The following is a 57671-nucleotide window of genomic DNA, read 5'->3' as shown; positions in this document are numbered from 1 at the left end:
TGCCGCCCCGTCGTTCTTTACCTCCTTCGCTGATAGCAATCACCTGCACGCCAACCGCTTTCATGGCCGAGGCCAACGTTACTTTGTTCTGAAGCTCGGCGTTCTGAAGCGAGTAGTCAGCCAAAGTCCGGGCTAATGCAGCCCGTTCTGTCTTTAAGCCTTCGTTCTCACTGAGTACACTTAGCTTTTCTTCTTCGAGCGACCGCGTTTGGTTACGTAACAGACCATTTTCGTCCCGAAGCTTACGTAAATCAACCTCATTGCGGACCAGAAAACTCTGATAATCTCTGATCTTCAGATTGTACTGCTGGACCGAAAAAGAGAGGTCAGACCTTAACTTCCGCTTATCATTTTCCAGCTGTCGCTTTATCTGTTGCAGTTCGTTGACACTACCACCCAGTCGACGCACCTCAACTATCTTCTGATCGAGCACCTTTGAGATCGAATCAAGTTTGGACCGCGTAGAAGCAAACTGTTCAACCTTCGCCGTGAGCATCTTTTGAATCTCCAGCGCTTCGTTTCGAGAATCCATGAACAGATAAGCCAACAGGGCTGTGATCCCCAATAAAGCTCCTATGGTCATGGCTAATAGTCCCTGCTTAGCTGAAGTCGCTCCTACCTCCATTCCATTGCCCTTCTCAAAAGTGACTGTACAAAACAACTGCTCATAACTTAAGGAGAACTTAATCTCACTTTAAATTTACCTTAAAATTGAAGGAGGCTGGTTAGTGTCAGCGTAAAGGTGGTGCCTTTGGTTGTCGAGCGTACCGAGATGTTTCCTTGGTGTATCTGGGTTATTTGGGCAACAACGGCCAGCCCCACCCCATGTCCCCTGCTCGACTGAGCCGTTGCATTACTGCGGAAGAAAGGCTCAAAAATATGGGGTATATCGGCCGCTGGAATGGGCTTACCTTCGTTGAAAACGGTAACTGTTATGGTGCCGCCCTTAGCGCAAAAGCCAATTTGAGCGGTTTTAGCTGGCGAAAATTTACAGGCATTGTCGACCAGATTCATTAATAAGACTCTTAAGGAAGGGCGATTTCCCTGAGTAAGCAGGGCTTCTTCGTCGTCCGGGAAATCGGTAAAGTTGAGCTCAACCTGAGCACCTGGGTGCCACTCCTGATATTGCGTTTTAACTTCCCAAAGAAGCTCGTCTATGCGGACCGGCTCCAGAGGCATATTGCTGGTCTGGATGGAAACATTCGCCAGCTCTAACAAAGTAGTTGTCAGTTGCGTCAACGTTCGGGTGTCTTCCTGCAAGGACTGTAGCGTTCGTTCGTAGGCTTCCGGATTCCGTTTTTGAATGAGAGCTACGTCAATCTGCGAATTAATCTTGGTTAAGGGGTTTTTCAACTCATGCGACACATTGGCAATAAACATTTTCTGCGTGTTGATAGCCTCTTCAATGCGGTCAAGTAGCCGATTAAAGGTAGCTACCAACATGCCAATTTCATCGAAGCGGTTTGGATGCTCGACGCGTTTCTCCAGATTGGCGGAGTAAATAGTGTTAACCTGCTGAATTATACCCGACATAGGTGCTAAAGCCCGATCCGCAAACAGCCAGCCAGCAACGCCAAGCAGTAGGATAGCGGCCAAAACCATAACCAGCAGAATCTTCTTCAAGTCTTCCAGGGCCTCGTTGCCCGGTTGATCTATACCGCTAACGATGATCCAGTTACTGTCTCCTCTTTTGGCTAGATTGATGGCAACGAGCTGGTGTTCTTTTTGACGGAGATATTGCGTTTCGACACCACCTTTCAATCTGGAAATGATCTGCTCGTGTAACTGATTATTAGCCGGGTTGGTCGTGAACAGAAAGTTCTTTGTTCGTTGGTTATAAACCGAGATAACTTCGTTCAGAAGGGGAGTTTTGACCGCAGCATCAATCAGCCGCAGAACGGTGGTGTCCGCCTGTTGTACATCGAAAAGCAGCGTCGTGGTGGTGATGGCCTGGTCTTGCAGTCGCTTATAGAATCGTTTTTCCAGATAAAGCTGGCTGAAGAAGTAAACACCCAACGAAAAGAACAAGAGAATGAGCGATACCAGAAAAGCAAATTGGCCGGTGAGTCGGGTACGGATGTTAATCATGACGACAGGATCTTTACAACGTAGCCCATGCCGATCTGCGTATGTAGCACCTTGGGATCAAAATGCTTGTCTATCTTTTTCCTTAAAAAGTTAATGTAAACTTCAATAACATTGGTCCCTGTATCGAACGTTATGTCCCACAATTTTTCGGCTAACTCAACCTTGGAGATTACCCGGCCCTGATTGCGCAGGAAGTATTCAAGCAACTGAAATTCTTTGGCGGTCAGCAAAATTTCTTGGCCCGCCCGCATCACCTGTTTGGTATCGGGGTTAAGTTCAAGGTCGGCTATTTTAAGTAAGGTTGTCCCTTGAACAATTGTGCCCTGGCGACGCGTGAGTGCCCTGACCCGCGCCATTAGTTCGCGAAATTCGAACGGCTTAACCAGATAATCATCGGCCCCCGCATCTAAACCGATGATCTTATCGTCAAGCGTGCTCAGGGCCGTTAACATTAAAATCGGTGTTGTTACCTGGGCGGCTCGCAACTTCCGACATAGGTCAAGCCCATTAATGCCGGGCAGAATAATATCGGATATAATCAGTGCATACGTTGAGCGGGTCGCTAGTTCATAGCCAAAGGTTCCGTCGTAGGCCACATCAACTTCCCATTGGTGTTCCTCAAGGCCCTGTTTGATACTCTGAACCGTTTTAACCTCGTCTTCAATTATAAGAATCTTCATGCTATCAGCTTCCTCTTTTCGAATGTAGAGAAATACCCCTAACTTAAACGGAGTCTTATAACATATAGGTAAAGAATCAACATACTTTATATGTATAGAATGCCGAGTTAGTTGGTCAAACAATCAAATGTAGGGCATTTAGCACAAGCAGAACAAGATCGTTATTCATACCCGCAAAATAAGGCACAATAAACTCATAATTAAGAGTTTACCTACTATATCTCCTCAAAAGAGTGGGTTGGCTAAACGAGCGTAATAAGGCTAAAATTTATTTGTATTACGCTGTAAAATGTTTCACTACGCCAAAATTCAATAATTGGCTGATTACATTCATCAGACGGATAGCAATCTCACAATAGCGGCAGCTCTGGGACAACCTGAATGAAACGTGCGATTATTGGTAACGAATACTGTTAAAACTATTGCGGAACGCCTGTTGCCAATGAAGGTTGGAGGTTAGATAAACCGCTAAAAAAGGTCCTATGCCATCACTGATATCAGCAGCGAAGAAGTTTAACCCGTTTAAAGCTTTTATACTCTGTCTCGTTTTTCTGACATTATACACGAATTACAGTCATTCCGCTAGCTACCCGGCGGGGGAGCAATCGACCATGCCGGAAAGAGGCTGATCGATTATCAAATTCCGTGAAAAAACAATCAGCTACATCCGTTCCAAAAAGCGATTTCAGGGTGATTGTGTAACCAACCGACAACCATACCACTCAGGTTAAAGGCTCAAATAGGAATCGTTTAATCTGGCTCGGGCAAACGGATCAACCTCCTTTAGTAACCGATCACTTCGTCAAGGAGCCAGCGGTTTTCCATCCACTAAATAATCCGTTAATTTCTTCCATTGGGTTTCCTGAAACACCGCCCAACCACCGGCAGCGATTAACGTGTTGACCACCGTGCGCTGGCCGGCACTCGTTTCGTCGTTATTGACTCGTTCGTTGCGGCCAATTTCAGAGGCCACCAGCCGGGTTCCTTGTCGTTCTACCCGGAAAGTACTGGTGGCCTCGGCCGTGAAAAAGTGCTCGACATAATGACCTGACGTATTATCTAAAGGCTTTTCGCTGGGCTCAACTGTGAACTCGGCGGCCTCCTCTCCCTGATTTATCTGAACGACTCGTACCCAGTTTTGGGGCAAAGGACCCGGTAAGTCAATGCGTAGGTAATCGCCTACAGCTAACGGGGGGCTGGTCTTGGGATTTCCGGCCTGGTCGTGGACCAAAAAGGTTGCCGTCAGTCCTGTTAGATTCGACCAGACGTTGACGGCAAAAAGCTTTTCAGTAGCCCGTTCAAAGGCTTGGCGAGCAGTTTGCTCATCAGGATAGGTATACTCGCTCTGAAAGCGTTTATCCTTGGTTTGGTGGCCTTTTAAGGCCTCTACCTCTTCCTTGACTGATTCTACTAGTTTTTTAATAGTCATCGCCTGTGTGGGTTATTAGCTCGCGATTCTTTCTGGGGCGACGGGTAGCCAAGAGGTTTCATCCAGTCAGGATCTAACTCCTAAATAGTCTACCTACCGAACGGGGTGAATAAACGTAGTAACCCGGTTTGCTACGTAGAACCGTGAATCAATGAGCGAATGGCCATCTACCCATCGGCATCAGCGGGTTATTTGCTTAGATAATCGCCTGAAAAAACTCTGCCAACCATTTCTCTTTGGCCAAAAGTAACCGAGCATGTCGGGCTAAACTGAGTAAGGCTAGCAATCGAAGCCTAGATACGCCTTCTTATAAATTAGTCAATAGCGATTTGTTTCCATGACTTAGCCCAAGCAGGCGTCTTTGGGGTCACTTGCCGCTTCGGCGATCTGGGTGTAAGTTGCCAACTCAAGAGCATAGCATAAACATTTACTTATCTGTTCATTGAATATGTACCGAGAGCACATTGCCTGGGCTGACCTTCTCCGCATAATCGCCTGTTTTCTGGTCATCGTCTCGCACGCTTGCGACCCCTTTGTGGGCCAGTTCGACAATAACCGCTCCGAATTTCTGACCGGTGCCTTAATCGGCAGTCTGGTGCGTCCCTGCGTACCGCTATTTGTGATGATTTCAGGGGTACTACTCTTGCCCGTAACTACCGATATGGCCACCTTTTACGCCAGACGACTCAACCGGTTGCTGGTACCGTTTGTCTTCTGGTCGCTGATGCTGCCCATTCTATTTTTTCTATACGTGAATTCTGGCCTGCGAATCACCAATCCTGGTGTCCTTCCCGCCGAGCATACCTGGGCAATGACCCAACAGAAGCTTTACTTGTTTCTGTTCAACTTCAATTTTGACACCACGGCTCTGTGGTATGTATACATGCTCATTGGTCTTTACCTGTTCATGCCCATTCTCAGTGCCTGGCTAAAACAGGCGAGCCAAAAGGACATAATCTGGTTTTTGCGGATCTGGTTGGTGAGTATGTGTGTGCCTTATCTGGAACTGCTGGCTCCTCTTTTAGGCTACCGGGGCAATTTCGGCAGCATGGGGATACTGGGAGTAAGTTACTGGAATGCCTACGGCACGTTCTACTACTTCTCGGGGTTTCTGGGCTACTTAGTTTTGGCGTACTATCTGGTTAACCACTCTCCGAACTGGTCCTGGACCCGCACTTTGTCTACAGCAATACCGCTATTTTTGATTGGCTATGCCATTACAGCGGGTAGCTATATCCTTGTTCAGCGCTACTTCCCTGGCCAGTATGCAAGCCTGGAGATTGTCTGGTATTTCTACGGCATCAACGTTTTCCTGATGACCTTCTCGGTGTTCATCGTCGCGCAGAAAGTTCGACTTCAGGCGTCAGGCTGGTTAACGAACGTAGCGGCCCTGTCTTACGGGGTATTTCTTAGTCACTTCATCGTTGTACAAGCGGGTTACGAGCTTATTTACCCGATTCCGCTCTTACCCACCTTTGCCAAGATCCTGCTGAATGCCAGCTTTACCTTTGCCGTCTCGCTACTGATTAGCTGGCTATTGAGCCTCAACAAGCTGACCAGGAAAGTGGTCATGTAACGAGTCTAAATGACCTGGCAAAGACGTGCGCTACGTCTGGTGTCTGACAGTTCGTGACGAACTAATGCTTTTTACGAAAACCCTCCTTTTAAACATGCCGTTAACGGAATAGAAATCAGCTCTAGTTTTTCATGACCTCCAACAATGTGTTTCAGCGATACGACGAAAGCGATGATGCCAATTTTTACCTTCAACCGCGACTGGTTGTGCACATCGACGATGCGGCCATTGCGGCTACGACGAAGCTCTTGCGCGAATACTTACCCGCTAACGGCGACATTCTTGACTTGATGAGCAGTTGGCGAAGTCATTTGCCCGCTGATGTTGCCTATAATCGTGTTGCCGGTTTGGGTATGAACGAGATAGAGCTGCGGGAGAATCCGCAACTTACAGATTACGTGGTTCAGAATTTAAATCAACATCCTCAACTCCCTTATCCTGACGCCAGTTTCGACGGGGGTATGGTTACCGTCTCGGTGCAATATCTCACAAACCCAATAGCTGTTTACCGGGAAATTGGACGGGTGTTACGTCCCAACGCCCCGTTTCTGACGGTTTTTTCGAATCGAATGTTCCCAACTAAAGCCGTGGCCATCTGGCAGTCGCTCGATGACAAAGGGCACCAACAATTGGTTAGATCGTATTACGAACAAACTGAGCTTTTTAGTGGTATTGAGGTACTAGACCGTAGTCCGCGTGGCTGGAGCGATCCACTTTATGCTGTAGTTGGCACAAAGAGTGAAAGAGCGAAAGAATGAAAGAGCGATTGCTTACCACTTTTTCGCTCTTTACTCCTGGCCCTTTTGCCACTGTTTTAATATTACCCCGGCCACCAAACCGCCGAACAGGTACCAGCCAACGGTCATGGCAACGGTAGCAGAGGTACGCGTCGTAGGTTTTTCGCCCAGACCCATTGGACCGGGTAACGTTACGGCTCCTACACCGGCCAAAGCCCCTAGTGCAGCACCGGTCAATACAGGCACTTTCCGGCCAAAGCCGATTAAGCTATAATACAGAGCGTTTGACGCTACGTCACCGACCATAGCCAGCGAATACAAATCATCCTCGCCTGGCGGTTGTTCTCCTACTTTTCGAAAACCTTTGGCAATGCCGCGCATCCCCAGAATGTCGGCGCGGGGGGCAGTCGGTACGAACTGGCGGACCGTTTCGTGTAAGATAGTCAGGGCGATGGCCCCTCCAAGGCCGCTGCCCAGCGATCGTGTGACTTGCGAAGTAGTGAGATTATCCATGAGTGTTGAGCATTGAGTATGCTGCAACAACTCCGCACCTGACAACTTAGTTATATCCGGGTTAGTATGTTGAACGTAGTCTATGACTATGTTCCAGCGTTATCTGGTCTCTGACCGGTGTATTTTATCTTATATACACCGGTCAGAGACCGGATAACGCCTGGGCGAAGTCTCCAGACTTCGCCCAAAACTATGAATGACTACCTGATTGGGTTTACAGCCAGTTCTTACGGCGGAAGATCCAAACGGTTAACGCCGACGCCAGCACCATCAGCGCAATAGCAAAGATGTACCCGTACTTCCAATGTAATTCGGGCATCGCGTCGAAGTTCATGCCCCAGATGCTGGCCAGCAGTGTTGGGGGCAGAAACACCAGCGAAACAACCGTAAAGATTTTAACAACCCGGTTTTGCTCCAGGTCGATCAGACCGAGGTAGGTATTCTGCAAAAACTCCAGTCGCTCAAAGATGAAATTTGTGTGATCAATCAGCGAGTTAATGTCTTTGATGAGCGTTCGCAGTCGGAGTTGCTCGGCTTCACTGAACCAGCCATCCGAACGAATCATCGACGAAATCACCCGCTGTTTATCCACTACGTTTTCCCGGATCGACATGGTCAGCTCCTGATAATCGTTAATATTCAGCAGCATCTCGCGGTCAAGATTCGCGTCGAGATCAAGCATGCGGTTGATGGCCTTAATCTCACCCGATACCATTTCCACCAGGTCGGCATCGTAATCAATGCGCGACTCGAAAATAGAGATCAGGATCTGGGCCCCATCGCTGAACACCGCCCGACGTGACTTAATGCGCTTAACCGTGTCGGCAAAGGATTTAAGGTCGGCGTTTCGGTACGTAAACAACGTATCGTCTTTGAGCAGAAAACTCACCGGCACGGTTATGTAGCGATGCTCGGGGTCAGGAATCAGAAAGTTCGAGTTGGCAATCAGGAAATCATCTTCCTCAATATAACGCGAACTACTTTCAATTTCCAGCTGCTCCTGCTGACTTAAAAAGTCTACGTCGAATTTCTCCTCGACACTTTTTATCTCGGCCGGTGTCGGATTTTGCAGGTCTACCCAAAGTGTTCGTTCGGTATCGGAGAAAGAGTCAATGTCGCGGATTTTGCGAACGGAGGTTTCGTCAAGCTGAAAGATACGGATCATAGAGTGGAGCAGGTGGTAAACTGGCCGTAAAATTGCAGAAAACGACCGGACTGGCCTACACCTGTCAGCTACTTTATACGTCTTTTAAAACAGCTATCGCCCACCAGCGACTTTACGTAATTGATAGAAAAGCTTTTCCAGCAACCGGGTATCTTCAGTAATGATTTCAGCGGAAGCCGACATACCGGTTTTATAAGCTAGTTGCTTTCCGTAAGTAGTTTTTAAGCCTGTTGGCAGAACAACCTTAGCCAAAAAGACGCTGTCCCGAAGGGATATATCCGCAATGGCTGTGATACGTCCGCGCACGGCTCCGAATTCTTGATAAGGGAACCCGGCGAATTTCACCAATACGTTTTGACCGATTTGCACTTTGCCCGCATTTTGCTGCGGTACGTGTAATTCACCAAAATAGTCTGTGCTGGGCGGTGCGACGTAGAAAAGTTCCTGACTGATTGCCAGGGCCTGGTTTTCCTGTAAGGCGCCCACAAAGAACACACGCCCACCAACCGGAGCCGTCAACACATATTTTACTTTCCAGGCATCAGTGGCACTTTGCAGGGTATTAAGCGCCTGCAAAAATTTGTCGCGCTCTTCGCTCACCTGCTTGTCCAGTTCCAGAATTTCTTTCTGTTTGGCGCGTTGGGCGGTCAGGTTACTGATCAAGGCCGAAGCCGTTTGCTGATAGGGTAATTTGCGAGCGATGTTTTTACCCTCCTCACGCTTCAGTTCAAGCGGTGCAATGACTTTGTCACGAGCCAACTGTTGCTGAATGTCATAATCTTCCTGCGCTAGTTTCATGTCCTGCGCCTGAATCTTGTGTTGCTCCCGCAGATTATCGGCCAGGGTCTGTAGGTCAACAATCTCCTGCTGTAGCATCGCCTTTTTACGGCTGTAGAACCCGTTGGTCAAATACGCCCGGAGTTGAATGTGCGCCTGCTCGAACGTCTGATAAGCGCCCTGCAACTCGCCCAACTGACTATAGCCCGCCAGTTTCAGCGAAGCGTCGCCCGGCCGATCTAATCCTTCTAAGTCTCCCCGGCTGGCAATGGTCCATGCTTTGGCCAACTCCCGTGACAGCCGCAACACATCGCCGTGGCGGGCAGTACTTTCGAGGTAAGCCAGCACGGTTCCCGCTCGTACGGTCTGTCCTTCCCGCACCAACAAACGAACCAGTTTCCCGTCCGTACGCGTCAGCACCGCCTTGGGAGCATTGGCTGACGTGAGTTTAAACGATGCTCGTACTAAGTCAGGATAATGAACCACCCAGGCCCCGACGAAAATGAGCGCTAAAACCCCAAACACGACCGTAACGCCCCAGCGCAGTAGCCACTTGGGCGGACGGGTCAGTAGCTCCTGTACCTCCTCGGAGCGAAGTTCAACGAAGGTATTGGTGGTAGCGTTCATGACATTGATTTTTACAAGCCTTATAGCTTTCAAAAAGCTATAAGGCTTCAGACTATACGCCCAATTCCAACTGATTCTTTACCAACCGCCAGTAATCACCCCGTTGCGCAACTAACTCGGCATGAGTACCGACTTCAGTCAGGACGCCTTTATCAAGAACGACAATCTGGTCGGCATGGCAAACGGTACTGAGCCGGTGAGCGACGATAACAACGGTTCTGCCCGTGAAAAACTCACCTAAATTTTTCATGATAACCGCTTCGTTGGTCGCATCCAAAGCATTGGTAGCTTCATCGAAGAAAATGAACTGAGGATCTTTATAAACGGCTCTGGCAATCAGAATTCGCTGGCGTTGACCCTGACTGATACCGTTACCCTCCGCTCCTATTTTAGTGTGCAGACCCGACGGCAGCGAGTCCACAAACTCCCGAAGGTTAGCTACTCGTACGGCATCGTCCAGCTTACGTGCATCAATGCGCTCCACGCCCACGGCGATATTACGGGCGATGGTATCGGAGAAAATAAACCCATCCTGCATAACAACCCCGCACTGTTCCCGCCACATGGCGTGTCCGATATTCCGCAGAGCCGCGTCGCCCAGCCTGATTTCACCCTTCGATTCATAAAAACGTAGTAGTAATTTAAGCAGGGTCGTTTTTCCGCTGCCGCTCATGCCCACTACGGCGGTGGTTTTGCCTTCGGGAATGGTTAGATTGATATTTTGCAGAACTGGTTCGTTGCCTGCGCCAGAGTAGGTAAACGAAACGCTCTTCAGCAGAATACCTTTATCCTCGGGCAACTGGTCAAGTTTGGGCACGTCGGCGGGTTCTTCATCGGTCAATGTGTGAATCTCGTTGAGCCGTTCAAGGCTGATTTTCGCATCTTGTAACCCCTGAACGAAACCAATAAGTTGCTCGATCGGGCTGTTTAACTGCCCCACAATCTGCTGCATAGCCAGCATAGCCCCCAGCGACAGTTGCCCGTTGATGACGGCCTGCGCGGCCAGAAAGGTAATAAAGATGTTTTTACCCTCGTTGATGCTGAACGCTCCGGCCTGCTGATATTGGTTGAGAGCCAAGCCTTTCATTTGCAACCGAAACAATCGGGTCTGCAACCGCTCCCAAGCCCAGCGCATGGGCCGCTCAGCCCCGGCCAGCTTAATCTCCTGCATCCCCTGAATTAGTTGTATTAAACTGCTCTGGTTTTTGGCCGACACGTCGAAGCGTTTAAAATCCAGTTTGCGCCGTTGCCGCAGAAACAAGGTTACCCAGCCTACATACAGCACACTCGATACCATGAACACGCCAAAAATGGTAAGGTTGAACATGGCCAGTACCACGCCAAACACCACAAGGTTCACCATTGAAAACAACACTGACAGCGTTTGACCAGTCAGGAACGACTCGATACGATGATGATCGCCAATACGCTGCATAAGATCGCCGAACTGCTTGGTATCGAAAAACGACACCGGTAACCGCATGAGCTTGATGAGAAAGTCGGACAGGATGCTCAGGTTGACACGGGTGCTGATGTGTAGCAGAATCCAGCTACGGATGAACTCGACCGACAGCCGCCCGGCCATCAGCATAAGTTGCGCCCCTAATACCAGATACACAAACGACAGATTGTTCGTGTTAATACCCACGTCGACTACCGATTGGGTTAGGAACGGAAACAGCAGTTGCAGCCCGCTACCTACAGTTAGCCCCAATAGCAGTTGCACCAGCAGGCTTTTATACTGCCACAGGTACCCCAGCACCCGCTCAAAGCCGTAGTTTGTGCTATGCTCGTCGTTCTGTTCGTAGAACGCGGGCGTCGGCTCAAGCAATAGAGCGACGCCTTCCTGCTGCCCGTTGGTTTGCGCCGACAGCCAGTGCTGGCAAAACTCTTCAGCCTTGTAAGTCACTAACCCTTTTGCCGGATCGGCGACGTACACCGTACCGGTCTTTGTTATCTGAGAAGGTACTTTTATTCCTGTAGGCGGGAACGGCGGTTGAATGACAACGCTGCTCGGCTCCACATCTAAAAATGGCGGTTGCCAAAACCCCTCTTGGGGTGTCAGTGGAGCGGGGCTTTTACGACCACCATTAACGCGGCTCATCCAGCTTTGCCCCGCTCCCTTAATGGCGTACACCACCACAAAATGATTCTGGCTCCAGTGCACTATACAGGGTAGTGGAGCTTCAGCCGCTAATTTGTCAAATGGAATCTTAACCCCCATCGTCCGAAAGCCAATCGCTTCGGCGGCTTCCGAGATACCCAGTAACGAGACGCCCTCTTTTCCAATCTGCGCCTTTTCACGCAACGACTGCGCCGTAAACGAACGGCCGTAGTGCTTCGCCACCATCCGCAGGCAAGTCGGACCGCAGTCCATTTGGTCAAGTTGGCGGTAGTGAGGGAAGGGTTTCATTTTTGTACATCTCTACTAATACCCAATTCTTTTAGTTTATCAATAACCATTAGAAGTCTGTCTTCACCGATTTCACGGATAACAATCTTACCTTCGGGATTTATAAGTAAAAAGGTTGGATAATTTTTTACACTCAAAGATTTCGAAATGCTATTAGTACTCAAGTTTGTAGACAACTCAGCTATTTGTGGCCAATCAATTTTATGACTATTCAATAGTTCACGAGCTTTTCGTTGCCCTTCTAAATTGTATTCATAATCTACTCCTATCAACTGAACCTTAGTAGTATCAAGTTGGGTAAATAATCTCTTAAGTAATGGTATACTGTGAATACAAGGGCCACACCAAGACCCCCAGAAATCCAATAATACATAACTACCGGATTTTGCTATTTTATTAATATGTAAATTATAACCTGTTAGCGTTTTACCTGTTAATAGAGGAATACTATTAGCAACGAATCCTCCCTCCATATTTTTTGAATAACCTTCATAAAGTAATTTCAAAATACTACCATCTTTATTACAAGATAAAATTTTGAATATATGACCATTTACCACAGATGTTTCCCCATTAGTAAGCGGAGCTTCTTGTGTATAATCATATTCTTGTCCAGCTTGCTTTATTTTTATATAAAAGCGAGTGTAGTTATCAATATGAGTTTTTGAAGAATTAATCAAACTAACTTGAAAATCAACTCCACCGGCGTTAAAAATGCCCTCTCGGTGAACAAAGGGAACTGTGTAAACAGTTAGTTGCCGTTGAATTTCAGTGGGATATGAATATGCTATGTCGTACGGCTTAAGCCGTATATATGTATACTTATCAGTAACCTTATTACTAACAAAAGACTCATATTTAACTCGAATTAACGGAGCTAATTCAAGGGTATCTCCTTTGTATCTTTTCTCCGTCGTAAGCGTATCAAACTCATATGACAGGTCATCTGAAAAATCATTATTATTATTGGCGTCTACTATAACAATCTTCTTACTACCTGTTAAACCAGAAAAAATTGGCACAGAACTCCTAATAGATTTTTTTGATAGTGTGTTTGTATCTATATCATATGCGTTAATTTCTGATAAAAATTTTTTTGAATCACGTTTTCCTGATTTGTAACTACTATACCAGAATTGAAATTTATCAATAACTGTATATCCTATTTTGAATTTCTCACAACGAGGGTATCCTTCAAAATCATTTATTTCTTCAGTTGTTGAATAGGGAAATGTATACCGCACTATGAGGTTTTTTGAATTTATTGAAGGACTCACCTTTATCACTAAGGTGTCGTTTTGTGTGGCCAATGCTGTCTTAAACGATAAGCAAGCTATCAGTATCAATATAAAATTTTTCATGCAAGTAAGCCTATAAAGCCTTGACAGATAAGGCCTTATAGGCAGTAAAGGATGAATTAAGGTTCTTGACTACAAAAATGCATATCTGGCCCATTAGCACCACCTGTGCATAAACATGAACCTGTTGCTCCGTCAGAGCTTCTACACGAAGTTCCACTGCAAGATACTGAACGTCCACCACCACAATCAGCTTTTACATCGGCAACACCACCCAGGATCGCTTTCTGCTGATCGCTCGAAAGCTGAAATAAATGAAACTTTTTCATAATGATTAAGCAATTACGCATGTATGATAATCAGAACCACACTTACACGACCCATCAGGCCCAGGATTACCAGCCCCCGCTCCATCATTTGCAGTGCAACTACCTTCTCCTGAACACGAAATTGTTGTTCCATCGTTGCATTTTGCAGTAGCATCTCCCAAGAGACCTCCTAACACTTGTTTAGCTTCTACTCTACTCAAAGCAAAAGCAGTAGATCTTTCAAACAAATTCATATGATAACATTTAAGGTGAAATTATTCTACATAAACGATTTTACTTAACCTGTAAGCACATCTCAGCACCAAAACCTCTGGTAGTTACTAAGCCAAACCGAATCTCATAAAAAGCGGCAAGGAAAGGCATCATAACAAATGACGCTTCTCATAAGATAACTGCTCTAATTGATTTGGCAATTGGTAGATAGCTGATTAACTGACTGATTTGTTGTAACGAATAGTGATCAGGTTTTTGGTATCCATCAATGAACAGGGTAGGCGTTGCAACTATGTTAGCCAATTTACACCAGTTACAGTGTAGTTGTGTATTTTGAGTATGATGTAAACTATCGTTAGCGACTGGATAATGCTTACTCCACTTTATATAATCTCTCTGGCCTGACGCGTACCAGTCTTTCATCGCCTGCCTTTTATCAGACAGTGCTAACATATGGTTTGCTACTGTAGTCATTTTACCCGATGGCCCATCACAGGCCATGAATACAATCTCAACTTTAATGTTTGTATTGCGTTCAATCAATTTCTCCAATTCTCTGTGCATCTTAGCACATGGTGGACAGTATGGGTTAGTCACCATCGTAATCGTGTGTTCAGCTTTAGAGTCCCCTATTACAATTGGATGTAGGTCACTCGACAGGGATGGCATCTTCGTTTGTTGAAATAGTAAAGTTTGGAACAGGTTAGGGTTGCGTTTAAAACTGAGTAACTCGTTGTGTTCTCGTTGGCTTCTATAGACATTAATTAGTAACGGTTTAATAAGAATCCAAACCAGCGTCGGCAGCAGAAATGCAAACAGCACAGTTGCGTAAGGTTGCCAAACGTCTGTCAATAGCGTAAATTGGCGTATAGCAACAGCACTCTCAGCCAGCAAAACGCCCTGCACCATTAGGCATAGCGTACACCACTGGCGGACAATACGGGCCTGGTAGTAAACTGAGAAGATAGTATAAGGTAAAGCCAGCAAAGCCAGTCCATACAGTAATGGTCGGACGGTGGACGGACCGCCATTCGGCTGACTGCCCATCAGCAAAATGGTCAACAAGCCACCGGCAAAGTAAAGTAGCCCAACGTCGGCCCAACTCAGCCAGCCCCAGAGTTTGGCCCCGGGCGAGTTCAATACGCTGTCGCAGTTGGTTTTAGTGTTGAGTTGACAAAAGCGGTCGGCCAAAGCACTTTTGCTGCCTAATTGCTTAGCAACCAATAAGCTACTAAACAGCAGACCCGCACTTTTGGTTAACAGAAACACCCAATCGGGAGCGGTGAGGTTTTTCGCTACGCTTATAATTATTAGGAAGGTGATAAGTAAAGAACCAGTCAGTAAGAGCGGACTGCGTAGGTTTCTACGGATTTCATCAGGGCGGTTAAGGGCATAGTTGGGTTCACCAGAATGTTCATTAGTTTCTGCAAGCAACACTACTCCCGTCCAAGCTTTTTCAAAGTCGGCCAGTGGTTCGGTTATATGGCCCCTTTCGCTGTCGATATATCTGATGCGCTGGCCAGTTATGTCTGCGACCAACACATACCAGCCACCTTCTTTTTTCTGGTGAGCAACAAAGGGTAGCGGCAGTTCGCGCAGTTGTTCAATCGTGTTCAGCCGCAACGCCATATTCTCAATTTTCCACCCAGTTAGTACCTCGCTCAAACTAAACAGACTCGGAAAATCCGGGTGCATGGCTAACTCCTCCCGAACGGTGGCCCGCGTTACCTTCGCCTTCAAACCGCGAACCAGGGCATACAGGGTTGCCGTTGCATTATCCTCAGATGCGTTAACAATCAGGTTCATAACAGGTCTCGTTGTTGAGTCAAACATACAACCACACCTACCTACTATGTTATGCATTTTTATGCAGGATTTATGCAATTGTAGACCCTGCACTAATTTTAACGATAGATTAAAAAACTTTAATTTAGCATTAACGCATTCATAATTAAAGAGATACATAAACTACACATCAATTTTTGAAATGTACTTATCCTTTACAATAAAATAGTGATTTTATCGGATTACTATATTCACTACACACAACCAATTCAACGTCATGTCTCTATCTCAGAACATTAAACGCTTTCGTCGGGCTAAAGGCTTCTCGCAGGAGTATATGGCGGAATCTCTCTACATGAACCAGTCCACCTACTCGCGTCTTGAAAACTGCGAATCGGCTTGCCATGAACGGCTCGACCATATTGCGCGGGTGCTAAATACCACAGTCGATGTGCTGAGAAGTTATCACATCAGCGACGCCCAAAATGCCCAGTTAGTTGGCACAGATACATCTTCGGATTTAATGTCGCTGCCGAAAGATGATATCATTCAATGGCAGGCCGAAGAAATTAAATTTTTGCGCCAGCAAGTCACGTATCTACAGGCCGTTTGGCACCAGTATTGCGGGGGGGGGTCAGTAATTAAAGCCAGTAGAAAAGCCCTCAGGTGTTGACAAACCATCACGAAAACATACTTCATTCGCACAAATTCCCCGCACAAACTGTTACCCCCATAGCCACCCTTCAACCGGCGGCTGTTGGCTATGCAAACTGAACACGTCATCAACTCCGTCATTACAACCCGGCCCAGTGCCATTGATTTTTGGGAGACGGCTCAAACACTTGGCTTCCCAGCTGCCCTTTGGCGACTGCCGAACCAGCGCGATAAACATCTGATCGTATCCTTTGATGAGGTCCTCCCCCGCGTATCGGCCGATTTAGAGGAATTACCCGCCGGATTTGCTATTAGTCCGTTCGACAATCTGGCGACTACGGCCGCCACAAACCAGTCGGCCCGTATGGTCTTCGACCAGGTTGAGACAGATAGTCCCGCTCGGACGCTGTTTTTAAGAGCCGACGTTCAGGCTCATTTTTCGGCAAATGGCCTGTCCGATATGACTGTTTCGTCGAGTGCTGACGGTGATTCGTTTCGGAAGCGACTAGCCGGTTTACGTAACCGTCGCTCCAATACCCCTCCTACCTCATTAGTGGTTACCGCGCTACCCGATCCCGATGCGCAGACTCAGTACGTTCGTAACGTAGCGAAGGCGGTTGACGCTATGCGCCAGGGTGAGTTTCGGAAAGTGGTGTTGTCGCGAACCAAGCGAGTGCAGTTTTCCGAGGCCCCCAACGCCGTGGCGTTGTTCGACCGGCTCTGCGAACGTTATCCAACCGCGTTTATTTCGGCGGTGTCGATTCCGGAAAAAGGACAAATCTGGATGAGTGCTACCCCCGAACGGCTAGTGAGCCAGGACGCGCATGGCATTTTCCGAACTGTCTCGCTGGCAGGCACTCAATCAGCCTTCGAGCCGGATGGTACGCCCAAACGTCCGTCAGAAGCCATGTGGTCACAGAAAGAAATTGAAGAGCAGGCCCTGGTCAGTCGATACATTATTGAGTGCTTCAAGAAAATCCGATTGAGGGAATACCTTGAAGAAGGGCCTAAAACCATTATTGCGGGTAACCTGATGCACCTCGGTACGCAGTTTACCGTAGACACGCATGCCGTTCGCTATCCTCAGCTGGGCACCGTTATGTTGCGCTTATTGCACCCAACATCGGCGGTGTGTGGCGTTCCTCGTGATACGGCTTTTGCCTTTATTAATCAGCACGAAACGCACGATCGGGAGTTATACAGCGGCTTTCTGGGGCCCGTTAACATAGATGCTAATAACGAGGGACCAGCCAGTCATCTGTTCGTGCATATCCGTTGCATGAAGCTAGAAGGCAAACAAGCAACACTCTATGCGGGTGCTGGCCTAACCGAAGACTCTGTGCCCGAGCGTGAGTGGCAGGAAACGGAAATGAAGTGCCAGACACTTCTATCAGTGATCAGCTAACAGCGAGCAGCCAACAGTAACTAAGAATATTTTTCTTACACTGTTGGCTGCTCGCTGTTAACTGATCACTGTTACTCGTCCCGTCCTTCGGCCGGATCGCTCGTGGCGCGTGAACCCTCTTCTGTCGTACGTCCACCATCGGCACTGGCGGCTGATGACTGCGTTTCGCTTTCAGGTGCCGTGTTATCGGGGCTGTTGTTGCCGCCCGATGCACCTTTGTTTTCTTCTGAGTCCTGTAATGATTCTGAGGGTGTCATGCGTTGTTGAGTAAGGCGATTAAATCGCAATGATGAGTTGTCAACTCAATTTATTTATCAGTCCATGCTGTCGTCGTCGAGATCATCGTCGACGTCATCATCTAATTCTTCACTAAGGTCGTCTTCATCGAAGTCATCTTCGATGTGGGCAAGATCGTCTTCACCATAGCCACTGGTTGCTCCTGATCCAAGTTCATCAAATTCAGCACCGCCGTCGAAATCATCATCGTCGTCTTCGAAGTCAGCGGTTTCGGGGTCTGGGTTTAGCATCAGTAGGTCTTCGTCCTGATCAAACGCTGGTTGATTAATCATGATTGAAAAAAGTGTGTAGGTTGTTTCTGGCTTTTGTACCCCTCATAACGCGGCTCTTCCCAGGTTGGTTAACCGTTCCATCAACTAATTGAGTGAATGGTCTATAATCCGGGGCCGAGTGAGCCACCCTACGTGAGTATGTCTTCGTTGGCAAATATGACTCAAAAAAGCGATCTACGGTTTATTCTTTTTTTAATGATTATTGTCTGGTCAGCAAATTGGTGCTTATTCCTAACTTCTGCAGGAACTCCCTGGTTACATGATAAAGCGGCTACGTTTGTAGCGGTACCGCCCCCCACTAGGCCAGAATGGGCGGTACTACAGGACTGAAATCAGCTAATACCCGATGCGAAACTACCACCTTCGGCGGTTATCCAACCAGCCAGTGATACAAACGAGTGATGTTAAGCCAACTATTGACGGTTTCGACGTACTCGGCGCTTTTAATCCGGCGGCCTGCCGCGTTGGCAACGAAATCATTTTGTTATTACGCGTGGCCGAAGCCCCTAAGGCCCGAAAAGGCTTTATCTCAGTACCCCTGATTGAAGACCAGGACGGAGTGCCGTCGTTGGTCATTAAACACTTCCCGGAACCCAACGAGCCGTATGACCCGCGCATCGTAACCATCGGCGGTAAACAGTACCTCACCTCACTCAGTCACCTGCGTCTGGCCCGCAGCTCCGACGGCATTCACTTCACTATTGACGAAAAACCGTTTTTATTTCCTGCCCGACTCGACGAAGCATACGGCATTGAGGATGCCCGCATTACGTTTCTGGACGGGCAGTACTGGATTATGTACACGGCCGTGTCGGAGCATGGGCCAGCCGTGGGATTAGCGTTGACCATTGACTTCAAAACCGTTGAGCGGATGGGCATTATTCTGCCGCCCCCTAACAAAGATGTCGCGTTGTTTCCCCAAAAAATCAACGGCAAATACATGCTGCTGCACCGACCGATGGTATCGGAAATTGGTAAACCGTCGGTGTGGCTGGCCGAATCAATCGACGGTGTCCACTGGGGCAGTCATCGCTTTTTGTTTGGTGGCCGGGGCCTTACCAATCCGGCTTTTGCCTGGGAAGGTGCCAAAATCGGTGCCGGTCCTGAGCCTATCTTAACCGACGAAGGCTGGTTGGTGTGTTATCACGGAGCCGACGCCACCCACTCCTACTCGCTGGCACTGGCCTTGCTGGACAAAGACAATCCTCACATCGTGCTGGATCGGTCGGAGGCACCGCTTCTCCAGCCCGAATTAGCCTGGGAGCGGGAAGGCTTCTTTCCGAACGTAGTGTTTTCCAACGGCTGGATTCAGCAGCCCGATCGTGGCGACGAACCGGGCAGCATTTGGGTGTATTACGGTGCCGCCGATTCGGGCGTTGGTGTAGCAGAACTCGTTGCCGAATAAGCCGGCCCAATTGACTTCATTCAGAAGCGGTTGTATCTTGTTGCACCATGAACCCGCTCCTGACTGTTGCCCGCTTCGAGTATCGATATAATCTTCGACAGCCCGCTTTTTTTCTGTTCTGTGGATTAACCTTCGCGCAGGGCGTTTGGTATTCGGTGCAGGCAGAGCAGGCGTATGCCGGCGCCGAACAATCGGCTGCTGTGTATTTCACGCTGGCCTCATTGGGAGTAGCGTTGGCCATTGCTACGGTATTACTCGCCGGACAATCCATCAGCAAAGATCTCGAACACAAAACCGCTGCCTACCTCTATACGCTGCCAATTACCAGCCGGACGTACTTTGCCGGGCGATTTGTAGGCACACTGCTAACCGGACTCGTGCTAGCGGGCTTCTATCCACTCGGTATTGCATCAGCTATCTATTTCGTTTATGGCGAACCTGTTCCATGGCTGGCCTTGGTCGACGGATTTCTTTGGTTGGTAGTTGAGCATGTATTCGTTGTTGTTAGCATAACGTTTTCCCTGACTGTTTTTCTGCGGAGCATTCGGGGGGCTTACGTAGCCCTGTTCGTAGTGACGCTGTATTTTCTGTTAACCGGAGTTCAGTCAGAGGCTCTCGCTCACTCCGATGTATGGCTGCTGCTTGATCCCTTTGGCGTTGGCATGATACGCGAATCGGTATACGCTATCAACTGGACAGAAGACCCAGCGGCACTGCTGAATTTTTCGGACATGCTCTTTATTAACCGACTGCTTTGGCTTGGCATTGCCCTTGGCTTACTGGCTCAGGCTGAAACTCTGTTTTCGTTTGAGACTTTTGGACAGGAGCGCACGGCTAAACGAAATAACGTAGCCGTATCAAAACATGAATTGCCCGCAGTAACGAATCTAGCGCTAGCTGATGCCAGGCCACAGTTTGGGAGTTGGTTATACGGCAAAACAACGCTTCAATTAGCTCAGCTGGAGTTGTCAAACTTAGTCAGGCAGCCGGTTTTTCAGATCACAGCCTTGTTGCTGATCATACTAACGATACTCTGCGCCACGGTATTCAACCGGAATCCTGACTTTGTGGAGTTGCCGATTACGTCCCAGATGACCGCCCTTCGATTGCCGATGGGTGCATTCATTTGTTTGTTTCTGCTCGTAATGACCAGTGAACTGATCTACCATGAGCGCACCGTTGGTTTTTGGCCTATTTACCACGCCCTTCCCCAACCTGACTTTGTTTTTTTAGTAGCTAAGTTATTGGCACTAACCGGAGCAGCGGCTGTGTTGACACTCGTGCTGTTCTTAACGGGCGTAGGTATACAACTGGAGAACGGCTTTGCCGACATTGACTGGCAACGTTACGCAACCGATCTCATACAGGATGGTTTCCTTCGCTACGTTCAGGTCATTGCCCTTGGGGCGTTAATAGCCGTGTTAATCAACAATCGGTTGTTGAGCCACATTGGTAGTGTTCTCGCCTTTCTGTTACTTACCATTGCTTACCAGTTAAGCGCAACGGAGCTTTCTAACTACTGGTACAGCTTCTTACCGGGCTCTACTACGTACTCTGACCTGGTTGGCTATGGCGCTAACAGCCTTATTCGCGGCCCCCTACAACTTGTCTGGTGGGCTGTAGCGGGTGTGTTTGTCACGTTATTTTTGCTGATTTGGAATCGAGGTACTTTAATTACTTTACCGGCGCGTACTCAGCAATGGAGTCAGCAGTTCACCTGGCCGTATGGTCTGGTTCTACTACTCTTTGGCGGGCTATTCGCCGGTGGTGTTATTGTTGTCCGGCAGCAAGCGGAGTTCACTAATAAAGTGGCTACAGCTAATCAAATTCAGTACAAAACCCAATCGACTACGTTGGCATCTTCTTCGGGCCAATTGGTTCGTATCGACATAGTCTACCATCATCCTTATCAGGTTCGCCATATGCTGAACGTTGCCCAGTCATCCCTACGAATGGGCGAACACTTATTCGGAGCCTACCCTTACCGTTCGCTTACCATCACCGAAGCCCCCCTCAGTTCGCACGCTGTCTGGTCGAGACCGGGGCATATACAGATTTCCGAAAAACAGGGTTGGACGGCCAGTAATCGCCAACCCGATAAGCTCGACTTTGTTGATTACCTGATTGCAAGAGAGGTAATGAAACAATGGCTGGTTCATCGGATGGCGCCCATTCGACAAGCGGGAGACGGCTTTTTGCGCCAAAGTTTACCCGAGTATCTTTCCCTGCAGTTTGTGGCAAAACGCTACGGCTCCCAGCGACTGACACAGCGACTCTCCCAGCGAGCGACAACCTACCTGAGTAGGCGCCATCAAAATCGCCGGCCCGAACCGCCGTTGATCCAGTCGAGTAACAATGATCTGCTCGAACGGAACCGGGCGGCACTAGTACTAACCAGCATCGGGCAGGTATGGAGTGATTCTTCCTTCAGCCAAACTATTGGCCAGTTCTATCAGCAGGCCATTCAAAAACCGACATCAGCCACTGCCGATGCCTTTGCCACTCACCTTACTCATCGGCTGCCCGACTCGCTGCAGTACCTGACCACCTATCTCACCGACCAATTCTGGTTCGACTTTAAGATAGGTCGGATTGCAAAGGTACCGAATGGCCTGCAAGTTGAAATAGTATCCAAAAAATGGCGTGATCGAAGAACAGGTCAACAACAGCCAGTACCTATCAATGATCTCATTCCCCTGGTTGTTCTCGATCAGCACGGGCAACAAATCTACCGGGCGCTGGTCAGGCCCGAACCCGATGAACGTAAGGTCTATTTACCCGCACTACCTACCGCCGGGGCTGTGCAAATTGACCCGCTGGGATGCTGGCAAGAAGTCAATAAGCAAGACAATCGTAAAATCTTCTGACAATTTAGCGACTTATCGATCCTGTTTTGCCTAACTTCGATATTCCAAAATTAAACATTTGCTATGAAGCGAGTATACAGTCTATTATTCTGCCTATTCTTCTCAGCACCGCTCTTTGCTCAAATCACTAAACGCCCATTGACTGCTGCCGACTATGATCGGTGGCAGAGTGTACGATCTGAAAAACTATCGGATGATGGGCGATGGATTGCTTACCAAGTTGACCCTCAGGACGGTGACGGACGGCTGGAAGTGGTAGACATCACAAAAAAAGCGGGCGGTACGCTCGAACGCCCTCGCCAGTTTCCACGTGGCTACATGGCTCAGTTTACCCCCGATAGTAAGTTTCTGGTGATGCGCCTGAAAGCGCCTGTGGCTGACACCCGCAAGGCAAAGCTTAAGAAGAAAAAACCCGACGAACTCCCTAAAGACAGTCTTTTAGTGCTGAACTTGAGCACGGGCACAACGACTAAACTGCCGAACGTGAAATCGTTTAGCTTCGGCAAAGAGTCTGGATCGTGGCTGGCGGTCTTACAGGAACGTAAAGACGAAAAAGAAAAACCGGCCACTAAGCCGGTAGCTCAAAAGGACACGCTTAATCCTCTACCTCCCGCGTCGACTACCGCTACGACAGCCAAAAAAGGAACAGCTAAAAAGCCTAAGGGCGACGAATTGACCCTGTTGAACATGGCCGACGGTACGCGCAAAACCATGCGTTACGTCACCAACGTGGCTGTGTCTGACAATGGCCGGGCGATATTCTACAGCAAAGAATCAGTGAACGACTCGCTCAAAACGGGAGAAACCAGTGTTCCGGGTGTGTTTTTGTTTAACACGACCAATGGACAAACAATGCTGATTGACACCAGCTCGCAACGAAAGATCTATAAAGGCCTGGCCGTCGATAAAGCGGGGCAACAGTTAGTCTGGATGGCCTCTGCCGATAGCGCCGGCGCCGACGTTAAGGTTTTTTCATTGTATTACAAGAGTCTCGCCCCCGCAGCGCCCGTTAAAGGTAAACGAGGTAAAGCAACACCGGCGCCAGCGCCTTATCTGGTCATAGCCGATACTTTAACCAAAGCCTTACCCAAAGGCTGGTCGGTAAACGAGTTCCGCGAGCCGAAATTCGCCGATGATGGTAAGCGGCTGTATTTCTCTACGTCTCCAATTCCGCCTAAACCGACCAAAGACACCCTGACGCCGGACGATGAAAAGGTACGTATGGACGTTTGGAGCTGGACCGACAGTCGACTGCAACCGATGCAGCAGCGACGATTGAAAGAAGAAAAAGAGCGCGGTTTCCTGGCGGTTTATGACCTTGCTTCAGCCCGCGTAATCCCCTTAGCCAACCGCGAAGTACCAACCGTTGCTTTCGATCCTAAGGTTAGCACACGCTATCTGTTAGGGTTGAGCGATCTTCCTTATCAGGTGCAAGCTTCCTGGGACCCCGGCCATACCGATCTGTATTTGATCGACACGCAGACGGGCGAGAAAAAACGAATTGCCAATGATGTTATGGCATCGACCCCTCGGATGTCGCCCGGCGGGCAGTATGCCTATTGGTTTGACGAGCGCGATTCACTCTGGCGGGCCTGGTCCGTTGCCGACGGTAAACGGCTGGACCTCACGCGCGGCCTACCCAGCAAGTTCTTCGACGAAGAGCACGACACACCTAACCTGCCCGGCGCCTACGGAGCAGCCGGCTGGACTACCGGCGACCGGCATATCTGGATTTATGATCGCTACGACATCTGGCAGATCGACCCCACCGGCCGCGAAAAGCCAATGAACCTTACGGCCGGATGGGGCCGCAAAAATAAAGTCCGTCTCCGGCGCGCAGACATTGATGAAGAAGAGAAAGCCATCAACCCCAATAAGGAGTTATACCTGACGGGCATCTGGGAAGACGATAAGCATACCGGCCTGTTGAAAGCCACCGGTTTTCAACGTAACGAAACGGCCATTGCCATACTGCAATCCAGCAAGCACCGCTATTTCGGTCTAAGCAAAGCCAAAAACGCCCCCACCATGACCTTCTATCGGGGCAATTACCAGGAGCCAATTAATATTTTCCAGACTGACACGACCATGACTGCTCCGGTACAGCTCACCCGCACGAATCCGCAGCAGGACAGCATTCGGTGGGGTAGCGTCGAACTAGTGAAGTGGTTAGGCACCAATGGGGTTAAACTGGAAGGACTACTCTACAAGCCAGAAGGTTTCGAGCCTACCAAGAAGTACCCGATGCTGGTGTATTTCTACGAACGCAATGCCGAAACCCTCAACGATTACAAATTTCCGGCGCCGAGCCGATCCACCATCAACATTCCGTACTGCGTTTCAAACGGCTATCTGGTGTTCGTTCCCGATATTGTTTACACGACCGGGCAACCGGGCCCTAACGCCTACGACTGCATTGTGCCCGGCGTGCTGAACCTGATTGAGCGTGGTTTCGTTGACCGCGACCGCATTGGCATTCAAGGGCAAAGTTGGGGTGGCTACCAAACCGCTTACATTGTTACGCGGACCAATCTGTTCCGGGCGGCTGAAGCGGGGGCTCCCGTTGCCAATATGACCTCTGCTTATGGTGGTATTCGCTGGGAAACGGGCGTAAGCCGGGCGTTTCAGTACGAAAAAACGCAGAGCCGCATCGGCGGTTCACTTTGGGATAAGCCAATGAACTACATTGAAAATTCGCCTTTGTTTTTCGCCAATCGTGTTCAGACCCCCTTGCTGATTATGTCCAATGATGCAGATGGCGCTGTACCGTGGTATCAGGGCATTGAACTGTTCTCAGCGTTGCGCCGGTTAAATAAACCCGTCTGGATGCTGGTTTACAACGGAGAAGGTCATAACCTGACCCAACGCCACAATGCTAAAGACTTAAGCATTCGAATGTATCAGTACTTTGATTACTACCTCAAAGATGCGCCCATGCCGGTCTGGATGAAAGAAGGTCGCACCGCTGTGGAAAAAGATCGCGGAGAAATGAAGTATCAGGTAGGTGATCACTAGCTGACCAGGGCAGTCAAACGCAGTCAGGCGCGGCTAAGCATTGTAAATCAATGCGGCCAATAACAATACCTGACTGCGCCTGACTAGCCACGACTACTAATTCAGTACCGCTCACTCGGTAACGTAACGGTTTCCCACCAGTAACTCCGCATAGTTTCAAAATACAACAACCATTGATTGTAGTCGCTCGGTTTGGTAATGTAAGAAGTTCCTCCAAACGTGTACAGCTCGCTGATATCTTCTCGATTGGTCGAGTAGCTAAAGGCAACAACTGGCATTCTGATAAACCGCGAGTTGGGCGTCTTAACAGTTCGCAGCAATTGCCAGGCCGGTTCGGCTTCGGGCAAGTACAAGTCGAGCAGCATCAGTTTAGGCAATGGCTGCTCATTGGCAACGCAATTTTCCAGATAAGTACTGGCTTCCTCGGCACTAGCCACCCAAACCACGCTTACTTCGGGCAAAGATTCTTGCAGCGCAGCTTTAATAAGTGTCCAATGATCTTGATTGTCCTCTACCACAAGAATTGTGGCTTGACGAAAGTTATTGTTAACAGCACGCTTATCTGTTTCTGCCATAGTTAGTTGAGTAGACGGTCAAAGTAACACAATTTGATTACCCGATCCTTTTCTTCTGGTGAACAAATCTAGCTTTATTTTGTCACTATTATAGATTTCGTGAAAACGACTCATTAATCGAATTTTATAGGTCCCTCCGTCGCTCATCCTTGTTATGGTTAACTCATCTTCATCTGCCCCACCAAACCGATCATCTATCAGTCTAGCCAGTTATTTATTTGCCCGGCGTGAAGCGATTTTAAACATGTGGCGGGCGTCCTGCGAGGCAGATCCGGCACTTAGACATACCGCTAGTCTGTCGCGCGAAGAGTTTAACAATGAAATCCCGGTCATGCTGAACATCTTTGAGCAGCGCCTACAGCGACTACCCGAAGAGGAAAAGCTACATGAAACGGCTTCAGCTCACGGCTTGCACCGATGGCATAAAGGCTACTCCTTGCGTGAGCTGCTAACCGAATTGAATCATTTCACGCAGTGCTTAAGTACCGAACTGTCGTGCTACGTACAGTTTTATCCTACAGCTGACTCATCCGAGTTAGCCCAGGCTTACGCCCAGATTGTTCAGTTTAGCAGCGAATTGGTAGATGGTAGCGTAACACGCTACGACGATTTACAACGCAAACAGGCAGCCGGCCGTGCTGATGCCTTGCAGGAAACCCTTGATCGGATCAATGCATTGACGCAACAACGCGGTAAGTTGCTACAAATGACTTCTCACGATTTGCGGGGCGGCTTTGGAGTCATTAACGGAGCAGCCAGTTTGCTGGATCGGCCCACCAGCACCGACCAGGAGCGGAAAAGCCATCTTCAGATGCTTCAACGTACCTTGTTGTCGGTCAGCAGCATGTTGGCCCAACTTACTGATTTGTCCCGTTTAGAGGCCGGGCAGGAATCGCTCAGCGTCGAGTCAGTAAACGTTAGTAACCTGCTACGTTCGATTGTTGAAAGCGCCCAACCCTTGGCCCAAGAGCGGGGGCTAGTGCTACGAGCTGATGGTTCCGTTGAACTAATTGTCGATACGGACCGGGTCAAATTACAGCGTATCGTTCAGAATCTGCTGCTCAATGCGTTACAAAACACACCGTCTGGTATGGTGTCGGTATCCTGGTCGGGCGAAGATAACTACCGTTGGACACTGGGTGTTCAGGATACAGGAACAGGCTTACCCGATAACCTAACGGCTTCGTTTACTGCTCCCTTAAAGCCAACGGTCGATTCGAGTAGTGTTTTCAGCAAAGAGAAGTCAGATGATGCCCCGACTGGACATATACCTGCTCCCGCCAAAATTTCTAAGAAAAAACCTGTTTCCGGCGAGGGTATTGGCCTCTATATAGTAAAACGGCTAGGCGAGCTATTAAACGCGAACATCGACATTGAAACCCGCCCAGGACAAGGAACGCTTTTTCGAATTCGGCTCCCCGCGCATTACAAATTAGATAACGAGTAGTCCAGTTTCGGGGACACAGACCAAAGCCGCCGATGGTTATACGTATAACCATCGGCGGCTTTGGTCTGTGCTTATTGATTACTGAGTTCCGCCTTCACAACTTCTCCTTTAAAGTGTAATATAGTTGTACTTTCCTCGGCGTTAGACTCGATGGTGACAGTTTTGTTAAATGCTCCCAGGGCGGCTGCATTGAAGGTCGCCTTGATGGTACCTGACTGCCCTGGCAAGATAGCCGCTTTGGGATAATCGACGCCAGTGCAGCCACACGAGCCTTTTGCAGAATTAATGACCAGAGGCACCTCCCCTTTGTTGGTAAACGTAAACTCGGCGGTTACGGGTTTCCCCTGCGTGACCCGCCCAAAATTATGCGTGGTTTTGCTCCAGTTAAACAGAGCCGTTGGCAACGTCATGGCCATAGAAGCCGTCAGCATAACAAGCGACGCAAACATCAGAATTCGTTTCATACGAGTTGTTTGTAAAGTACGTATTGCTCACCCGAGCAACGATACAAACCTACCTTCTCTTTATCTCGCAGCGTGTTAAGGGCTTGCCAACGTTTGTTAATGAGTTGTTAACGATTTGCGTGAACGAAGGCAGCAATTACCTTTGATAAGACAAAATGGTGGTCGCTACGGCTCAAGAACTCCTGAAAAAATATGCCCCGTCTCCGCTTGCTGGTTATCCTCTCGGTATTGTCTATCATTGGCATTTTAGCTGTACAGGCCGTATGGGTTCGTAAAGCCTACGCCCTACGCGAGCGGCAGTTTCGACAATCGGCCTTCATTGCCCTACAGGATGTGGCCGACGACGTGGCGAGGTTGAATAAATTTACTCTTAATCGATACGCCGTTACCCAGCTGTCGGCCGACTACTTCATTGTCAATACCGACGCGCCGATTGATCCGCTTACCCTGGAAACCCTCATTCAGAACTCATTGCAACGGCATAATCTCATCACCGACTACGAATACGGTATTTACAACTGCGAAACCGACCGCATGGTCTACGGCGCCTACGTCAGTACAAGCATCTCGGGGACAAGTGGTTCAGCCGTTAAGAAGACCAGAAACCTGCCCAAATTCCCCCGATATACGTACTACTTTGGTATCCGTTTTCCGAATCAGTCAGGCTTCGTAGCCGGACAGTTGAGCGGATGGCTATGGTCTACGGGAGCCGTGTTATTAGTTGTCCTCTTCTTTGGGTATACACTCATAGTTGTGCTGAAACAACGGCGACTGACGGAGGTTCAGCGCGATTTTATTAACAACATTACGCACGAGCTTCAGACCCCAGTTTCGACCATTCGGGTGGCGGCCGATGTGCTACAGTCGGATACCATTGCTCATCAGCCAGCCCGGCTCAAACAATACGCCCGCATTCTCGGCGAAGAAAGCCGTCGACTCCAGAAACAAGTGAACAGTGTGCTTCAACTGGCCAGTTCTGAACGGGTGGGCTTTGTGCTGAACCGCACTTTGGTAGACCTGCACGAGCTTATGACTACAACGGCTCAAGTAGCTACCCCGCATATTGAACTCGATCTAAAGGCTCACGACGCTCATATTCTTGCCGATGCTTATCATCTTGAAACAGCATTAACAAATTTGCTCGATAATGCCATAAAATACTGCCATGGGGAGCCTAGTATAACCCTGCATACGCATACCGAAAACGATTGGCTGGTGTGGTCCGTTACAGACAACGGCATTGGCATTGCACCCGAGTATCAGAAAGCGGTTTTCCGGCAGTTTTTTCGGGTACCAACTGGACATACGCCTTCGGCAAAAGGATTTGGTTTAGGGTTGTACTACGTTCAGCAGGTCGTGCGGGCGCACGGCTGGCGACTCACACTGACCAGCAAACCAGGCCTTGGCAGCACGTTCTGCATTCTCGTTCCTTTGCCATTGTCCGCCAAGCCAGCAACGTATCGAAAATGGTCGGTATCCCCGTTTTAACAGATAAATCAGGTCACCCAATGACTACGCTACCTGCCCGTATTCTGTTTGTTGAAGATGATGTTAACCTGGGCTTCGTTATTCGGGATACACTCGAGAACGTCTCGTTTTCGGTTACGCATTGCACAACCGGCTCCGATGCCTGGGCTACGTTTCAGGCTGGGCAGTTCGATCTGTGTTTACTCGATGTGATGCTCAGTAGTCAGTACGCTACCGTAGGCCAGGTATCTCAAAATGATGGCTTTGCGCTGGCTCGGCAGATCAGAGCAGCCAACGAACACATTCCCATTCTGTTTCTGAGCGCCCTGGCCGACAAAGACAATCGATTACAAGGCCTGCGGCTGGGTGCTGACGATTACCTCACCAAGCCGTTTAGCATTGAAGAACTGATTTTGAAGATCAACGTTTTTCTGCGCCGAACTACGTTGGCTAAAGAAAGTGTGGCAGCAACGACGTTGCTCAACTATCAAAACCTTACCCTGCACGTTAATGGCCAATCGCAGGTGCTTACTCACCGGGAGGCTGACGTGCTGGCTTACTTACTCGATCGGGCCAACACGCTCGTCCGCCGTGACGAGCTGCTCCGTGCCGTCTGGGGCGACGATGATTATTTCATGGGACGCAGCCTTGATGTGTTTATCTCACGCTTGCGAAAACGGCTCGCCGACACGCCAAACATCCGTATAGAAAATGTCCACGGCGTTGGATTTGTTTTGCGCCAGTAATGCGTAGTTTGCAGGCTTATCCATTGGCTTTCTTCTCTACCCATGAACTACCGTCTCTGTACTGTCCTTGTAGCTTTGATGATGCTCGGCTACGGCTGTAAAACATCTAAATCTGTCACATCGAATACTACCCCAGGCACGGCCACCATTGCCGAAGAAGGGCTATTAACTTGCTTTACAGCCGGTACCATGCTCGATGGCAAACCGGTCTGGTGCGAAGCCTCAGCGGTTCTGTTCGACGGCACAAATGTGTTTCTCGCCAACGACAAAGATATGCCGTCGGGCCAAAGCCCGGTATTCTCGAAACCACTGGCCTCACTGGCCGATTCAACCAGGGCGCCAACGTACCTCACGCAAGCGCCGTATACAACCGCTCACAAGTATGAAGATTTCGCGCAGACACCCGATGGAAAGTTCGTGTTTCTTACCACGGCATTCGACCGCGTGAAACCGGGAAGCCCCAATTGGGATGGCTACAACACGATTCTTTATTGGCGCAAAGGCGATGAACAAAATCCACGGGTTCTGGCTCCCAACGACACGAGCCGGACGTCGATGGCATATCGGCAGCGGATTGCCAGGTTGTTGGCAAACGATGAATTTCCGGGTGAGATGCCTTACTTTAAAGTTGAAGGCTTAGCGGCCACCGACCGACAGCTATTGTTCGGTATTCGGGAGGAAGGCAAAGCCTTTGATAATTTCAAGTACCGCTCGAAGATTATCGCGGTATCCTACCTGATTGAGGAAGTTGGCAATGCTGAGCGGATTCGGCTCGCCGATGACTGGAAGCTCATCGCCGACTTCGACCCGGCAAAAGCCGAATCCGCTCTTCCTCAACCGCTGGCGTTATCCAGCCTGGAATATGATACGTATCGCAACCGATTCTGGCTACTAACGTCCCTGGAGCTCAATGGTCAGTTGGATGCGTATCTCTGGACAGCCACTCCCGACGAACTGATGACCAACAAACCGTTTACGTTAATGCGCAATGCCCAAGGCCAACCGTTGCATGTTGGGCACAAGGCAGAAGACGTAACACCTTTGGACCGCAACCGGCTTTTACTGATTCACGACGACGATCGGGCTCTGACAACCGTCGGCAAACGCATCCGACAACCCAACCAGGCGGCTTACACTATTCTAAAAATAAAGTAGTAAGGTTTTTTTCGACAGGATGAACAGAATTTCTCTGGGATATAAATCCTGTTCATCCTGTCAGAAAATTATCATTGCTGTGCCGGGCCGAAGAAACCGTACGTGCCTGTGATGTATCCCAGGATTCCCGTTGCATGGTTCGCGCCTTTCAGTGTTTTCAGTTCGACATTGGTAGCGCCCCGTTTCTGCATAGCTTCGTAAGCATTCTGCGTATTTAAGTAAAACACCGTATCGTCGGCATCACCATGATATAGCTGCGTACGTGTGCGCGGTTTCCAGTCATGAATGTCGTTGTCCTGAACGGCCGCAAGAAAGGCTTTATCCGTACCGTCATTGATCGCTTGCTTAAAGCTGTCGGTAAAGACTGTGTTAAGACTAGCATTAATACGGGCATCTTTACCCTGAGCGGCAATCTGACTGGCGTAAGGCTCCTTGAAGTAGTACGTCATAGGGCGATTCAGGCCATAAATCCGGTCGTAAGTAAGCAATACCCAAACGTAAAGCCGATTAATGCTGGGCTCCGCACTCGTCGTTTCATTGATAATCTCCCGCATGAACGCTGGCTTATCGTAAGCACCGGCCCCACAACTCGACGCAACCAGGTTAAACTCGCTACCTGTTTCTTCTTCGATCTTTTTTTGCAACGCCATCGTGGCATATCCACCCTCTGAGTAACCTGCCAGGTACAACCGGTTGTCCCAGCTGATCTTCTGATCACTCATAAATTCGCGGGCCGCCCGAAGCATGTCAAGCGATGCCGTGGCCAGGCCTTCGCGTTGCTCATAGGTGTGCGGCAGGTCCTTCGAAGCGCCATACCCAATGTAATCGGGAGCCGCAATGATGTACCCCTGCGACGCAAACACCGACCCAAATGTATACGCTTCGCTACTGCTACCATAGTTGGAAGGCGCATCAGAATCGCTCGTAATGGTACCATGTTGCATACTCAGCATGGGCATCGGTCTTGGCGTACTAGGAGCTGGTACTAACAAGGCCCCCGACGCTTTCACCGTTTTACCATCTGTGTTGGTCGTCATATACTCCAACCGATATACCTTGATTGGGTTGACAATCAATACCTGAAACAACGCGCTGACCCCACTATAGCGACTTTTCAACTGGCTAACGGAATACTCATTCACCAACGAGCCATTAACCAGCGTCCGGGCAGGTGTAGGAGCCTCAACAGACGTGTTATCGCCTGTCTTGCACCCAGTTGGGGTCAGTACTAACAGACCACCAATAAAAAATAAGGCAAAAAGTGATTTAATCGTAATCATGTGGCCGAAAAGAATGTCATAAAGCTGTTATATTCTTAACGTTCGCCTACTTCTTTTCGTTTGCTTTTAGCGAGTCGTCATCAATAAAATCAAAAGAATTAACCTATTGAAAACCAGCGCCCTGTTGTAGCCATATCCTTAATGTATTGTTTGTAGTAGAGCATCTGGTCAGGTAAGTAATTCGTTAAAATGTTGCCGTTGACATTCTGGTCTGTGTGGAGTACACTCCACAACTATAGGCATCTCACTTCCCGTTTACTCTACTAATTTAGTTGTCTTATGGCAGTAGTTATTAATTTTTATCTGACATAGAGGTCGTCATAAGCTATTGTCTACTAGCCGCTTACAGAACAACTCCCCGAATCGTCATTAACAGCAGATTAAACTGGTACAGCGTTTGGGTGTCTACAGGTAGTACCAAACATTCACAACACATGAATAATCAGTTGAAATCAGTCGGAAAAAAGTCAGTTGCTGTGCTTATGGCAGCTACACTTCTATCTGGCAACGTTTTGACAAGTTGCAAATCGTCCAAGAACAGTATGAACAGAACCCAAAAAGGAGCTGCCGTAGGTGCTGGTGGCGGAGCCTTGGTGGGCGGGATTATTGGCAACAAGTATGCTAAAGGTAATACAGCCATCGGTGCCATTATTGGTGCTACGGTAGGTGGAGCCGCCGGAGCTGTGATCGGCCGCCGGATGGACAAGCAGGCTGAAGAGATGAAGCGTAGTATGCCAAACGCTGAAGTTGAGCGGGTTGGCGAAGGTATCAAAATTACGTTCGGTTCAGATATTCTCTTCGACGTTAACTCGTACGAACTGAAGCCCGAAACGAAAAAGCAGCTGCTTGAATTTGCCCAGACGCTGAACAAGTATGAAGATACTGACATTCGGATTGAAGGCCACGCTGATGCTACGGGTTCTGACGATTACAACCTGAAGCTGTCGAGACAGCGGGCGGACGCCGTCGGAAGTTTTCTGGAAGCTCAGGGGGTGAAAACGTCCCGGGTTGATGAAAAAGGCTACGGCGAATCGCAGCCAGTGGCCGACAATACAACCGAGGCTGGCCGTCGGCAAAATCGTCGGGTTGATATTGCAGTATTCGCTAACAAGCAAATGCAACGTGATGCCAAAGATGGTAAGCTGGACAACCAGTAAGGCTTAACAAGTACTCAACAAACGACTAGAACAATGGCAACGGTGAAAAAAGGCGATGAGGTAACGTGGAAGTATGGCAAGAGTAAAGCCGAAGGCACCGTTGCCGAAGTTCACAAAGAAGACGTTGAAAAGAAGGTACAGGGGTCAACTGTAAAGCGTAAAGGCTCCGCCGACGAACCTGCCCTGGTTATTAAGCAAGGCAGCAAGAAGGTCGTGAAGTCAGCCAGTGAAGTCACTAAAAAATAGAGAGTTATGGCAGCGGCAACAGCAACCCTCGACGATAAAGAGAAAAAAGAAATTAAGCAGGAGTTTGACGACGTAGTAAACATGTCGGCTTCGCAGCTTGAAAAGTGGCTAAAAACGGAAGAGTCGAAGTCCGTCGGTCAGAAGAAGGACGGCGCCACGGAATCAACGGGCCACAAATCGGGCGAGAAGATTATAGAAATACTAGGCAAAAAAGCCGGCGATTTATCCGATGATGATTACGCACATATGCGTAAAGTTATCAGTTACGTCAGACGGCACAGCGCCCAGGAGCCTAAAGAAGCTGAAGGCTCCAATTGGGAATATTCATTGAAAAATTGGGGCCACGACCCCGCAAAGAAATAGCGGCTCGGCAGGGTGTAACGTTGCGGTATAAGTTTTTCAAATCGAGGTTGTTACACCCTGCCCAAACGCTGAAGGTCTTTCTGATTTACTCAACAACGAAGATTACCATTCTTTTCAGTTCAACACACAACCAAATTCAACAACGTTATGAATGTTAAAGAAACAAGGGGTGAAATACTCGATGGCTTAAATCGGTTATTGACCCGTAACCACGACGCAGAAAAGGGCTACCAGGAAGCATCAGAAAACGTAAAGGATACTGAACTTAAAAGCCTGTTTTTAGCCCAGTCGCGACAGCGGGCAGAATTTGCCGCAGAAATAGAACGCGAAATCAGAACATTGGGAGGTGAGCCAGATAATGGCACAAGCCTTGCCGCTGATCTGCACCGCGCCTGGATCAACGTAAAATCTACGTTTTCCAGTGACGATGATAAAGCAACTGTACAGGAGTGTCAGCGGGGCGATCAGGATGCCCTTGAAAACTACAACTCCGTACTGCAAGAAATGGACTTAGCGGCCAGCACACGCGAGTTGTTGCTGCGCCAGAAGCAAAGCGTCGAATCGGCACATGCCTCGATGGCTCGCTTGGCCTTGGTAGTGTAGTGAATGGTGGGATCGGAAAGCCTGCCCCCGATGGGGGCAGGCTTTTTTGTTTTTACTCTACTTGTCCGATTGGTGATTTTCCTAAGTAATTACACTATATAAATCCCTTAAACATTCGCATTTGCATCGTGTTAAACGTACGGGGTACACTGTTCTGTAAGAAAGGTTCAACCTGCACCGCATAACTCTGACCCTGTTAACATACATCTGGCCGACACACCTGCGGCTTTTGTTTCTATTAAAATCTATTATGAGTAAACATCCACAAGTAGGCTCTGTCCCTAATTCTATCGAATCCAAACCAGGCAAACCTTACCCGCTTGGGGCCACCTACGATGGCGAAGGCGTAAACTTTGCCTTGTTCAGCGAAAGCAGCACGAGCGCTTATCTATGCCTATACGATTCAGCCGACCCTAGTCAGGAAACCACAATGATCCCGATTGTGGAACGTACAGAACTGGTCTGGCACATATACGTAGAAGGGTTACAACCGGGTCAATTATACGGGTTTCGCGTCGACGGTCCCTACGACCCACAGGCGGGTCTTTTTTTCAACCCGAATAAACTCTTGCTCGACCCCTACGCCAGAGCCATCAACGCCCCCCTCAATCACAACGATGCCTGGTTAGGCTACGATTATGAAGAGGCTGAGGGTGAAGAAACGAAGCACCTGGTGATGAGCAGCGTCGATAGTGGGCCCTCTATGCCTAAGTCGGTTGTTATCGATAGCAGTGCGTTCGATTGGGAAGACGATGTGGCACCGGCTATTCCTCTGCACCGATCCGTGATATACGAAATGCACGTGAAGGGCTTTACGTACCAGCACCCAACGATTCATAAAGCCATCCGGGGTACCTATGCAGGGCTAGGATCGCCCGAAAGCATTGATTACCTCAAGAAACTGGGCATCACTGCGGTAGAACTGTTGCCCGTCCATCAGTTTACGGACGAAAGCTACTGGGGCTACAACAGTATCGGTTTCTTTGCTCCGCAGAATACCTACTCGTCATCAGGCATGGCGGGCGAGCAGGTAACAGAGTTCAAGCAAATGGTAAAAGATTTGCACAAGGCTGGTATTGAAGTTATTCTGGACGTGGTCTATAATCACACGGCCGAAGGTAATCAGCTTGGGCCTACCCTATCGTTCAAAGGGATTGACAATCGGGCCTATTACCATCAGGTTGGCGACAGCCCTGACTTTTACATGGACTATACCGGCACGGGTAATACGTTCAACTTGAGTCACCCCCGCGCTTTGCAACTGGTTATGGACAGTTTGCGCTATTGGGTGACCGATATGCACGTCGACGGGTTTCGGTTCGATTTGGCGTCGGCATTAATCCGCACCGACGAAGAGGCCGGGCGCGTGTCGTCGTTTCTGGATACCGTAGCGCAAGACCCTATTCTGGCGCAGGTAAAACTCATTGCCGAACCCTGGGACATTCAGTCGTACCACGTTGGCGGTTTCCCGGTACGTTGGTCGGAGTGGAACGGTAAATACCGCGACACGCTGCGGGCGTTCTGGAAAGGCGATGATGGCAAAGCCAATGAAGCTACCCTCCGGTTGCTGGGTAGTCCGGACCTGTACGCCAACGATGGCCGCTCGCCCGCGAATAGTATCAACCTCATTACGGCCCATGACGGGTTCACGCTGAACGACCTTGTCAGCTACAACGATAAGCATAACGAGGCTAATGGCGAGGATAACCGCGACGGCTCGAATGATAACTTAAGCTGGAACTGCGGAGTTGAAGGACCAACCGATGATCCGGCCATTAATGAACTTCGTGAGCGCCAGAAGCGGAACTTTCTGACAACGATGCTACTCAGCCAGGGAACGCCAATGTTAGTGATGGGTGACGAATGTGGTCGAACACAGCACGGTAATAACAACGGCTATAACCAGGATAGCGAAATTAGCTGGATGAACTGGCATTGGGATGAAAAACAGCAGGCTCTGTTCGAATTTACGAGCCAGCTGACGGCCCTTCGTCGGGATATTCCGTTGCTGAGCCGACGCCGTTTCTTCGGTACTGAGCAGGTAGCCTTCCTGCGCCCCGATGGTCACGAAATGACCAGCGATGATCTGAACGATCCGGGAACCCACTGCCTTGCCTTATTCATTGACGGCGTGCGCGTGAGCGAACAAACGGAAGACGGTCAGGACATTGGTAATGAGCAACTCATCTGGATATTGAACGCGTTTTGGGAAGATATTCCTTTTATGTTGCCCAAGATTGGCAGACGTAGTTCTACCTGGGAAGTCATCGTCGATACGTCCGTTGGCAAAGTTCATCCAGATGCCCCAGCGGTTAAAGGCGGCCATATGATTAATGCCCCAGCCCGAGCGTCGCTTCTACTTCGACTGAAGTAACGTGAGTTATGGGATAATTCTCTAAGCTCAAACAATTTTGCCATCCCGCCGAAAGGAGGGATCTTCCGGTAAGGCTAAAATCCCCTCCGGCGACAGAAGATCCCTCCTTTCGGCGGGATGACAAAATTATCTCTATAATAGGCTGATCAATAAACGCTAAGTTGCTCACTTTGCATTATTTGGGTTAAAGTGTTTAGAAACAAGAACGAGCAGCCTGCGCAGGCTGCTCGTTCTTGTTTCTAAACAACTCATTTTCTAAACGTCCACTCTTTTACGGATAAAGGAGCATCCTGAATGGCATTGTACAACTCGCGGTCGTTCTCAAAGACCAGTTGCGACAGCAGAAACGTTTCTACGTGCACCGTAAATTCTGCGGTGTCGAACGGCCAGGGCTCAACGGCTACCGACCCGTCAGTTCGTTGTAGAATAAAGTACGCTACGTCGTCAGGACCTTTACTCACCTCCAGGCGACGTTCTTCGGGCGGAAGCTGATCCATGCACAGAATCAGCGACAAGGCGTCGCACCACTGTACAAACGAATAGGCATATTCGGCTTCGGCTTTAGTTGCCTTACACTGCTTACGCCACTTTGGCTGATTCTCTAAACGCTGCTGATCCAGAAACCCATCGAGTGCTTCATCGTTGCCCCGCTTTGCCTCGTAAAGGAATGACGTATGCATCGACATCATCAAGGCATTCCATCGGCTCTTTTGTAACCCAATCTGGATCATCCGGCGGCACTGGTCTACCGAATACTCCAGAATATGAAAGTCCAGCGGAGCTCCTGCCGTAGTCAGATGATTGCGTCCCTCCCAGGGGTCCTGCCCATCGTCGTGTTCGGTGAGGGCAATCAACGTCTCGATCCAATGGATCGGGCGCTTTTCTACTTGCCAGTGCAGAGCAAGCTGCACTGCCAGCAAACCGTGCGCCTGTTGGTTAGTAATCTGCCAGCCTACGTCCGTCTGAGTAACAATCATATAGGGCTAAAGACAGAGGAGAAGAGCAGATAGAACACTACGTCCTTCTACTCTCCTCCTCTCCTCTTTTTTATGCTTAATTATATACTTTTTCGTTTTCTCCCATTTTCGGCGGATTGCCGGTTATAGCAGCGGTCGCTTGTTGAAAGAACCGCACCATGGTACTGTCGCTGGCATTCCAGTATTCGGCCATGTCGGTATGTACTTTCAGCAGAATCAGATCCGGATCATCTTTGCCTTTAGGAAACCAGGCTTTTGCCTGTGGATTCCAAAGCTCATCTATCTTAGCCCGGTCATCTAACTCATCTGCCGTGCCGGATACAGATACGTAACTCGCATCGCTGACCGAAACAAAGGCCAGATTTACCCGGTGTTGGTTGTTATCAATTTGATCTACCTTGGGCGAAGATCGCTGCGTGAAAAACCAGATCGTTCCGTCTTCATCCATCTGCTGGGCAGCCATCGGGCGACTCACCAGGTTTCCCTGTTCGTCAATCGTGGTCATCATAGCAATACGGATATCTTCAATTATATCGCGGACCTTGTCTAGTTGTGGATTCTTCTGTGTTTTCGTTTCCATAGCGTTGAATGGTAAAAAAAGCGGTTGGTCAGCCAGACGTCGGTGAGCTAATCAGTTACCAGGCCAGTCAGCTCTTCTACTGACTCACGCTGTAAACGTATCACTTCACAAACTGTCGAACTGACCAACCAAAAATTAGTTGTATAGCGTTTCCCGCAGGTCGATGCCGTAGAACAACGACGCTGGCGTAGTTGCCGGATTTTTAGATTCGACCTCAGTCTGATAGGCCATATCCAGTATGCCAACGCAGCTGCAGATAGTTTGCTGACACATGGCGTATACCTGCTTGCAGCGTTCTGAGTTGAACTGACTTACTTCCTGAGCGCACTTTTCACATACTTCGATGCAGGCCTTGGCCATCAGGCGGGTGTTCTCAGAACCCCGAACGTACAGCATGGCCAATTGGCGGCACATATCGGCACAGTCGAGATTCAGGAAAATGCTGCGATACCAATTCTCAATATCTTCTGACCGAGAGCATTCTGTAGCGAATTCATCGCAAAGGGCTGCACAACCCGTCAGTGAATCGTAGATGTTTTTTTTCCAGACCATGGTTTTTGTTAAGATTAACTGAGGTTAGGGTTAATTAAGCGTAAGGACGTAAGTTAATGGGCACCCTTTCTGGCTCAGCACTCAATGAGCGCGCCCAACGCCTGGCCTGATCAACGCTGATTGCGATGACCCGCTGTTTGTCCAACTGCCCTTGCTCCAGCAGCTGATTAGCAATCTCGATTGCCTTTGCCCGGGTACTGGGGTTCAGCGAACGCATAGCCGCCGGGAAGTGAGAAGTTGTCCACATGCTTGTAGTCATCATAGCACATACCTTATAGCTTATTTTGTGCCATACCCATAGCCTACTAATTATGTATGCTATTAAAATAGCTAACCATGCTGATTGTCAACTTACTACTAGATCAAGTTTTTTAGATTTTTATCTTAAGAAATCTGTAGATTATACCTACTTGTGGAAAATAAATGGATGTGTGTGTACTTTTTTACACAACTTGTTCTACAAAAAAACCAGCCGTAACATAAGCTGGTTTTTTTGTAAGAAGTAGTTTACTAAATAACGGATGTCGGCTTCTATAGACTGCTAGCTATTTAGGGAAATACAGCCGGAAAGTGGTTCCCTGCCCTACCTGACTTTCCACTTCAATAGAGCCTTTATGACTATTAATGATATTTTGGGTTGCTGTTAAACCTAGCCCCATGCCGCCCGATTTTCCGGTAAAGAATGGATCAAACAAACGTTTGCGATCAGCTTCGCTAATACCGCCCCCATTGTCAGAAACTTCCACATATACCCGGCCATCTTCGGTGCACTGCGTTCTGACAACCAGAACTCCTTTGCCTTCTTCCATCGCTTCAACCGCATTTACTAAAATGTTCAGTAGGGCTGTTTTCACCTGATCGCAATCAAGCAATGCGTGGCAATCGTCGTGCGAGAAATAAGACTCAAGCCGCATTCGCTTTAGCTTGATACGATCGCTGACGAGTTGGAGCGTCGCCTTCACAATGGTATTGAAATCCTGTTTTTTGCGATCCAATTCACGCGGTTTCGACGAGTTGAGCATCTCTGTAATGAGTTGCCCGATCCGGTCTACATTACGCCCGATAATATCAGTGAACATAGTGATGTACTCATTCTCTACATCCAGCTCCTCCTTCAATTGCTCCAGCGCTAAACTTAGGTTCGTTAAGGGATTGCGAACTTCGTGGGCTATGCTACGCGCAATTTTGCCGGTCATGGTCAACTTTTCGGCCAGAATCAGATCCTGCTGAGCGCGTTTTTGATCGGTGATATCGCGTACAATTCCCTGATACCATTCAGGGCGCCCGGCGACATCCTCTACCGCCCACACCGAAATTAAGCAGATCCGCTTGCGGCCATTCCGATTAATGAGCGTTGTTTCAAAATCTTTGATCTGGCCATGTTCACGAACGTTGAAGCGCAACTCACGTAAATGGTTTAGGTCAGTGAACAAACGGGCCGGGTTTAGGCAACGTAGCTCATCGCGGCTATACCCAAGTAAGCGCTCAACCGACGGATTGGCGTCTTGAAAGCGTAACTCATAGTTGGCCACAAAAATGGCATCTATCGACCGCTCGAAAAGAGAACGGTATTTGTTTTCTTTCTGGGCTACTTCGGCCAGTACGCTGGCTTGCCGCAAGGCATACCGAATGCTACGTCCAAGCAGCTGCGCATCGATTCGCCCTTTCACCAGATAGTCGGCAGCCCCCAGTTCCAGCGCCGACTGATCGACGGTAAGATCGTCCTGACCGGTGAGCAGGATCATTGGCGCCCGACATCCCATTCGGAACGCTTCCTGAATCAGGTCAATACCTGTGTAATGCCCCAAACGGTAGTCAACCAGGTAAACGTCGTGTTCATCGGCCTCGATGGCGGCCAAAGCACGATCGTAGCTTTCTACCCAGTCGAGTTTGATATTTGCATTCTCTCTTGCCGACACCAGGGCGCGGGTCAGCATGTAATCATCTTCGTCGTCCTCAACTAGCAGAACACGAATAGTTTTACTTTTTTCTGTAACGTCGAGTGTCGCGGCAACAGGCGTCATAAACAATGAGTAGTTATAAATAAGCCACCTTCATTAGCACCCCCAAAAAGCCTGCCGAAGAAGGTTGCCTAGGGTAATTTAACAGTGTCCATCCAATAAGTCTTCAAAGCGCCAACCATTTCGACCAGACGATTGAAGTTAAATGGCTTGGTAACGAATGAATTAACGCCAAGATTATACGTTTTCACAACATCTTCGTCGGCCGATGAGGTTGTCATAACAACAACCGGTAATCGACGAAGTTTAGGATCGTCTTTAATTTCTTCAAGAGCCTGAAAACCATTCTTCCGAGGCATGTTCAAATCCAGAATTAGCAGATTAGGCCAGGGGGCGTTTGATTCATTATAACGGCCCTCATGACGCAAGTATTCCATTAGCTCTTCGCCGTCTTCGACAAACTGAACAGTTTGGGTATACCCGTTCTGTCTAAGCGCCTGGTCCATGAACAGGCGGTCGTCGTTGTCATCGTCAGCAATTAAAATAGTCATGTTTGTAGGCTTACGGTGCATACAGTGGCAGATAAAGCAGAGAAATAAGTAGCGGTTTTAAGCCTGTCAATTGGTTTGTACGTACGATATATAGAATGATAGCCGTATTTAGTTGTTCCACTAACAAAAGTGATACTCGTTGTTAGTTTATTAGCAGACGATTCGCTCCTTCAAAAATAGACAAAAAGCTTAAAACTATACGCCTGGTATAGGCAATAAAATCGTTAACATCACCTCTTTGATAACCATCTGCTGACGGGTCTCTAACTAAGTATATTTTCTTATGTATTTTGCTGCTTATGATTATTACGGTGTCAGTTCTGCTCCTGTTGACAATCTAAGTTTAAGCAAACCCGATAATCCTGTATCGATACTTTCTTGCGAATCGTATTTAAGGCATTTCACGTTGCACAATCCTTCAAAATAGTGAAGGTTAATTGTATTCAACCACAATCATTAACATTATAATCGTGCCTAAACATAATTGAATGATGAGTTCTACAATGTGTGGAAAATCTTACGCGCTTAGCTATTTATTTTATAATACCAATTTTCATCACAATTTAGCTTAAAGCGGTATAATGCAACTCTATAGGCCGTTTTTGACACAGATGGAGAGGTTTGGCACGATTTTAACACATTCATGCAGTACAACGGGTGAAACGCCTGCTTGTCACTAACTACATATTCGTTATGAAAAAGTCAATTAAAACCCTGCTTACAGCCGCTGTTCTTGCGACAGGCGCGCTTGTTGTAAACTCATCAGACGCCTTAGCACAAGGCCGTACACGGGTTGGTGTGAAAGGAGGTTTAAATGCAAGTTCGTTATTTTATGATAGTCAGGGGGCCACAAACAAAAACGAGCGCATCGGCTTTCATGCTGGCGTGTTTGCCCAGGCACCATTAGGTGAGTTCTTCGCTATTCAGCCAGAATTACTATACACTACGAAAGGATCATCGGCCGATTTTAATATTATAGGCGTTAGTGGTCGTAATACATTCAGACTTAATTATGCGGAATTACCCGTGCTGGCCACGTTCAAACTAGGTCAGGCAGTTGAACTACAGGCGGGGCCTTACGCGGCTTATCTGCTTAACTCTAACGTTAATTCGAACAGCGATTTTGGCGTTGGTACTGGGGCTATCAACCGGGACAACTTCAACAAAGTAGACTACGGTCTGGCTGGTGGGCTAAACATCTATTTTGGTAAAGCGTTTATTGGAGCCCGTTACGAACAGGGGTTACAACGGATTGCCAACAGTGGTGCTGCCCGTACGTTATTAGGAAATGCTAAAAACAGCGTTGGTCTATTGTCGGTTGGTTTCAGCATCAACTAGTAAAAACTAAAATAGGTGGAGTAAGCAAAGAACGGCCTAAAACCTTCTTTCTTACTCCACCTAGCCTACTTGCTGTTATCGCTTACAGATGAATATCGTACGCCTTTAACTTATTGTAAAGCGTCTTCCGATCAATGTTTAGTACCTCGGCCGCCTTCGTTTTGTTATAGCCTGTTTTCTCGAGTACTTTCAGAATAGCCGCTCGCTCGGCGTTTTCCGAAACGGACTTAAGGTTGGCCGCTGATTGGCTAAGCACGGGAACTCCCGGACGAGATGGGTCATAACTGACTTGAACACCTGCGTTGGTGGTATCTTCCGGCGTGAAGTACTGGGGGGATATAATCTCCTGAGGCAACACATCGGCTTCAATGTAGTCGCCCTGCGTGAGTAGTACGGCCCGTTTCACCACGTTCTGAAGCTCACGCAGATTACCGTGCCAATAGTACTCCTTGAACTTCTCTTTGGCTTCATCCTCAAACCCGAGAATTTCCTTCTCCAGCTGCTGATTAGCCAGTTCTAGAAAATGTTCGGCGAAGATCATGATGTCAGCCTTGCGTTCGCGTAGGGGTGACAGATGAAGTTCGAACTCGGCGATCCGGTGGTAAATATCCTCACGGAATTTGCCTTGGCGAACCGCATCACGTAAATCTTCATTAGTCGCCACAATAATTCGCACGTCGACCGGAATATCCTGGTTGCTGCCAATACGCCGGATCTTGCGTTCCTGCAACACACGCAGCAGCTTGATCTGGTTATCGTAGGATAGGTTACCGATTTCATCCAGGAAGAGCGTACCACCATTAGCGTATTCGAAGCTACCAGCCTTGTCGGACATGGCGCCGGTGAATGAACCTTTTACGTGTCCGAACAGCTCGCTACCCGCCAGTTCTTTACTCAATGCTCCGCAATCAATGGCCACAAATGGCTTGTCGGCACGTTTGCTTTTAAGGTGAATCGCATTGGCCACGAATTCCTTACCGGTTCCGGTTTCGCCCGTGATAATGACCGACATGTCCGTTGGGGCAATCAGGTCGATATGCTTCTGTAGCTGCTCGGCCACCCGACTTTTGCCAAAAATGAACCGCTTACCATCAGAGGTTAGCGCCGTTTTCGATGATGACTTAGCGGGTGTAGTTTTAGCCGCAGGAGTTGCCGCTGTCGCGGCAGAACCGTTTACCTGGACCTGGGTTAAGGATTGACTTCGTCGCTCAAGTGCCCCTTTGATGGTGTACAGAATCTCATCGGGATACAGAGGCTTCGTTACATAATCATACGCTCCGTGCTTAACTGTCTGCACGGCCACCCGTACGTCAGAGTAACCAGTAATAATAATAACGGCCGTCGTTGGATGCATGACCTTAATTCGGCGAAGCATCTCGAGGCCGTCTATATCGGGCAGTTTAAAATCGCAAATAACCAGTTCGAACGATTCCTTACGTAACAAAGCAAGGCCATCTTCGCCCCGCTGTACCGACGCTGTCTTATATCCCTGCTTACCCAGAAAGCGCTCCAGAAGCAGGCATATATCATTGTTATCGTCAACAATCAGAATTTTTTCCATGAAGAGGAAGTAGCTTGTTCAGACAGACCACGCCCAAAGAACAAGTGCGTTGAAAGATGGAAGGGCCTATCTGGCTGTATGAACAAAGTTACTCAAACCTGAATGGTTTGCAAAGCCATTTCCACCGAACGACGGGTGAATGGTTTTCCAATAAAATAATCAGCACCTTGCTCAGTAGCACGCCGACGCTCGGCCTGTCCATCGAACGCGCTAATCATAATTACCTTCGTTTCGGTCTGATCTCCCTTTATGGAAGGCAGCAGGTCAAAACCCAACCCATCGGGTAAATTTAAATCTAAAAATACAGCGTCAAATTGCTGCGTATTTAGGCATTGACGACCTTCTTCAATGAAATGAGCGCAGGTTGGCTGGTAGCCTAACCGTCTTAGCAAACCAGATAATAGCAGACATATGTCTGCCTCATCGTCTACAATTAATACGCGCTTTGCAGTGCTCAATGTACTCATTACAGCTGGTCTGAATTGCTGGCCCGCGCTTACACCTAACATCGTCCTCACCACGGTTATTTTATAGTTTTCATAAACTTTGATGCGAGTTTATACATAAAATATAGTGCCGAAACTTCCGCCGATCAGCCATTTTACGTATTTATACCTACTAAAACCCAATGAATTAGCCACTTGCGTTCAAATAGTACTTTTGAAAGGTTAGCTTTCCCTAAATTCACCCCCTGAAATAAGCTTTTCTATTGAGCTATTTTTCTACGCTTATTCTACAACTGTAGAGAATTATCTACAACAATACACGAATTATCGCGGGCCTAAGACAAATTGATAGATTAGAATATTTGTTACTTTAAAGCTCATTTACAAGCGCATAGCGTGTCAGAATCTGCTTGTAATGCTGTAATGGGTTAGATTGGCACAACTTTTTCTAAGTAGATAGTCAATTGCGAGATAATTGATTCTGATTTACTCACGAAACGTTATGGGAAATCTTCTTTACACAATAGCAGTCGTGCTGATTATTATATGGCTGTTGGGTTTTTTGGGGTTCAATAGTTTTGGACTCGGAAGTTTAATCCATGTGCTTTTGGTAATCGCCGTCATAGCGGTCATCCTACGTCTAATTCAGGGACGAGGAGTGTGAAGAAGTAAGTACCAATCAAGATATTACGTGCCGCGGGCATCGCCACAGCGCACGGACACAGTATTCCTAACAAAGTGGTACGTTTAGGTTTAGGTGGTTTCATTTTAGGTTAAGTACAAGTTACGGTGGGTACGGAATCCCTGCGTCAGTTTGAACGCAGGGATTTTTTTTGCAGTATACGTAGCTCCAACCGTGAAGTCATAACGGCTGGGGCCTAAGTTGCTTTGTCGATGATTTCCTTGGTTTCAGTAAGATCATCTTTCTCGGGCTCGGGCACCTCGTCGAGCCGGTTAGGATCAGGATTGTAAACGAGTGATACCAGGATTGGGAAGTGGTCAGAACCACAGTTAGGTAAGCGTCGTAGCTTTTCTAATTGAAAATGGTGGGATACAAATACATGGTCGAGGGGCCACCTTAGGAAAAAATAGCGGGCGTGGAAGGTGCTGAATAAGCCACGACCCACTCGCGGATCAAGTAATCCACTAATCCGTTGAAACAGGCGTGTTGTGTGCGACCAGGCGACATCATTGAGATCGCCAGCTACAATGATTGGCCCTGTTAACTGGCGGCATTCCTTACCGACTACTAACAACTCAGCGTCGCGCTCTGTCGACCGATAATGCTCAGTAGGGCTTGGCGGCATCGGGTGAACGCCCATAAAATGAATTAACTGACCCGAAGGCAGTTCCATACGGGCGTATATGGATGGAATGTCGTCCTGGATGAGAAAACGTAGTTCATGATGACGTATCGGCAAGCGTGAGTAAAGCAGCATTCCATACGTGTTTTCCAGGGGACAGAACACATGATGCGGATAGGTTGCTTCAATGGGTTGTAACGCACGTTTCCAGGTCTGATTAGTTTCCAGCAACAACACGATATCAGGCTGATGCTTCTCGATTAAGGCCAGCACATCGGGCGTGTGCGTATTCTCCATATACACATTAGCCGTTAACAGCCGAACGGTATTGGTTTCTACATCGGGCTGACCTGAAAATCGTTTTAAGGCGTGCACCTGTTTGCTATGCAAAGCGGTGTAAGGATAAATTAACCAGCCCTGATACGCCATTGCGACCAGCAAGCTAACCGGAACCAGTACCTGAGGCCAACCAAAGTCAGGCATCACAATAAACCAGGCCACTAGTCCGGCAGTCGTTAATGCGGTTAACTGAAGGTGAGGAAAATCCCAGATGCGAATCCACCAATAATCAATTCGAAGCAGGTGAATAAAGGATGCGGTTACAAAAAAACCAGTGTAGAGAATGAAAAATAAAAGCGTGGACGTCATCAGGAAAAGGAATTGGTTATATCAACAATGAGTAAATACAACCAAAGGTTTTGTGTTGAATAGAATATTGGCCATTACGGCACGACTTTATTAGCGAGTAGCCTGCCTTCAGTTGCGTAAAACGTGGACGCCCTTGTGGAGAATACTCCTCAACTACTTGTAGACGAACAAAACTGACCTAAGCACATAACTATTTTGTTCCCAGCAAGTTATTAGAAATACAGCATTGTGGTACAAAATTTTCTGAATGGAAGGCGTATTCAGTCATGCACTAAAGCAAGAGCACATGAAATCACTACCAGGCATTTTAGTAGGACTAGCAGTCGGCGCCATCGTGGGCGTACTGCTCGCTCCTGAGAGTGGGAAAAAGACTCGTAAGCGAATTTCGTCTGAGTCAGATTCGTTTTTCAAAGACCTTCAGGACCAGTTGCAGTCTGGTTTAGAAAGCATCAAGAATCAGTATAATGACTATGTCGATTCGGCTTCGGAGAAGGCACAGGATGCCGTTGGTCAGGCGAAACGTAAAGCAAAGCAATAAATCACCAATCACCTAAAACGAACAAAGCAATGAGAAGTACAAGAGATTTTTTAACGGGTATCATCACAGGTGTTGTAATTGGTATCTTAACGGCTCCCCGCAGTGGTAAGGAAACCCGCGATAAACTGACTGAAGAAGCCAACAAGCGTTCCAGCGATCTGAAAGATCAGTGGGAAAAAGGCGTATCGCAGGTGAAGGACGGCTATGAGCAGGCCAAAACTCAGGTGAACCAATACGCTGATAAAGCCAAAGAGCAGTTCAACCAGTACAAAGATCAAGCTCAGTCTGCCTACAACCAGGCTCAGGCAAATGCTGACTCTAATAAGGAGCAGGCTAAAGATCAGTATAACAACAAAGTTGATGAACTAGCCGATGACGCTCAGAGCGCCATTGAGAGCAGTAAAGATTCGTTCAAAGTGAGCTAAGTAATAGTACCTGATTTACTCAACGTCTTGATAAGTAAGCCCCGCCGGAATATTCCGGCGGGGCTTACGCGTTTTTAGGGTTTAACAACCTTTTAATTCGTGTTTAAGCAGCCTTTAATTATCGGTGTGGACTTTTGCGATGTCAATCACATGTCCACATTCTATGCTCAACAGCCAATTCGTACCCTGTAAATTATACGCAGCCTGCCTACTGGGCCTGGTGTTCGGGCTAGGCGCTCCTTCATCAGCGTTGCTATACGGACAAACGCCAACGGGTAATCAAGTTTCGTCTGCCCCTGCTGCTACAGATACACTTCGGTTAAGCATCGCGCAGGCCGACGAGCAGTTTAAAGCGCGCAACCTAAGCGTGTTAGCGGCTCAACTTGGTATCAACGAAAACCAGGCATACGAGATTCAGTCTCAGCTCCGCGTTAACCCGGCTATTTATGTCGAAACAATGCCTTACAATCAGCAAACGAGAGAGGTGCTGCCGTTTAAGCAAAGCAATGCTCAGCAGGTTGTACAAGTTCAGCAACTGATTCGGCTGGCGGGCAAGCGAAATAAACAGTTAGCCATTGCCAAAACGAATACGGAGTTAGCCGCTGACCGATTCTATGATCTGCTTCGAACACTGACGTACCAACTCCATACCACGTTCTATGATTTATACTATGCGCATCAGTCGCTTGCCGTATACGATCAGGAAATTGCCACTCTTCGGCAGACGGTAGATCTGTACCAACAGCAATACGACAAAGGCAACGTACCGCTGAAAGATCTGACTCGCTTGAAAGCCTATTTATTTAACCTGACAACCGAACGGCAACAGCTGCTCCGGCGACAGACTGACGATCGCGCTGACTTAACTGTATTGCTGAACACGGGGCCAACGGTGACCATCCAGCCGGTTCTTCCGGCCAATGCGCCGGATCAGTTCTCGGTAAGTCGCCTTACCCTCAACAATCTATACCCGCTGGCCGAAGTGCACCGGTTCGATTTGAAAGGGTACCGCGACCTTGCCAAGCAGGAGCAGCAAAATCTGGTTCTGCAAAAAGCAATGGCCGTGCCGGACCTTACCCTGCAGGGTACGTATGACCGAAACGGTAGTTACATCCCGAATTATATTGGCGTCGGTGTTGGAATTAGCCTGCCTCTTTTGAATAAAAATCAGGGCAACATTCAGGCCGCTAAGATCCGGACCCAAAGTAGTCAACAGTCGCTCAATGCCTATACGCTACAAGTCGATAGCGATGTTCAGCGGGCGTACGCCAAAGCACAGCAGACCGAACAGCTTTATCAAACCTTTGACCAGCGCTTCAACGACGACTTTGGCCAGCTGATTCAGGGAGTTACCACGAACTACAAAAAGCAGAATATTGATGTGGTGGAGTTTCTGGACTTTTTTGATTCGTACAAAAACAGCCAGATCCAATTTGCTCAACTCCAGAATGACCGCATGCAAAGTCTTGAAGAATTAAACTTTGCGGTTGGCACTAATCCGTTTCAAAACTAAGCCATGAAAAAACAGTCTTTTAATCCACTCTATTTTCGTCAGCCTCAACTTCGCGATCGGTTAGCGTTAGTCGGTGACAAGCGCTATAAATTGCCAAAGGGTCATTTTTTCGGCATCGTTATGCGCGTGTCGACCGATGCGTCCGGCCAACCAATCCGCCGGCACGCCATTGCTGTTCTAGCCGGGCTACTTCTACTCGGAGGGGTAACCAGTTGTGGTACGTCGGCCAAACCAGAAGACACGGCACCGACCAAAGCGCATCAGGAAACAAATCTGTTAGCTACGGCAACCTTTGATACGGCCAAGTTAGAGAATGCCCAGAATGAGCTGAACTTAACGGGTAAAATTACCTTCAACCAGGATCAGGTCGTTAAAGTGTTTCCGCTGGTAGGTGGTCATATCGAATCGCTGAAGGCCGACTTAGGCGATTTTGTAAAAAAAGGCCAGACGCTAGCCGTCATTCGGTCGGGCGACCTGGCCGATTTGGAGCAACAAGGCATTGCCGCCCGTGGTCAGTTGTCGGTTGCCCAGAAAAACTTACAAGTCACCGAAGACATGGCGAAGGCTGGCTTAAGCTCACAACGCGAATTAGTAGCCAGTAAAGAGCAACTACAGGCAGCTAAAGGTGAAGTTAACCGCGTGAATGAGCGACGCCAGATCCTGGGCGGCAATGGCTCCGTATACGTAGTAAAAGCGCCAATGAGCGGATTTATTGTGGAAAAAACAGCGTCTCAGGGCATGGAACTCCGCTCCGACGATCCCGAAAATTTATTTACCATTTCTAATCTGGACCGGGTATGGGTACTGGCCAATGTATACGAATCGGATTTAGCTAACATTCACGAGGGCGATCCGGCAACCATTACGACCATCTCTTATCCCGACAAAGTTTTTCACGGCAAAATCGACAAAATATTCAACGTACTCGATCCCGATAGTAAAACCCTGAAGGTTCGCGTCACGCTCAATAACGCTGATTATCGGCTCAAACCCGAAATGTTTGCCAACGTAAGCGTTACTTACGCAGGTCACGATCAACGAGTGGGCATTCCATCCGGCGCGATTGTATTCGACAAGAACCGGAATTTCGTAGTAACGGTAAATCAGCACAATCAGCCGATTGTCCGGGAGGTAGACGTTTATAAAACCGTTGGTCAGAAAACATACCTCTCAGGCGGGTTATCTGCCGGCGATCGGGTCGTTACCACCAACCATCTGTTGATTTATAACGCTTTAAGCAACTAACGCTTTTTGCAAATAGGTTAAATGGTTCCGTTAGCACCTAATTGTGAATACGAGCCATTAGTTTGAACACAAGGGCGATAAGACAGCCTTGTGCAGGCTACGTCAACAGCGAGAAGTTCTCAGCCGTATTGCCGGACTGCTTTTGAAACTGATAGGGCGATGAACCAGCAAACTCCCGGAATGTTCGGATAAAATGAGACTGATCGGCATAGTCGTTTTCGAAAGCTATGTCCGAAAGTTTACTATACTTATTATGCCTTAACTGGCCTAAAGACGCCTGAAAGCGGCAAATTCGGGCGAAAAGTTTGGGCGAAATACCAACGCACTGTTTAAACCTACGCTCTAAACTTCGCTCGGAAAGCCGTACGGCTTCCTGAAGTTTCTTCAGAGAAATGTTCCCGTTTGACGCCATAATCTGCGATAAGGCGTACTTCGTAACTCTGTCTGCTTCCTTCTGATTACGCTTGATCTGGCTTAGAAGATAACTGGCAAGTACGTCCGTTTGAGCGGTTATTGCCGACGTATTAACGAGCCGTTCAACCAAAGATAAACCCGGCGGTTGTGCTACTCTCTCTAAGTCTGCGCACGAGTCGGTCATCGAATCAGCATCGAAGCCAAACAAAGAGGTAAGCGCATCGGGGTATAAGACGACACCTATTGCGCGGAATTTGCCACCCGATGTGAGTTCTGCACACTGCGTAGCCTGCCCATACAGGAATAAGTTAGGCAGCTCTTTATCCTTTTGACGAAACGCGCCCCCTTCCGATTGATGAAACAGAAGCCCCGGACAACCATCTACTATTGGGCGGAGGGTGGTAGGCACAGCGTTCGTACCCCAATTGTCTAACGTCCACATATACCGGACGTAGTCCTGCAAATAATCGGGTGGTTGTATCTCCTGGTAGTTCATCATCACGTTGGTATATAACCATTAAAGTACCAAAATGGCTCGAAAAAACTAAACAGTCGGCAAGGCGTATACGCATAGACAGCGCCGTGCCAATCTTTGGCTAATGTTTGCCCAAACGCTAAAGCCAGTAAGCCAATCCCTATTTGAGACTGGCTTACTGGTTAGCAAACGTAATCAACAAAGACCCTGTGTTTTACGAATTGTGATTAACGGAGCTCCTCCCCCATCAAGGGTGCTATTTGTCGTTTTTGGTTTTATCATTGGGTGTACTCACCGTATCGTTATCAGCAGCGGTTGACTGCTCTAACGGCACTTCAGTACCAGCGGCTCTCTTGCCCTCCCGAGCCGAGTTTGGTATATCTGATGAAGGCACGGCGATGTATGGCGCTATCACGAGCGATACAATCGACATCAGCTTGATCAGAATATTCATCGAAGGCCCGGACGTATCTTTGAAGGGGTCGCCGACGGTATCGCCCGTTACTGATGCTTTGTGCGGCTCCGACTTTTTGTAATACATCTCGCCATTAATGAGCACTCCTTTCTCGAACGATTTCTTGGCGTTATCCCAGGCGCCACCCGCGTTGTTCTGAAAAATACCCATTAACACGCCCGACACAGTAACCCCCGCCAGCAGACCGCCAAGCACTTCGGGTCCGAAGATAAAGCCAACAATAACCGGTACCGTTAAGGCAATAGCGCCCGGCAAAACCATCTCCCGAATCGAGGCCTGGGTTGAAATAGCTACGCACTTCTCGTATTCGGGCTTACCCGTTCCTTCCAGAATACCTGGGATTTCGCGGAATTGCCGACGTACCTCTTCCACCATTTTCATGGCCGCCCGCCCTACCGCGGCAATGGCCAGCGACGAGAAAATGAACGGAATCATAGCCCCCACAAACAAACCCGCTAGTACGTCAGCTTTGTAGATATCAATGGCCGAAATGCCCGAAATGCCAACGAAAGCCGCAAACAAAGCCAGCGCCGTTAGGGCAGCCGACGCAATGGCGAAGCCTTTTCCGGTAGCAGCCGTCGTATTACCAACGGCGTCCAGAATGTCAGTGCGACCACGTACTTCCTCGGGCAGGTAACTCATTTCGGCAATGCCACCGGCGTTGTCGGCAATGGGCCCGAAAGCATCAATCGCGAGCTGCATGGCCGTAGTCGCCATCATACCGGCCGCCGAAATAGCGACCCCGTACAGACCAGCAAAATGATAGGAGGTGTAAATACCAGCCGCCAGCACGAGAATGGGTAATACCGTTGATTCCATACCGACCGATAGTCCGCCGATGATGTTCGTAGCCGCTCCCGTCGCTGATTGACGAATGATGGACAATACCGGCCGACGACCCATAGCGGTGTAGTATTCGGTGATGGTCGACATTAACGCTCCAACAATTAATCCGGTAACGATAGCGTAGAAAACATCCATGCGGGTAAATTCTACCCCGCGAATCTCCATCGTTACGTCGGGCAGATAGCTCGTCACCAGAAAGTACGACGCGATCAGTGTAATAATGATTGACGCCCAGTTACCAAGATTCAAAGCGCCCTGTACACTTCCTGTCTCGTTTTTGATACGGACGAAATAAGTAGCAATGATTGAAAAAATCAGGCCAAGGCCAGCAATCATCATGGGTAACACAATGGGGGCGTGGCCCGGAATATTAGCATCTGCCGGAATGCGAATCTCGCGACCCAGCACCATCGTAGCCAAAATAGTAGCCACGTAAGACCCGAATAAGTCGGCACCCATACCCGCTACGTCACCCACGTTATCGCCTACGTTATCGGCAATAGTGGCTGGGTTGCGCGGGTCATCTTCGGGGATACCCGCTTCGACTTTACCAACTAGGTCGGCTCCAACGTCGGCCGCTTTCGTGTATATACCACCGCCTACCCGAGCAAACAGGGCAATTGATTCAGCACCGAGGGAAAAACCGGCCAGCACTTCCAGCGCCTTTTCCATAGGCAAGCCGTTGACGTCGCCATCAGGGCCAACATACATGTTATAAAGAACAATGAATAAACTTCCTAAACCTAACACTGCCAGACCAGCTACGCCGATGCCCATAACCGAGCCGCCCGTAAAAGACACTTCCAGAGCGCGGGCAAGACTAGTGCGGGCCGCGTGAGCCGTACGGACGTTGGCCTTGGTAGCGATGTTCATGCCAATGTATCCCGCTAAGGCAGATAAAAAAGCCCCCAGTATAAACGATAAGCCAATGATGGGACTAGAATTTTCAACCAATGTGCCAGAATACCCCAGCAATATGGCTACTATGATACCGAAATAAGTGAGAACTCGCCACTCGGCTTTTAAGAACGCAATGGCTCCATCGGCAATGTACCCGGCAATTTCCTGCATTCGGGCATCCCCGGCATCCTGCCGCGACACCCACAGAAATTTTGTAAACATTACCAGCAAGCCAACAATACCCAGCAGGGGGACTAAATAGATACTGTAATTCATGCGACTGATTAATAGGTTTAGAAATATGATTGCTCACAAATATAGAATTTGCCATCTCATAACCCAACGTAATCAGACCCGCTGGTTGACTTTTTTCGAGGTTTATTTCGTTTATTTCAACAATTGGTCTAATCTGTCAACTTTTCCAGCTACGTCAGGCACCTAAGCCACTGGCATGGCCAGCCATGCTTTGTTCGCTAAATCAAATCAGCGTCTATCTTTGCTGAATCTGATCCGTTTAACAGTTGTACGCCGTGTCCTTATCCGCTCGTCTGCCCCTTCTTCTGCTTGGCTTCTTCGTTGTCTCAACCGCTCTGGCACAGGTTCCTTACGGCCCCATTAAGCCCACACCGAGCAGCGAGATTCTAGCTAATCTTAAAAAGCTGAACGTTTTGGGCTCAGTACTCTACGTAGCGGCTCACCCCGACGATGAGAACACGTTATTACTGGCCTATCTGGCCAAAGATCGGCTCGTTCGTACGGCTTACATGTCGCTTACACGGGGCGATGGCGGTCAAAACCTGATTGGGCCGGAGCAGGGCGAAAACATTGGCGTTATTCGGACCCAGGAACTGTTAGCAGCCCGGCGCGTAGACGGCCCCGATCAATTCTTCAGTCGGGCGTACGACTTTGGCTTCTCTAAATCAACTGACGAAGCCGTACGGACCTGGGGACAGGATAAAGTGCTGGCTGACGTGGTCTGGATGATTCGTAAATACCAGCCCGATGTCATCATCACGCGTTTTCCGCCCGACGCCCGCGCTGGTCATGGTCACCATAGTGCGTCGGGGTTTCTGGCCGAAGAAGCGTTTAAGATCTCAAACGATCCTACCAAATTTCCTGAGCAGCTGCCCTACGTGAAGCCGTGGCAAGCTAAGCGGGTCATGTGGAACGTGTTTATTCCGGGGGCGTTTCTGAGCAACAAAAAACCCGAAGAAGCCGGTAACCTGATTGGAATTGAAACAGGCCTTTACAACCCGCTATTAGGCAAGTCATACGGCGAAATTGCGTCCGAAAGTCGTAGCCAGCACAAAAGTCAGGGCTTTGGTGTGGCGGCTAACCGGGGCGCCCGGGTCGACTATCTGCTATTGAAAGGTGGCGATCCGGCCGAAAAAGACCCCTTCGATGGTGTAGACATGACCTGGAAGCGGGTAAAGAACAGCGAGCCTGTACAAGCGCTGGTCACGAAGACTATTGCCGACTTTCGGGCTGACCACCCAGCGGCATCCGTGCCAGCCTTGGTGCAACTCTATGGAGCGATTAGTAAGCTAGATACAGCCAGTATTTACGTAAAAGCCAAACAGCAGGAGGTTCAAATTTTGATTCAGCAGTGCCTGGGTTTGTGGTTTGAGACAAATCCGGCGGATTTTGCCGCTACGCCTGGTGAGACAATCAAACTGGCTACTACTATCGTTAGCCGCACCGATGCCCCCGTAAAGCTGGTTAACGTTCGCTATTCTACCAGTAAGGATACGACGCTAAGCCTGGCGCTCAAACCGAACGATGTTGTATTACTCCCCGCTATGGTCGCTATCCCAAAAAATCAGGCAATTTCGCAGCCCTACTGGCTTCAGAAACCAATTGACAGAGGATTGTTTCAGGTTACCGACCAACGCCTGATTGGCCTGCCTGAAAACCCGCCCGTGCTCACGGCTAGCTATACCTTCGAGATTAACGGACAACGCTTTACCTACACTCGCCCAGTCGTTTACAAATCAACTGACCCGGTAGACGGTGAAATTTATCGCCCATTTATCATTCAGCCTGAAGTAACGGCGAACCTTGCCGACCGTGTTTACGTATTTGCGGACAATACACCTAAAACGGCCGAAGTGGTGCTAAAGGCCGGGCGAGCCAACGTATCGGGAACCCTAAAGCTGGAGGTACCAGCTGGTTGGCGTATTGAACCAGCGTCGCTGCCGTTCTCAATGACGGCTAAGGGCGACGAACAACGGCTTTCCTTTCAGCTATCGCCATCGGCGCAGGCGCAGAACGGCAAGCTACAAGCGATTATGACTACCCCAACGGGTACATTCACCACGGGCCTCCGGGTGATTGCCTACAAGCACATTCCGACACAAACTCTGTTCCCACTGGCAGAAGCTAAGTTGGTGAAGTTGGATGTGAAAGTAAGCGCCAAAAACATAGGTTACATTGTCGGTGCGGGCGACGAAGTACCAGCCGCGTTACAGCAAATGGGTTGCCACGTTACGCTTCTGGGGCCTGCCGATCTAAACGGAAACTTATCGACCTACGACGCCATTGTGCTAGGTGTCCGGGCGTATAACACCGACGAGTTTCTGGCTCGTTACCAGCCCAAGTTGATGGATTACGTCAAAAACGGCGGCACGATGGTGGTGCAGTACGTAACGCCTAACAATTCGTTCCTGCGCAATGAAGCCCCCTTACCGCAGCTTGGTCCTTATCCCTTTACCGTTGGTCGTGACCGCGTGACCGAAGAAGATGCAAAGATGACGTTTATCAACCCTCAACATCCCCTACTAAATACGCCCAACAAAATCACAGCAGCAGATTTTGCTGGCTGGATTCAGGAGCGGGGCATTTACTTCGCTCAGGATTGGGATAAGAATTACGAACCGATCTTCTCGGCCAACGACCAGAACGAAGCGCCAAAGCAGGGCAGTTTGCTTTATACGAAATACGGTAAAGGCCATTTCATGTACACCGGTTTAGTGTTTTTCCGCGAGTTACCCGCCGGCGTACCCGGTGCCTACCGACTGTTTGCCAACATGATTTCGGTGGGAAAATAAAAGCGAGAGCATTAATCTCATGGGGTCACGATTAATCTGCGGCACCTTTCCCTCTGTCTCTATTGAGATAGGAACTCTCCTTTCGCTACGAAAGCAAATGTCTTATCGGAGAAATTTATGGAATTGGCTACTTTTTACCTCCTGGTTAGAAAAGGAGATAAAGACCTATAACGCCAACTTTAACAATTTGCAGGTAGGATAAGATTAGGGCTCATTCCCTAGGTGTATAGTCCCAATATGAGATGGGTTGGATCACGAGTAAAGATAGTTGGTTTTGCTTGCCATTGAGCGCAGACAAATTCGTGCGGGGTTAATCCCTTCCATGTCTTTAACCGTTTGGCATGGTTATAAGCTAGGAGAAAGGCTTGTAGATGTTGGTTCAATTCATCTGTCGTCTGATAGTGGTAGCGATACACGGTGGCTTCTTTAATCGTACGGTTCATCCGCTCAACT

General features: G+C 48.6%; 51 protein-coding genes (1 of these 51 running past the window's edge). 23 read left to right on the top strand and 28 right to left on the bottom strand.

Annotated features, from left to right (window positions below; genetic code table 11):
• The 4 genes from ACFSUS_RS20230 to ACFSUS_RS20215 all read right to left on the bottom strand — a co-directional run.
• Positions 1-583, bottom strand: the 5' portion of a protein-coding gene (locus ACFSUS_RS20230; RefSeq protein ID WP_381525564.1) for a hypothetical protein. The gene continues 326 nt to the left of window position 1, outside the view; the window shows 583 of its 909 coding nt (coding positions 1-583); it begins with the start codon at positions 581-583; its stop codon lies off the left edge, out of view.
• A gap of 122 nt (positions 584-705) precedes the next feature.
• Positions 706-2088 carry a sensor histidine kinase gene (locus ACFSUS_RS20225; protein ID WP_381525563.1) on the bottom strand — a complete coding sequence of 461 codons (1383 nt, stop codon included), beginning with the start codon at positions 2086-2088 and terminating at the stop codon, positions 706-708.
• Positions 2085-2768, bottom strand: coding sequence for a response regulator transcription factor (locus tag ACFSUS_RS20220; RefSeq protein ID WP_381525562.1), 684 nt, complete (start codon positions 2766-2768; stop codon positions 2085-2087). Before ACFSUS_RS20220 ends, ACFSUS_RS20225 begins: the two co-directional genes overlap by 4 nt.
• An 802-nt stretch (positions 2769-3570) precedes the next feature.
• Entirely contained in the window at positions 3571-4197 is a 627-nt protein-coding gene (locus ACFSUS_RS20215; RefSeq protein WP_381525561.1) for a hypothetical protein, read from the bottom strand.
• A 448-nt stretch (positions 4198-4645) separates the two neighbouring features.
• On the opposite strand from ACFSUS_RS20215, the gene ACFSUS_RS20210 reads away from it, so the two are divergent.
• On the top strand, positions 4646-5773 hold the full coding sequence (locus ACFSUS_RS20210) for an acyltransferase (RefSeq protein WP_381525560.1): 1128 nt from the start codon (positions 4646-4648) through the stop codon (positions 5771-5773).
• A 131-nt stretch (positions 5774-5904) separates the two neighbouring features.
• The gene (locus tag ACFSUS_RS20205) at positions 5905-6531 is read left to right on the top strand and encodes a class I SAM-dependent methyltransferase (protein ID WP_381525559.1); all 627 of its coding nucleotides are present in this window, start codon (positions 5905-5907) and stop codon (positions 6529-6531) included.
• Positions 6532-6561: 30 nt separating this feature from the next.
• Here ACFSUS_RS20205 and ACFSUS_RS20200 read toward each other — a convergent pair whose 3' ends face one another.
• From ACFSUS_RS20200 to ACFSUS_RS20170, 7 genes are all read right to left on the bottom strand, one after another.
• Positions 6562-7023, bottom strand: a complete 462-nt coding sequence (locus ACFSUS_RS20200; RefSeq protein ID WP_381525558.1) for a hypothetical protein — start codon at positions 7021-7023, stop codon at positions 6562-6564.
• A 214-nt stretch (positions 7024-7237) separates the two neighbouring features.
• Positions 7238-8188 (bottom strand): magnesium/cobalt transporter CorA, encoded by a 951-nt coding sequence (gene corA / locus ACFSUS_RS20195; RefSeq protein ID WP_381525557.1) that lies wholly within the window; start codon positions 8186-8188, stop codon positions 7238-7240.
• Positions 8189-8281: 93 nt separating this feature from the next.
• The gene (locus tag ACFSUS_RS20190) at positions 8282-9592 is read right to left on the bottom strand and encodes an HlyD family efflux transporter periplasmic adaptor subunit (protein WP_381525556.1); all 1311 of its coding nucleotides are present in this window, start codon (positions 9590-9592) and stop codon (positions 8282-8284) included.
• A 52-nt stretch (positions 9593-9644) separates the two neighbouring features.
• Positions 9645-12005 carry a peptidase domain-containing ABC transporter gene (locus ACFSUS_RS20185; RefSeq protein ID WP_381525555.1) on the bottom strand — a complete coding sequence of 787 codons (2361 nt, stop codon included), beginning with the start codon at positions 12003-12005 and terminating at the stop codon, positions 9645-9647.
• Complete coding sequence (locus ACFSUS_RS20180; protein WP_381525554.1) at positions 12002-13366, bottom strand: TlpA family protein disulfide reductase; 1365 nt, start codon at positions 13364-13366, stop codon at positions 12002-12004. Before ACFSUS_RS20180 ends, ACFSUS_RS20185 begins: the two co-directional genes overlap by 4 nt.
• Before the next feature lie 56 nt (positions 13367-13422).
• Positions 13423-13632: a hypothetical protein gene (locus tag ACFSUS_RS20175; protein WP_381525553.1), complete on the bottom strand. Its 210-nt coding sequence runs from the start codon at positions 13630-13632 to the stop codon at positions 13423-13425.
• A gap of 381 nt (positions 13633-14013) precedes the next feature.
• Entirely contained in the window at positions 14014-15651 is a 1638-nt protein-coding gene (locus ACFSUS_RS20170; RefSeq protein WP_381525552.1) for a vitamin K epoxide reductase family protein, read from the bottom strand.
• Positions 15652-15907: 256 nt separating this feature from the next.
• On the opposite strand from ACFSUS_RS20170, the gene ACFSUS_RS20165 reads away from it, so the two are divergent.
• A complete protein-coding gene (locus ACFSUS_RS20165) occupies positions 15908-16303 on the top strand; it encodes a helix-turn-helix domain-containing protein (protein WP_381525551.1) in 396 nt (131 codons plus the stop codon).
• 90 nt (positions 16304-16393) lie between these two features.
• Complete coding sequence (locus ACFSUS_RS20160; RefSeq protein WP_381525550.1) at positions 16394-17689, top strand: isochorismate synthase; 1296 nt, start codon at positions 16394-16396, stop codon at positions 17687-17689.
• Positions 17690-17760: 71 nt separating this feature from the next.
• On the opposite strand, the gene ACFSUS_RS20155 is transcribed toward ACFSUS_RS20160, so the two are convergent.
• Together ACFSUS_RS20155 and ACFSUS_RS20150 are read right to left on the bottom strand one after the other, a co-directional pair.
• A complete protein-coding gene (locus ACFSUS_RS20155; RefSeq protein WP_381525549.1) occupies positions 17761-17946 on the bottom strand; it encodes a hypothetical protein in 186 nt (61 codons plus the stop codon).
• A 57-nt stretch (positions 17947-18003) separates the two neighbouring features.
• Positions 18004-18258, bottom strand: a complete 255-nt coding sequence (locus ACFSUS_RS20150) for an adhesin (RefSeq protein WP_381525548.1) — start codon at positions 18256-18258, stop codon at positions 18004-18006.
• 346 nt (positions 18259-18604) lie between these two features.
• Here ACFSUS_RS20150 and ACFSUS_RS20145 point away from each other — a divergent pair, with 346 nt between their 5' ends.
• From ACFSUS_RS20145 to ACFSUS_RS20135, 3 genes are all read left to right on the top strand, one after another.
• Positions 18605-19663, top strand: coding sequence for a glycoside hydrolase family 130 protein (locus tag ACFSUS_RS20145; RefSeq protein ID WP_381525547.1), 1059 nt, complete (start codon positions 18605-18607; stop codon positions 19661-19663).
• Positions 19664-19710: 47 nt separating this feature from the next.
• Positions 19711-22530, top strand: coding sequence for an ABC transporter permease (locus tag ACFSUS_RS20140; protein WP_381525546.1), 2820 nt, complete (start codon positions 19711-19713; stop codon positions 22528-22530).
• A 63-nt stretch (positions 22531-22593) separates the two neighbouring features.
• Positions 22594-25545 carry a S9 family peptidase gene (locus tag ACFSUS_RS20135; protein ID WP_381525545.1) on the top strand — a complete coding sequence of 984 codons (2952 nt, stop codon included), beginning with the start codon at positions 22594-22596 and terminating at the stop codon, positions 25543-25545.
• A 101-nt stretch (positions 25546-25646) separates the two neighbouring features.
• Here ACFSUS_RS20135 and ACFSUS_RS20130 read toward each other — a convergent pair whose 3' ends face one another.
• Positions 25647-26120 (bottom strand): response regulator, encoded by a 474-nt coding sequence (locus ACFSUS_RS20130; RefSeq protein ID WP_381525544.1) that lies wholly within the window; start codon positions 26118-26120, stop codon positions 25647-25649.
• A gap of 154 nt (positions 26121-26274) precedes the next feature.
• Between ACFSUS_RS20130 and ACFSUS_RS20125 the strand changes: the two genes are divergently transcribed.
• Positions 26275-27567, top strand: coding sequence for a sensor histidine kinase (locus ACFSUS_RS20125; RefSeq protein ID WP_381525543.1), 1293 nt, complete (start codon positions 26275-26277; stop codon positions 27565-27567).
• Positions 27568-27638: 71 nt separating this feature from the next.
• Here ACFSUS_RS20125 and ACFSUS_RS20120 read toward each other — a convergent pair whose 3' ends face one another.
• The gene (locus tag ACFSUS_RS20120; protein ID WP_381525542.1) at positions 27639-28031 is read right to left on the bottom strand and encodes a DUF1573 domain-containing protein; all 393 of its coding nucleotides are present in this window, start codon (positions 28029-28031) and stop codon (positions 27639-27641) included.
• A 192-nt stretch (positions 28032-28223) separates the two neighbouring features.
• Here ACFSUS_RS20120 and ACFSUS_RS20115 point away from each other — a divergent pair, with 192 nt between their 5' ends.
• From ACFSUS_RS20115 to ACFSUS_RS20105, 3 genes are read left to right on the top strand one after another with little or no spacing between them, the layout of a single operon-like run.
• Entirely contained in the window at positions 28224-29519 is a 1296-nt protein-coding gene (locus ACFSUS_RS20115) for a sensor histidine kinase (RefSeq protein ID WP_381525541.1), read from the top strand.
• A gap of 20 nt (positions 29520-29539) precedes the next feature.
• Positions 29540-30244, top strand: a complete 705-nt coding sequence (locus ACFSUS_RS20110; RefSeq protein WP_381525540.1) for a response regulator transcription factor — start codon at positions 29540-29542, stop codon at positions 30242-30244.
• 42 nt (positions 30245-30286) lie between these two features.
• Positions 30287-31399: a hypothetical protein gene (locus ACFSUS_RS20105; RefSeq protein ID WP_381525539.1), complete on the top strand. Its 1113-nt coding sequence runs from the start codon at positions 30287-30289 to the stop codon at positions 31397-31399.
• Between the two features lie 71 nt (positions 31400-31470).
• On the opposite strand, the gene ACFSUS_RS20100 is transcribed toward ACFSUS_RS20105, so the two are convergent.
• Entirely contained in the window at positions 31471-32679 is a 1209-nt protein-coding gene (locus ACFSUS_RS20100; RefSeq protein WP_381525538.1) for an alpha/beta hydrolase family protein, read from the bottom strand.
• Positions 32680-33113: 434 nt separating this feature from the next.
• Between ACFSUS_RS20100 and ACFSUS_RS20095 the strand changes: the two genes are divergently transcribed.
• The 5 genes from ACFSUS_RS20095 (at position 33114) to glgX (ending at position 37422) form a co-directional block, all read left to right on the top strand.
• Positions 33114-33836, top strand: coding sequence for an OmpA family protein (locus ACFSUS_RS20095; protein WP_381525537.1), 723 nt, complete (start codon positions 33114-33116; stop codon positions 33834-33836).
• Positions 33837-33869: 33 nt separating this feature from the next.
• Positions 33870-34082 carry a hypervirulence associated TUDOR domain-containing protein gene (locus tag ACFSUS_RS20090; protein ID WP_381525536.1) on the top strand — a complete coding sequence of 71 codons (213 nt, stop codon included), beginning with the start codon at positions 33870-33872 and terminating at the stop codon, positions 34080-34082.
• A 6-nt stretch (positions 34083-34088) separates the two neighbouring features.
• The gene (locus ACFSUS_RS20085; protein ID WP_381525535.1) at positions 34089-34445 is read left to right on the top strand and encodes a DUF3140 domain-containing protein; all 357 of its coding nucleotides are present in this window, start codon (positions 34089-34091) and stop codon (positions 34443-34445) included.
• Between the two features lie 147 nt (positions 34446-34592).
• Positions 34593-35048, top strand: a complete 456-nt coding sequence (locus ACFSUS_RS20080) for a ferritin-like domain-containing protein (protein WP_381525534.1) — start codon at positions 34593-34595, stop codon at positions 35046-35048.
• A gap of 250 nt (positions 35049-35298) precedes the next feature.
• Positions 35299-37422, top strand: a complete 2124-nt coding sequence (gene glgX / locus ACFSUS_RS20075) for a glycogen debranching protein GlgX (RefSeq protein WP_381525533.1) — start codon at positions 35299-35301, stop codon at positions 37420-37422.
• 248 nt (positions 37423-37670) lie between these two features.
• Here the strand turns inward: glgX and ACFSUS_RS20070 are convergent, their stop codons facing one another.
• The 6 genes from ACFSUS_RS20070 to ACFSUS_RS20045 all read right to left on the bottom strand — a co-directional run bounded on the left by ACFSUS_RS20070 (position 37671) and on the right by ACFSUS_RS20045 (position 42043).
• The gene (locus ACFSUS_RS20070) at positions 37671-38399 is read right to left on the bottom strand and encodes a DUF3891 family protein (protein WP_381525532.1); all 729 of its coding nucleotides are present in this window, start codon (positions 38397-38399) and stop codon (positions 37671-37673) included.
• A 76-nt stretch (positions 38400-38475) separates the two neighbouring features.
• Entirely contained in the window at positions 38476-38979 is a 504-nt protein-coding gene (locus ACFSUS_RS20065; protein ID WP_381525531.1) for a pyridoxamine 5'-phosphate oxidase family protein, read from the bottom strand.
• 135 nt (positions 38980-39114) lie between these two features.
• Positions 39115-39531 (bottom strand): four-helix bundle copper-binding protein, encoded by a 417-nt coding sequence (locus ACFSUS_RS20060; protein WP_381525530.1) that lies wholly within the window; start codon positions 39529-39531, stop codon positions 39115-39117.
• 34 nt (positions 39532-39565) lie between these two features.
• Positions 39566-39793, bottom strand: coding sequence for a DUF2188 domain-containing protein (locus ACFSUS_RS20055; RefSeq protein ID WP_381525529.1), 228 nt, complete (start codon positions 39791-39793; stop codon positions 39566-39568).
• A 283-nt stretch (positions 39794-40076) separates the two neighbouring features.
• Positions 40077-41555, bottom strand: a complete 1479-nt coding sequence (locus tag ACFSUS_RS20050; RefSeq protein ID WP_381525528.1) for a hybrid sensor histidine kinase/response regulator — start codon at positions 41553-41555, stop codon at positions 40077-40079.
• Between the two features lie 68 nt (positions 41556-41623).
• On the bottom strand, positions 41624-42043 hold the full coding sequence (locus ACFSUS_RS20045) for a response regulator (RefSeq protein WP_381525527.1): 420 nt from the start codon (positions 42041-42043) through the stop codon (positions 41624-41626).
• Between the two features lie 693 nt (positions 42044-42736).
• Between ACFSUS_RS20045 and ACFSUS_RS20040 the strand changes: the two genes are divergently transcribed.
• Entirely contained in the window at positions 42737-43381 is a 645-nt protein-coding gene (locus tag ACFSUS_RS20040) for a porin family protein (protein WP_381525526.1), read from the top strand.
• Positions 43382-43463: 82 nt separating this feature from the next.
• Here ACFSUS_RS20040 and ACFSUS_RS20035 read toward each other — a convergent pair whose 3' ends face one another.
• Both ACFSUS_RS20035 and ACFSUS_RS20030 read right to left on the bottom strand, forming a co-directional pair.
• A complete protein-coding gene (locus ACFSUS_RS20035) occupies positions 43464-44942 on the bottom strand; it encodes a sigma-54-dependent transcriptional regulator (RefSeq protein WP_381525525.1) in 1479 nt (492 codons plus the stop codon).
• Between the two features lie 92 nt (positions 44943-45034).
• Positions 45035-45409, bottom strand: a complete 375-nt coding sequence (locus tag ACFSUS_RS20030) for a response regulator (protein WP_381525524.1) — start codon at positions 45407-45409, stop codon at positions 45035-45037.
• 481 nt (positions 45410-45890) lie between these two features.
• Between ACFSUS_RS20030 and ACFSUS_RS20025 the strand changes: the two genes are divergently transcribed.
• The gene (locus tag ACFSUS_RS20025; protein ID WP_381525523.1) at positions 45891-46052 is read left to right on the top strand and encodes a lmo0937 family membrane protein; all 162 of its coding nucleotides are present in this window, start codon (positions 45891-45893) and stop codon (positions 46050-46052) included.
• 214 nt (positions 46053-46266) lie between these two features.
• On the opposite strand, the gene ACFSUS_RS20020 is transcribed toward ACFSUS_RS20025, so the two are convergent.
• Positions 46267-47340: an endonuclease/exonuclease/phosphatase family protein gene (locus ACFSUS_RS20020; RefSeq protein ID WP_381525522.1), complete on the bottom strand. Its 1074-nt coding sequence runs from the start codon at positions 47338-47340 to the stop codon at positions 46267-46269.
• Between the two features lie 286 nt (positions 47341-47626).
• On the opposite strand from ACFSUS_RS20020, the gene ACFSUS_RS20015 reads away from it, so the two are divergent.
• The 4 genes from ACFSUS_RS20015 to ACFSUS_RS20000 all read left to right on the top strand — a co-directional run bounded on the left by ACFSUS_RS20015 (position 47627) and on the right by ACFSUS_RS20000 (position 51061).
• Complete coding sequence (locus ACFSUS_RS20015) at positions 47627-47878, top strand: YtxH domain-containing protein (protein ID WP_381525521.1); 252 nt, start codon at positions 47627-47629, stop codon at positions 47876-47878.
• A gap of 29 nt (positions 47879-47907) precedes the next feature.
• A complete protein-coding gene (locus ACFSUS_RS20010; RefSeq protein ID WP_381525520.1) occupies positions 47908-48303 on the top strand; it encodes a YtxH domain-containing protein in 396 nt (131 codons plus the stop codon).
• Between the two features lie 163 nt (positions 48304-48466).
• Positions 48467-49816 carry a TolC family protein gene (locus ACFSUS_RS20005; RefSeq protein ID WP_381525519.1) on the top strand — a complete coding sequence of 450 codons (1350 nt, stop codon included), beginning with the start codon at positions 48467-48469 and terminating at the stop codon, positions 49814-49816.
• Between the two features lie 3 nt (positions 49817-49819).
• Positions 49820-51061: an efflux RND transporter periplasmic adaptor subunit gene (locus tag ACFSUS_RS20000; RefSeq protein ID WP_381525518.1), complete on the top strand. Its 1242-nt coding sequence runs from the start codon at positions 49820-49822 to the stop codon at positions 51059-51061.
• Positions 51062-51158: 97 nt separating this feature from the next.
• On the opposite strand, the gene ACFSUS_RS19995 is transcribed toward ACFSUS_RS20000, so the two are convergent.
• Together ACFSUS_RS19995 and ACFSUS_RS19990 are read right to left on the bottom strand one after the other, a co-directional pair.
• Complete coding sequence (locus ACFSUS_RS19995) at positions 51159-51974, bottom strand: DUF6597 domain-containing transcriptional factor (protein ID WP_381525517.1); 816 nt, start codon at positions 51972-51974, stop codon at positions 51159-51161.
• A gap of 232 nt (positions 51975-52206) precedes the next feature.
• Complete coding sequence (locus ACFSUS_RS19990; RefSeq protein ID WP_381525516.1) at positions 52207-54447, bottom strand: sodium-translocating pyrophosphatase; 2241 nt, start codon at positions 54445-54447, stop codon at positions 52207-52209.
• Between the two features lie 254 nt (positions 54448-54701).
• Here ACFSUS_RS19990 and ACFSUS_RS19985 point away from each other — a divergent pair, with 254 nt between their 5' ends.
• Positions 54702-57218, top strand: a complete 2517-nt coding sequence (locus tag ACFSUS_RS19985) for a PIG-L family deacetylase (protein ID WP_381525515.1) — start codon at positions 54702-54704, stop codon at positions 57216-57218.
• A gap of 218 nt (positions 57219-57436) precedes the next feature.
• On the opposite strand, the gene ACFSUS_RS19980 is transcribed toward ACFSUS_RS19985, so the two are convergent.
• The coding region (locus ACFSUS_RS19980; RefSeq protein ID WP_381525514.1) for an integrase core domain-containing protein at positions 57437-57671 on the bottom strand (235 nt) is incomplete at its 5' end.

Origin of the sequence: Spirosoma soli (assembly GCF_042684525.1) — a bacterium.
Taxonomy (GTDB): Bacteria; Bacteroidota; Bacteroidia; order Cytophagales; family Spirosomataceae; genus Spirosoma; species Spirosoma soli.
Note: the sequence above shows the minus strand (reverse complement) of the source record. Positions and strands in the feature narration are given on the sequence as shown.

Coding starts and splice junctions, on each gene's coding strand:
- ACFSUS_RS20225 (WP_381525563.1), bottom strand. CDS start 2,088: ATGATTAACATCCGTACCCGACTCACCGGCCAATTTGCTTTTCTGGTA.
- ACFSUS_RS20220 (WP_381525562.1), bottom strand. CDS start 2,768: ATGAAGATTCTTATAATTGAAGACGAGGTTAAAACGGTTCAGAGTATC.
- ACFSUS_RS20215 (WP_381525561.1), bottom strand. CDS start 4,197: ATGACTATTAAAAAACTAGTAGAATCAGTCAAGGAAGAGGTAGAGGCC.
- ACFSUS_RS20210 (WP_381525560.1), top strand. CDS start 4,646: ATGTACCGAGAGCACATTGCCTGGGCTGACCTTCTCCGCATAATCGCC.
- ACFSUS_RS20205 (WP_381525559.1), top strand. CDS start 5,905: ATGACCTCCAACAATGTGTTTCAGCGATACGACGAAAGCGATGATGCC.
- ACFSUS_RS20200 (WP_381525558.1), bottom strand. CDS start 7,023: ATGGATAATCTCACTACTTCGCAAGTCACACGATCGCTGGGCAGCGGC.
- corA (WP_381525557.1), bottom strand. CDS start 8,188: ATGATCCGTATCTTTCAGCTTGACGAAACCTCCGTTCGCAAAATCCGC.
- ACFSUS_RS20190 (WP_381525556.1), bottom strand. CDS start 9,592: ATGAACGCTACCACCAATACCTTCGTTGAACTTCGCTCCGAGGAGGTA.
- ACFSUS_RS20185 (WP_381525555.1), bottom strand. CDS start 12,005: ATGAAACCCTTCCCTCACTACCGCCAACTTGACCAAATGGACTGCGGT.
- ACFSUS_RS20180 (WP_381525554.1), bottom strand. CDS start 13,366: ATGAAAAATTTTATATTGATACTGATAGCTTGCTTATCGTTTAAGACA.
- ACFSUS_RS20175 (WP_381525553.1), bottom strand. CDS start 13,632: ATGAAAAAGTTTCATTTATTTCAGCTTTCGAGCGATCAGCAGAAAGCG.
- ACFSUS_RS20170 (WP_381525552.1), bottom strand. CDS start 15,651: ATGAACCTGATTGTTAACGCATCTGAGGATAATGCAACGGCAACCCTG.
- ACFSUS_RS20165 (WP_381525551.1), top strand. CDS start 15,908: ATGTCTCTATCTCAGAACATTAAACGCTTTCGTCGGGCTAAAGGCTTC.
- ACFSUS_RS20160 (WP_381525550.1), top strand. CDS start 16,394: ATGCAAACTGAACACGTCATCAACTCCGTCATTACAACCCGGCCCAGT.
- ACFSUS_RS20155 (WP_381525549.1), bottom strand. CDS start 17,946: ATGACACCCTCAGAATCATTACAGGACTCAGAAGAAAACAAAGGTGCA.
- ACFSUS_RS20150 (WP_381525548.1), bottom strand. CDS start 18,258: ATGATTAATCAACCAGCGTTTGATCAGGACGAAGACCTACTGATGCTA.
- ACFSUS_RS20145 (WP_381525547.1), top strand. CDS start 18,605: ATGCGAAACTACCACCTTCGGCGGTTATCCAACCAGCCAGTGATACAA.
- ACFSUS_RS20140 (WP_381525546.1), top strand. CDS start 19,711: ATGAACCCGCTCCTGACTGTTGCCCGCTTCGAGTATCGATATAATCTT.
- ACFSUS_RS20135 (WP_381525545.1), top strand. CDS start 22,594: ATGAAGCGAGTATACAGTCTATTATTCTGCCTATTCTTCTCAGCACCG.
- ACFSUS_RS20130 (WP_381525544.1), bottom strand. CDS start 26,120: ATGGCAGAAACAGATAAGCGTGCTGTTAACAATAACTTTCGTCAAGCC.
- ACFSUS_RS20125 (WP_381525543.1), top strand. CDS start 26,275: ATGGTTAACTCATCTTCATCTGCCCCACCAAACCGATCATCTATCAGT.
- ACFSUS_RS20120 (WP_381525542.1), bottom strand. CDS start 28,031: ATGAAACGAATTCTGATGTTTGCGTCGCTTGTTATGCTGACGGCTTCT.
- ACFSUS_RS20115 (WP_381525541.1), top strand. CDS start 28,224: ATGCCCCGTCTCCGCTTGCTGGTTATCCTCTCGGTATTGTCTATCATT.
- ACFSUS_RS20110 (WP_381525540.1), top strand. CDS start 29,540: ATGACTACGCTACCTGCCCGTATTCTGTTTGTTGAAGATGATGTTAAC.
- ACFSUS_RS20105 (WP_381525539.1), top strand. CDS start 30,287: ATGAACTACCGTCTCTGTACTGTCCTTGTAGCTTTGATGATGCTCGGC.
- ACFSUS_RS20100 (WP_381525538.1), bottom strand. CDS start 32,679: ATGATTACGATTAAATCACTTTTTGCCTTATTTTTTATTGGTGGTCTG.
- ACFSUS_RS20095 (WP_381525537.1), top strand. CDS start 33,114: ATGAATAATCAGTTGAAATCAGTCGGAAAAAAGTCAGTTGCTGTGCTT.
- ACFSUS_RS20090 (WP_381525536.1), top strand. CDS start 33,870: ATGGCAACGGTGAAAAAAGGCGATGAGGTAACGTGGAAGTATGGCAAG.
- ACFSUS_RS20085 (WP_381525535.1), top strand. CDS start 34,089: ATGGCAGCGGCAACAGCAACCCTCGACGATAAAGAGAAAAAAGAAATT.
- ACFSUS_RS20080 (WP_381525534.1), top strand. CDS start 34,593: ATGAATGTTAAAGAAACAAGGGGTGAAATACTCGATGGCTTAAATCGG.
- glgX (WP_381525533.1), top strand. CDS start 35,299: ATGAGTAAACATCCACAAGTAGGCTCTGTCCCTAATTCTATCGAATCC.
- ACFSUS_RS20070 (WP_381525532.1), bottom strand. CDS start 38,399: ATGATTGTTACTCAGACGGACGTAGGCTGGCAGATTACTAACCAACAG.
- ACFSUS_RS20065 (WP_381525531.1), bottom strand. CDS start 38,979: ATGGAAACGAAAACACAGAAGAATCCACAACTAGACAAGGTCCGCGAT.
- ACFSUS_RS20060 (WP_381525530.1), bottom strand. CDS start 39,531: ATGGTCTGGAAAAAAAACATCTACGATTCACTGACGGGTTGTGCAGCC.
- ACFSUS_RS20055 (WP_381525529.1), bottom strand. CDS start 39,793: ATGATGACTACAAGCATGTGGACAACTTCTCACTTCCCGGCGGCTATG.
- ACFSUS_RS20050 (WP_381525528.1), bottom strand. CDS start 41,555: ATGACGCCTGTTGCCGCGACACTCGACGTTACAGAAAAAAGTAAAACT.
- ACFSUS_RS20045 (WP_381525527.1), bottom strand. CDS start 42,043: ATGACTATTTTAATTGCTGACGATGACAACGACGACCGCCTGTTCATG.
- ACFSUS_RS20040 (WP_381525526.1), top strand. CDS start 42,737: ATGAAAAAGTCAATTAAAACCCTGCTTACAGCCGCTGTTCTTGCGACA.
- ACFSUS_RS20035 (WP_381525525.1), bottom strand. CDS start 44,942: ATGGAAAAAATTCTGATTGTTGACGATAACAATGATATATGCCTGCTT.
- ACFSUS_RS20030 (WP_381525524.1), bottom strand. CDS start 45,409: ATGAGTACATTGAGCACTGCAAAGCGCGTATTAATTGTAGACGATGAG.
- ACFSUS_RS20025 (WP_381525523.1), top strand. CDS start 45,891: ATGGGAAATCTTCTTTACACAATAGCAGTCGTGCTGATTATTATATGG.
- ACFSUS_RS20020 (WP_381525522.1), bottom strand. CDS start 47,340: ATGACGTCCACGCTTTTATTTTTCATTCTCTACACTGGTTTTTTTGTA.
- ACFSUS_RS20015 (WP_381525521.1), top strand. CDS start 47,627: ATGAAATCACTACCAGGCATTTTAGTAGGACTAGCAGTCGGCGCCATC.
- ACFSUS_RS20010 (WP_381525520.1), top strand. CDS start 47,908: ATGAGAAGTACAAGAGATTTTTTAACGGGTATCATCACAGGTGTTGTA.
- ACFSUS_RS20005 (WP_381525519.1), top strand. CDS start 48,467: ATGCTCAACAGCCAATTCGTACCCTGTAAATTATACGCAGCCTGCCTA.
- ACFSUS_RS20000 (WP_381525518.1), top strand. CDS start 49,820: ATGAAAAAACAGTCTTTTAATCCACTCTATTTTCGTCAGCCTCAACTT.
- ACFSUS_RS19995 (WP_381525517.1), bottom strand. CDS start 51,974: ATGATGAACTACCAGGAGATACAACCACCCGATTATTTGCAGGACTAC.
- ACFSUS_RS19990 (WP_381525516.1), bottom strand. CDS start 54,447: ATGAATTACAGTATCTATTTAGTCCCCCTGCTGGGTATTGTTGGCTTG.